Below are 50,291 nucleotides of genomic sequence, written 5' to 3' on the forward strand. Positions count from 1 at the left end.
AGATGAGTATCGAACCTGCTCTACGGTATGATCTAATGTAACTGCCTCACCGACAATGCCAACGATTTGTTTAACTGAGTGTCCGCCTGAACTTTGTTCAACATATTTTTCACTGGTTTTCAGTTTATAGTTTCCATCGTAATAAATATTATAAAAACCTTTAGATTCATTGGTATCAAAAGAAAGGGTAATGTTGTTTTCAGTTGCTAAAATAATGGGTTGGTAAAAAGAATTAGAGACCGAAAGAGTTGAAACTTGTATCGGAGTATTTGAATAACTACTATTAATAGATACTTTTTTATTAAATTTTATAATGACCTTTTCAACGGGATCATTTTCAATCGTCTCTTTAGTAATTGAAATAGCTTTAAACGGTGTTAACTCTTGGATAAAAGCTAGTGCTTGGGCATTATCATGTAAATTAAATAAGGCGGATGAAGTCCATGCTACTGTTTCTGCTTCACCTATAAGTTCTTGGTTAAGGTGCAATTGCATATATTTATTTGTGATAAATGTTAGCAATATTTCTTCATTTTGAGCGTTGGTCAGTCTAAAGGTTCCAGCAGGTGATTGTGATGCGTAACCTTTACCTGAATATGGCGAGGTAACGGTAGAGGTTAAAGTGGTCTCGAAGGCAAATAGTTTACTCGTTATTATACTGGTAATATCGACTTGGTAATGCGGATATTGATTACTACCTGGCGCGTTAATATGTTGATTAATTGTCGTTTGCTTTAGAGAGTCAGTAACAACCAATAAATCATCAGTTTTAACTTTAAAGTCGATTGCTTTTATATCAAGTTTTCTGTTTTTACTTTGATAATTTAAAACGAGATCTCCCTCTAAATCTTCAGTACTTGCGCTCCACGTTTGCTTGCTTGTTAGCAAAAGCTCAAACATTAACTCTAATGAAAGTGAAGGCTCTTCTATCGTAGAGATAATAAAGCGCGTAGAGGAAAACTTTGCACTTAGGCCCTTAATAAGGAAACTATCCGAGTAAGGACTCTTGCTGTCATCAAGTTGAATATCCTGCTGGGTAATATTAACTAAGGCAGTCACTGTTGTGGTTGAATTTTCTCTATCAATAATATCGGTTTGGTAACTACAGTTTGTAAAAACTAATTGGTAACTATTTTCTGTATCGTCAATAATTTTTTCAACGGTACCTGTACTATTACAGTCTCTAATTAAGATGTTTTCAGGTGCATGATGAAACCAAATAATTTCCTGTTCAATGATGTCTGCGGCATCAATACTCGCTTCGAGTAACACCGTACTCCAGATGGCAATATCACCAGCATTATCTTCTGTAAAAATCGCGTCGACAACAGGTGACGTTGGTACAGTAGGCTGCGGTGTCGTTATTTTTTCTGAACGTTCACCACTGCCACCACCACAAGAAGCTAAAAGAGCCAGTGATATTAAGCTCACTAAAAGAGAAGCAGTATAATTCATTCAAAAACATCCATTTGTTATAATTAATCCTAAATAGGCGAGACATTTATACCTAAAGATCAATATATTTACAATTGAAACGTTTCTTCTTTATTGGGGTAAATCAATAACCAAATTGAATTTTTCAGAGTTTTTCCATAGGTTAAGTAATACAGTAAATTCTGCTATTTCATGAGCAGATGCAGTTGAGCTGAGGATTTTTTCAGAGAGGGTATTCATTCGATCAAATTCATTGACATTCATCATTAACATTCCTTGTTATATGTCAATGAATTATGATTTAAATAATGAAAAAGGTATAGCTTTTAGTGAGTTAGTTTATGAATCTTTGTGACAAACGTTACTGAGAGCACCGCTTAATTAACGATTATTTGCCCAACGTCTCTTCCCTGGTCTTACTGAGCAAGTGCAGGTGCCTGACGCACACTCTTTAGTAAAATATAAATATTAACTCTATAGCGCTAAAGCCAACAAAGATTTATTGAAGAAAACGTTTAAATAATTTTACTGAAATCACTTGATTTTATATCACTTTTTCAGTTTTCGTTTGAGCTCTTCCTTTGTCAACATTGCTTGTGGAGACAGCCTTAATTCTGCGTTTAAGTCGACAACGGCGCTTTAGCCATTAGCCACAATAGTATCGCTATTTATATTTAAACTGCGTTTTATCGCTTTACGGCATAATTAGGCAATAAAGCAATGCGGTTGGCTAAACTGAAAGCAGCTTTCATTAGACGCTTACCTGTTAAATAGGTCTCATTAATTATCACCCATTTTTTGCCTGACGTCCTGAGAAAATAGCCGGAGTGTATACTAACTCTCGTAGTCGGCCATCGGATAAATTAAAATACAAGACATGATTTTGGAGTGTTAAATCTAAATATTCAAATTCAGCCATGTTAAGTCCATAGTAAAAAATTTATTATTATCGATTAAAGATGAGACGTAGATATCGCAGGGGGCAGATAAACTTGCTAAACCAGTAAAGTGAATTTATCTTGGTACTTAGCTGTTATTCAACTATCAAATATTACATTCCATTTTTGTAAACGTTGAGAGTACCAACAACCCACTTTTAATTTAAAGGGTTAAGTAATTAACCTTTCAAGCATATTACATCATCAAAATCTCTGTGTTAAACTGCTAAAAAATAACCCAATCATGCAAGTACCTAACTCATAATGAATGCAGAAGAATTATTAATACAAGCAAAAGAGTCTTGCAAGAAGCGTGGTGCACGATTTACTTTGGCTCGCGAACAAGTATTTAAACTATTAACCGGACATAGCGGTGCTATTGGTGCTTATGATCTGCTTGATGAATTAAAGCTAATTGACCCAGCAGCAAAACCAGCAACCATCTATCGTGCTTTAGATTTCCTTGGTAAACAAGGCTTTGTTCATAAGATTGAGTCTATAAATGCTTTTGTGATGTGTCATCATTTCAGTGAGTGTAATCATCCCGTGCAATTACTTATTTGTGACCGTTGCGGACATGTTGAAGAAATTCAATCTTCTAATTTAGACTTAGCTTTACGCTCGATGGCAGATGCAACCGGCTTTACCATTAGCCATCAAATTGTTGAAGCGCATGGTGCTTGTCAAAGCTGTAGTAAATAGCGTTATTATTCAGGAGTAATAATAACTTTAACACCCCCATTAAACTCATATTTAGAGCTATTGGTCGCATAAGAAGTACCCTCCCCCTTAACTCAGTGAACTTATTTATGCTATAAGTACACGGTTAAACATGCCCATATTATAAAATATTCAGGAAGCCTATGAAATATTCAATCAAGTCAGCGTTAATTTGCTTATTTGTTGTTGCCAGTGGTAGCGCAATAGCGAAAAACACCATTAGTAGCGATAAATTTCGTCAATTAGAAGAATCTTTACCAACACCCAACACTTATAGAACTGCGTCAGGCGCACCAGGTCACCAGTATTGGCAACAACAAGTTGATTATAAAATTAATATTCAACTTGATGATAAAACGCAAACCTTAACGGGTAGCGAAACAATGAGTTATACCAATAATTCCCCTGACACTTTACGCTACTTGTGGATACAGTTAGATCAAAACCGCTTAAAACGTGACTCTGATAATCGCTTAACAGCGACAGCTCCTAGTAAAAAAATAACTTATAGCGGATTGCGTGGCGCTATCGAATCAACTGAATTTGATGGCGGTAATACAATTACTGCAGTTACAGCATCAAACGGTAGTGCTCTTGACTATGTGATTAACGGCACAATGATGCGCGTTATCTTACCTAAGGCATTAAAACCCGGCGATGATGTTGAATTAAATATTAAGTGGAACTATAAGCTTCATGAACAAAAAGTGTTAGGTGGCCGTTCGGGTTACGAATACTTTAAAGAAGACGATAACTATTTATATGAACTTGCTGGCTGGTTTCCTCGCGCAGCAGCATACTATGACGTTATGGGCTGGCAAAATAAGCAGTTTTTAGGTAACGGCGAATTCACTTTAGAGTTTGGTGATTACGACGTTAAGATCACCGTTCCTGCTGATCATATTGTTGCCGCTACCGGTGAGTTACAAAATGAAAGCAAGGTCTTAACAAAAACACAACGTAAACGCTTAGAACAAGCTAAAAGCGCTAAGAAACCTGTGCTTATCGTTACCGTTGATGAAGCACTTGAAAACGAAAAATCTCGCTCAACAAAAACGAAAACCTGGCATTTTAAAGCTAAAAATGTTCGTGATTTTGCTTTCGCATCAAGCCGTAAATTTATTTGGGACGCTCAAGGTTATAAAGAAGGCGGTACCGATACCATGGCGATGTCTTTTTACCCTAATGAAGGTAATCCATTATGGGAAAAGTACTCAACTGAAGCTATTATCCATACCATGCAACAGTATAATAAATATACCTTTGCTTACCCATACCCAGTATCAATTTCAGTCAACGGACCCGTTGGTGGCATGGAATATCCGATGATCACTTTTAATGGTCCTCGCCCAACACTTGACAAAGAAACAGGTGAAAAAACCTATTCTCGTGGTACTAAATACGGCTTAGTTGGAGTAATTATTCACGAAGTGGGTCATAACTACTTTCCAATGATCGTTAACTCTGATGAGCGTCAATGGACTTGGATGGATGAAGGTTTAAACACTTTCCTACAGTTTTTAGCACAGCAAGCATGGGAAGAAGGTTATCCTTCACGTCGCGGTCATGCTGCTGACATTACTAATTACATGAAAAGTACTAACCAGGTACCTATTATGACCAACTCTGAATCAATTCTTCAGTTTGGTAATAATGCCTACGGTAAGCCAGCAACAGCATTAAATATTTTACGTGAAACCGTTATGGGCCGAGAATTATTTGATTTTGCCTTTAAGGAATATGCACAACGTTGGATGTTTAAACGCCCAACACCTTCAGACTTTTTCCGCACCATGGAAGATGCATCAGCCGTTGATTTAGATTGGTTCTGGCGTGGTTGGTTCTACACAACAGATCATGTTGATATCGCTTTAGGTAATATTCATTTATATCGTCCTAATAGCCAAAACCCTGATACAGAAGCCGCTTGGAATCGTGCCTTAGAAAGTGAAAAGCCGACATTCATTAGTGACCTTCGTGATAAAGGTCAATGGCTTAGAACAACTGACAAGCCTGAGTTGTTAGATTTTTACAACGAACATGACAAATTTACGGCAACCAATAAAGCACGTAATACCTATAACAGCGCAAATAAAAAGTTAGAGCAATGGCAAAAAGATCTCCTTGTTGATAAAAGAAATTTCTACATCGTTGATTTTGAAAATAAGGGTGGCTTGGTCATGCCTATTATTGTGCAATTAACTTTTGCAGATAAAACAACAAAACAAGTACATATTCCTGCAGAAATCTGGCGTAAAAACAGTAAAAATGTTTCTAAATTATTTATTACTGATAAAGAGATTACGGCTATCGCTATTGATCCAAACTGGGAGACAGCTGATGTAGATGTTAACAATAACTACTGGCCAACACGCCCTATTAAATCAAGCTTTGAATTATACAAACGTAAGAAAAAAGACATGATGCGTGACTATAATGTTAAATTAAAGTCAGCTGATGACGAAAAAGAAGACAAGGAAGAAGAAGATAAATAATGACAAAAACCTCATTATTTAAAAGCTTTATTGTTTGTTTATTGTGTGGCGTTGCGCTTTCAAGCGCAGCCCACCGATACTTCTTTGGATTAACTGATTTATCAGTTAATCCAAGAACCCATAACATAGAAGTTATTCATCAGTTTACGGCTCACGATATTGATAATGCTATTGCTGAACAACAGCAAATACGCTTTTCAGCTGAGCATCCTGAATACGAAAAGTTAATTCAAAACTATGTTGAAGCACATTTCCAACTTATTGATGTTCAAGATAATAAAAAACAGCCAATAAAGCTCAATTGGATAGGTTTAGAAGTCGCTAAAGGTAACGTTTATATTTACCAAGAAGCTAATTTTGAAAACTTTTTATCCGGATTAGTGGTAAAAAATGATTTACTCATCGATACTTACCCTAAGCAAGTAAATACTGTAAATTATAAAAACGAAACAATTAGTGGCAGCTTAACTTTTTCGAAATCAGTTAAAATTGCAATAATAAAAAACAATAACTAGTAGGAACGATTTACATTTGCTAAATTAACATGCAAAATAAAATGACTAGTATAACTAAGCCCTTGGGAAACATTCATGAATGTAGAGTTTATCAATCCTTTTTTATCTTCAATGCTCAATGTAATGTCTACTATGGCACAAATGGAATTAGTACCTGAAAAACCTCGTTTGAAAAAAAATGAAATTGCTATGGGCGATGTGTCTGGTTTAATTGGTATGGTGAGTGCTCAAACAAAAGGCTCACTATCGATTACTTTTGAAGGAAAGTTAGCACTGGCCACCATGAAGAAAATGGTTGGCGAAGGTCCTGACGAAATTAATGAAGAAATTACCGATTTAGTCGGTGAAATTACTAATATGGTCACCGGTGGCGCTAAGCGTATGCTCAGTGAAAAAGGCTTTGAATTTGACATGGCAACGCCTATGGTTGTTTCTGGTCAAAATCATACGATTCACCACAAAGCTGATGGCCCTATTATTATTATTCCGTTAAATTCTGAATTTGGTAAAGCTTTTATTGAGTTCAGTTTCGATAAATAGTGAATTAAGTAATTTGTAGTCACTTTTAGTCATAAAGCAAAACCTCGTTTAGCAATAAACGAGGTTTTTTATTTTTTACGCCATATTTGGGTTATTGACTCAGTAACAACTGACAATTAATGACATTAGAGTAAATAGTGGCGGTTAAATGCTCTGTTAATACATTATTGGCGACTTTACCAAGAAGATCAGTTTGTGTGCTTAGTATTTAAAAAAGACCTTTACTGCGCTGACAAGGTGATTTGTACACGACGAGTAATATTACATAAGAGCTCATAGGGAATGGTAGTTGCACATAACGCTATTTCGGCAACAGATAACTGCTCTCCCCACAAAGTCACAACATCGCCGACCTGTTCTTGTGCATTTATGCCTAAATCAACGGTGATCATATCCATTGATACTCTCCCTACTAGAGGAACCCTTCGTCCATTGACCAAAACAGGTGTGCCGTTTTGAGCATGCCGAGGGTAACCATCACCGTAACCAATGGCAACAACACCAATAATAGTCTGTTGCTCACTTGTCCAAGCATTACCGTAACCGACTGATTCTCCAGCAGCTAATTCACGTACGGCAATCAAACTTGACTTCAGGGTCATTACTGGCAGAAGATCCAAAGTTATATCTTTATTGTGCAAAGCACTCTCTGGCGTACAAGTGAATAAATTTTCTGCTGAACTTTCAAAGGGTAAAGGAGAAATCCCATATAATAATAACCCGGGACGAAGCCATTGGTAATGGCTTGCTGGCCATGCACAAATACCGGCAGAGTTTGCCAATGTTCGCTCTTCGTTACAACCTAACGTTACTTTTTCAAAGAGTGATATTTGTTGGCGAGTAGCCTGATTGCTTTTATCATCAGCACAACCTAAGTGACTCATTAACACAATGTTTTTTTGCACGTTTACTGAGTTTGTTAATTGCTGATAGAAATAGCTAAATTCCTCTGGATTTATACCTAAACGGTGCATACCGGTATCAATTTTTAGCCAAACCTTTAACGGAGAAGAAAGCGTTGCCGATAGAAGAGCATCAAGTTGCTGATGGTTATGAATAACCGTTTGTAAATTATTAACCGCAAATATAACTAAGTCTTTTGCATTAAAAAAACCTTCGAGCAAGACAATCGGTTGAGTAATACCTGAAGACCGTAATGCCAGCGCTTCATCAATTCTTGCCACGGCAATAGCATCAGCGGTGATCGATAAATGGCCGTGTTCATTTATTTTAGCTTGCTCAGAAAACAATGCGTGTGCAATACGTTCAAGGCCATGACCATAAGCATTGGCTTTTAAAACGGCTAGCACCTTTGCTGCCGGTGCAAGTGATTTTATCTGCGCTAAGTTGTGTTTGAGCGCAGATAAATTAATAATTGCCGTTGGGGTCGTTAATGCCATTAATCTTCATCTAATACATGCGGGCCGGCATAATTATCAAAGCGAGAAAACTGTCCTTGGAAAGTCAACGGAACACGACCAATGGGACCGTTACGTTGTTTACCAATAATGATTTCTGCCATACCTTTAAACTCTGAATCATCGTGATAAACCTCATCACGATAAATAAACATGATCAAATCGGCATCTTGCTCAATAGAGCCTGATTCACGAAGATCCGAGTTAATCGGCCGTTTATCTGAACGTTGCTCCAAACTACGGTTTAGCTGAGACAGTGCCACAACCGGCACTTGTAATTCTTTAGCTAATGCTTTTAATGACCGTGATATTTCAGCAATCTCTAAGGTGCGGTTATCAGCAAATTGTGGTGCGCGCATCAACTGTAAGTAATCGATCATGATCATACTTATACCGCCGTGGTCACGGGCGATGCGGCGCGCACGAGAGCGAACATCGGTTGGCGTTAAACCAGCGGCGTCATCAATAAACATCTTACCTTTATCAATAAGTAACCCCATGGTTGATGATAAACGCGCCCAATCTTCGTCACCCAATTGCCCCGTACGAATTTTGGTTTGGTCAATACGGCCTAATGAGGCTAGCATTCTCATCATCAGTTGTTCTGCAGGCATTTCTAAACTAAAAATCAATGCGGGTTTATCTTCAGTCATCGCTGCGTTTTCTGCGATGTTCATCGCAAAGGTAGTTTTACCCATTGACGGACGTGCAGCAACGATAATAAGATCTGACTTTTGAAAACCAGCAGTCATCTTATCTAAATCAGAAAAACCACTAGAAACCCCGGTAACACCATTATTTGGCGATGAACAAAGTTGCTCAATACGATCGACTGTTTTTTCTAATACCGAGGTAATGTTTTCTGGTCCTTCGGACTTGTTAGCCCGCTGTTCAGCGATAGCAAATATTTTAGTTTCAGCAAAATCGAGAAGCTCTGCACTGGCACGGCCTTGAGGATCATAACCCGCTTCAGCAATTTCATTCGCCACACTGATCATTTCACGAGTAACCGCACGTTCACGAACGATGTCAGCATAAGCGGTGATATTGGCCGCACTGGGTGTATTCCTCATCATTTCTGCAAGGTAAGCAAAGCCGCCAGCATCTTCAAGTCGTTGCTCGTTTTCTAAAGCTTCAGATAAGGTAATTAAATCGACAGGGTTGCCTAGTTCAATTAACGCAGCAATGGTTTCAAAAGTAATACGATGTGAACGACTATAAAAATCCTGAGCGACAACACGTTCGCCAACACGATCCCACGTCTCGTTATCGAGCAATAAACCGCCCAATACAGATTGCTCTGCCTCAAGCGAATGAGGTGGAACTTTTAAAGCATTCATTTGGCTATCTTGAGAATACTTTTTATCTTTGAAAAATTTATTTGGCTTGCGCTCTGCCATTTATATACCCTAAAACTCTATCGCAAATGCGAGATTAAAACTTTTGGTAGGTTAGCAGAATTTACTTTGAAACAGAATATAAATACGAGCCAGAAAGCGCCCTAACTCGTTCTATTTTTAATGCCAGAGTCATAAATATTAATTGCTGACGCTAATATTGCCATTTACCGTATTTACACGTACGTTCGCGTTGGCACTACCGGTTTCAAAGTCTAATTTTGAGCTTGGTCCATACTTAGCTTTATTTGATTTTTGCGTGGTAATTTTATTAGTGATTTTACCACCAGCACTGGCTGATAACCGGAAGCTCGCTTGAACATTTTTCTGTAGCTTTAACGATAAACCACCACTAACACTCGACATCTTAACGACACCACCATCATTTAACGATAACCTTGCTGAAAGATCGCCACTGACATTTACAACAGTAAGTTCGTCAGTCTCATTTAATCCTATGTTAATATCGCCACTGACATTTTCAATCGTCACTTCTTTTGCTGTTGATTGTGCGTCAATTTCGCCACTGACCACGCGTAAACTTAAACGCCCACTTGACTGACGATCTTTAATATTACCGCTAACACTCGACAAACTCACTTTTCCTGATAATTTGCTGCTGTTAATATCACCACTAACTGAAATTAATTCAATACGTTCACTCAAATTTACCGCTTTGATGTTACCACTTACGGTTTTTGCTTCGGCGCTGGCATGCAAGTTCTCAAAATTAATATCACTGGCAATCCCCTCAAAACTGACACGAATATTTTTAGGCATATGAATCGTTAATACAGAGCCTTTAGCATTGTTACCCCAGAAGTTGTTGCTATGATTTTCAAGCTCAACCTTAATTTTTACACGCGATCCTTGTTGCTTAAAGAGTAAACCTTCGGCGTCGTCTTCCAATTCTCCCTTTATCAAAATAGTGTTTTTGTCCCAACCAATAACCGTAATATTACCGCGTAAATTTTCAATATTTACACTACTGACATCACTGACCAGTAATGACTTGTCAATCTGCTCACCCGCAAAGCTTGAACAAGCGGCTGAAAATAACATCATCGGAATAACTTTTTGTAAAACTCTCATAACTACCTCTTTATAATGTTATCTTTAAATACTCTGCCATTTAGGGCTGTATAGTTGGCTTAATAGATCTAATTCTTGTTTTTGGGTCCAACGTAATAAATTAAGTAAATCATTATTACTTGGGTCTTCATTTAGAGCCTTTTCAATCGTAGCTTGGGCTGAGCTTAGGTTTATTAACTCTTGTTGAATTTCTTTTGGCAGTGCCGATATTTTAGGCTGGCCAAAGCTAATCAACATCGATTGCTTGGTGTGCTTAAAATTTTCTTGCATTGCAGTTACAAAGGTCAGGGGTGAGTTATTTTGTTGCGCTAAATCCAGCGGCTGTTCTGAAAATTGAGGCGAAAAAGAAAACCAAGTAGCCAATACTGCGAGCACTAAAGATGCCGCCCATGCTGTAGGCATAAATACTTTTTTCACCGGTGATACAAAGACAGGTTTGTCTTGTGTTTTAACTTCAATCGCCCGTTCAATACCAGCCCATAAATCACGTTGTGGTGTCATTTCATCAGGTAATTTTGCCAGTGCTTTTTGTAAAGCTTGCTCTGATAATAATTTATTCATATCTCGATCCACTCCATTAACAAATTTCTAGCTCTATGGTATTGCGCTTTACTAGTACCTACTGCCATGTCGAGCATATTTGCAATTTCTTCATGGCGGTAACCTTCAACCGCGAACAACACAAAAACTAAGCGAGCTCTTTCAGGTAAACGAGCGATATGTTTATCTAATTCGGTTAGACCCGCACTATCTGGCATTTCTACGGCAATATCTGCCATGGTTTGATCTTCGATACTAAAGATACGTTGCAACCAGTTTTTATGTTTACGCAAGTGTCCAAGTACAATATTGTTGGTAACACTGTGTAACCAAGTAGAAAATTTACTTTCACCACGAAAATTAGCTATTTTTTGCCATAGTTGTACAAAAACCTCTTGGCAAACATCCTCTGCACTATCTTTATCTGCAAGCATGCGCCAGCAAATAGCATAAACTTTACGATGATACTGCTGATAGAGTTGATAAAAAGCCTGCTGATCACCCTGCTGTGCTCGACTAATAACTGCACGTTCTTTTGCAAGTTTTTCAGCAATAGTGGTCGGCGGTTCAGCGCAGTTTTTAATGTAAATAACTTTCGGGTTATCCAAAGGTTAACTCTCAATAATGGTGTCGTTATAAAGTAAGATACAGTATTTATGAAAAGGGTTTAAAGAAAAGCGAAAAATATTATCTTTTTGAGAACATAGCAAAGCTGAATGGTATTTCAATAGATTTATAGGCATAAAAAAACGTCTTGCGACGCTTTTTTTACATTTTGATTTTAGCGCAAAATTACTTGCTGCTAAGTGCACCAAAACGTTTGTTGAATTTATCAACACGACCACCGGTCTCAGCAGCTTTTTGTTTGCCCGTGTAAAATGGGTGACAAGCTGAACATACGTCTAAGTGAATATCTTTTTTCGCTGTAGAACGAGTTACGATGATGTTACCGCAAGAACAAGTTGCCTTGAACTCAACATAATTAGGATGAATACCGTCTTTCATAGAAACCTCTGTATAAGGCCGTATCGCCACTTAGTCAGTCATTATTGCTGCTAAGCACCATACGAGTTAAAAATAATGGAGGCGAATTTTAAATCATCGACAGATGCTTAGCAATAGCCTAATGACACTAATTGCTAAAAAATGAACAATTAATCCGTTAAGGTGATTAAAGTTAAACTTTCTATAAAATCGTACTTGGCATATTAACAACAAGTCGGCAGAATAAGCTTAATTATCGTCAAAAAAGTACTCGTTATGCAGGTTAGTTATATTCAAGTCGCTATTCCTGTTCCTATGCGTCAGTTATTTACTTATATCGTCCCAAAAACCATCAGTAATGACGAGATTCAAATAGGCGCTCGTGTGATCGTGCCTTTTAGTCATAGAGAAGTTATTGGTATTATTATAAGTACCAGTGAAGTCTGCGATATTGACGACAAAAAACTTAAGCCGATTATTGGCTTAGTCAATGACAACTTTCGTTTTCCTCCCGCGCTGTTAAAGTTTTTACTGCGCTGTGCTGATTATTATCATCACCCTATTGGAGATGTCCTACAACTGGCTCTTCCCGTGTTGCTTCGTCAAGTTGAGCAACCTACTATTGATTTAGCAACCACTTGGCATTGTTTCTTGCTTGAGCAAGACAGTGAAGAAAAGTTGGTATTAGAAAAAATAGTTAAGCGAGCGCCCAAACAAGCCGAACTGCATAATGTCATTAAAACCCACCCGGGGCTAACTTGGGCAGAAATTAGAACATTAGGCTATACAAAAGCACAATTAAATACACTTGAAAAGAAAAAGTTAATTGAAGAAAGACAACAAAAAGCTGAAACCTTTGTCTATCACCAGGACGCTTTAGCTGAAAATGAAAAGCTAACCTTAACGGTTGAACAAGCGGTTATTGTTTCTGCGATAAAAGCGTCCTTTGATCAGTTTTCTTGTCATTTAGTAGACGGTGTCACCGGTAGTGGTAAAACCGAAGTTTATTTACAAGCGATGGAAAAAACTCTCGCCGCCAATAAACAAGTACTGGTATTAGTGCCTGAAATTGGTCTAACACCACAAATGCTCAGTCGGTTTGAACAACGCTTTAATTTACCTATTTGCTTGCACCACTCAGGATTAAACGACAAAGAACGTTTACAAACTTGGCTGGCTGCACAACGGGGCACCGCCGCAATAATTATTGGCACGCGTTCAGCCGTTTTTGCGCCGCTACATCATTTAGGTTTAATTATTGTTGATGAAGAGCACGATGGCTCTTTTAAGCAACAAGACAGTTTTCGTTATCACGCGCGCGACATTGCTATTTTACGCGCGGGTCAGTTAAATATTCCCATTGTACTCGGTAGTGCCACGCCTAGTTTAGAAACGCTACAAAATGCATTGTCGGGTAAATATCAATATCATCAATTAACTAAAAGACCCGGTCAAAGTACTCAAGCCAAAATCAGTCTTATTAATGTTGCCCAACAGCAAATGGAACATGGCTTATCAGGTACACTGAAAAAGGCGATTGAAACAACACTTAAACGCGGTGAACAAGCCTTAATATTTTTAAATCGCCGTGGTTATGCGCCAGCGATTAATTGTCAAGAGTGTCACTGGGTAGCCGATTGTCAGCGTTGCAATAAACCTTATACTTTGCACCAAGGGAAAAAATTATTAATTTGTCACCACTGTAGTAGTCAAAAGCGTATCCCATACCAGTGTCCTAGTTGCGGAAGTGTCCGTATTAAACCCATGGGGCAAGGTACAGAACAATTAGAAGAGCGCATCGGCGAACTTTTTGCCGACTATAGTACCGTAAGAATCGATCGCGACAGTACTCGTAAAAAAGGTGAATTGGCAAAATTATTACAGGAAGTCAGTGATAAAAAACATCAGTTACTGATTGGCACACAAATGTTAGCAAAGGGACATCACTTCCCTTATGTAACACTGGTTGCGGTATTAGACGTTGATGGCGCACTATTTAGTTTTGACTTTCGCGCCGCCGAGCACATGGCACAATTATTAGTGCAGGTTGCTGGCCGTGCAGGTCGAGAAAGTAAGCCCGGTAAAGTTTTAGTACAAACCAACTTCCCTGAACATCCATTACTGCAAGATTTAGTCAACAACGGTTACCCACACTTTGCTAAATATGCGTTAACTGAGCGCAAACAGGCCTTATTACCGCCGTTTAGTTATCAAGCACTTTTTCGCGCAGAAGCTAACTATCCTTCTTATCCTGAAAAATTTCTCAGTGCATTAACCGAATTCACTTTTGATGGCTGCCAATTTGCCGGTCCAGTGCCAGCTGCGATGGAGAAAAAAGCGGGTAAATATCGCTATCATTTAATTGTACAAGCTAAATCACGCAAGCAACTTCATCTTGCTATTTATCAGCTGGTTAACGCTATCTCTCAGAATGAATGGCAGAAAAAAGTACGCTGGACAGTCGATGTTGATCCACTTGATTTAAGTTGGTAATTTTAAGTAATAAGTCTTCTGTTACAATTTTCTTTTTAAACTAGTGTCATTTCCTTACCAGTTGGTTAAAATCACCCGACGTTTACCAGTATATTATTATTTCATGGCTCATCAAGATTACGTTTCCCGCGCACAAAACAAAAAGAAAAGTCCCTATAAAGGTAAGGTAGCGCCTAAACCAACCTTGACCTTAAAGTTTAAGCTTTCACTCTTTTTAGTCATATTATTGATCGGTGGTTTTATTTACGGATTATGGTCGATAAAAGACAATAAACCGCCAGTCTCTCCAGTAAAAATAGTTAAAGAAGCCCCACAAGCTTTGAAACAAAAAGCATTACCCGCTCCACCAAAAGAGATATGGGCATATGTTGACAACCTAAAGAGTAAAGAAGTTGAAGTGGGTAAATATGAAGTTAAGGATAAAGGGCCGTACAAAATGCAGTGCGCGTCGTTTAGAACGATGAGACAAGCCGAAGTATTAAAAGCCAATATAGCCTTTACTGGCTTAGCGGCTCAAATAAGTGAATCTAAAGGTAAAAACGGTATTTATTATAAAGTGTTTTTAGGTCCTTATGAGCGTAAACGTGAAGCAGAAAAAGATAAGCATAAGCTAAAAAGTAATAATGTTAATGGCTGCCAAATTTGGCTTTGGAAATAAAATCGAACGGATTAATGAACAATAAATTAGTCCGATTTACATAATAGACACATTTATCTAGCTCCCTCCTTGAAAAAGTCATAATTAGCCTTATCTATTCTCCATAGATATAAATAAATATTTGAGGTTAATTGTGACAACTATCGTATCCGTAAGACGTAATGGCAAAGTAGCAATTGGTGGTGATGGCCAAGTATCACTTGGAAATACCGTAATGAAAGGTAATGCTCGCAAAGTTCGTCGTTTATATAACGGCAAGGTCCTTGCTGGTTTTGCTGGCGGCACTGCTGATGCTTTTACTTTATTTGAGCGCTTTGAAAGTAAACTTGAACAACACCAAGGCCATTTAACTAAAGCCGCTGTTGAGCTAGCTAAAGACTGGCGAAGTGACCGCGCCTTAAGAAAATTAGAGGCTTTACTTGCTGTTGCAGACGAAACAGCTTCATTAATCATCACCGGCAATGGCGATGTTATACAACCAGAGAATGACTTAATTGCTATCGGTAGTGGTGGTAACTTTGCACAGTCGGCAGCAACTGCACTGTTAGAGAATACCGAGCTTTCTGCGATTGAAATTGTTGAAAAGTCATTAAAAATTGCTGGCGACATTTGTGTATTCACCAATCATCAACATACGATTGACGAGCTATAAATCTCGACTTTCGTCTCGCTTAGTAAGTGTATCAAATAAGTAAAATGCTTAAGGAATTATCATGTCGAATATGACACCACGTGAAATAGTCAGTGAATTAGACAGCCACATTATTGGTCAAAGTGATGCCAAACGTGCTGTAGCCATCGCCTTAAGAAATCGCTGGCGCAGAATGCAGTTAAACGAAGAGTTACGCACCGAAGTTACCCCTAAAAACATTCTAATGATCGGTCCAACAGGGGTTGGTAAAACAGAAATAGCAAGGCGTCTGGCCAAGCTTGCCAACGCTCCTTTTATTAAAGTTGAAGCAACTAAATTTACTGAAGTCGGCTATGTTGGCAAAGAAGTCGAAACGATTATTCGTGACTTAGCTGATATGGCAATAAAGATGACCAAAGAGCAAGAAATGGCTCGGGTAAAACATATCGCAGAAGAAGCCGCTGAAGAACGAATTTTAGATATATTATTACCGCCACCACGAGACGGTTTTGGCGCTGATGGAGCGACCGATAATAGCAGTACTCGTCAAGCTTTTCGCAAAAAGTTTCGTGAAGGTCAACTTGACGATAAAGAAATAGAATTAGATTTAGCTGCCCCACAAATGGGGGTTGAAATAATGGCTCCTCCTGGTATGGAAGAGATGACTTCGCAGCTACAAAATATGTTTCAGGGCATGTCTAATGAAAAAACCAGTAAGCGTAAATTAAAAATTAAAGATGCTTTTAAAGCGTTGCAAGAAGAAGAAGCCGCCAAAATTGTTAACAATGACGATATCAAAGAAAAGGCTATTTATGCTGTAGAGCAAAATGGCATCGTTTTTATCGATGAAATTGACAAGATTTGTAAGCGTGGTGATAGTTCAGGTCCAGATGTTTCTCGCGAAGGGGTACAACGAGACTTACTCCCACTGATTGAGGGCTCAACAGTAAGTACTAAGCATGGCATGATTAAAACAGACCATATTTTATTTATTGCTTCAGGCGCATTCCAGATGGCAAAACCATCTGATTTGATCCCTGAATTGCAAGGTCGATTGCCGATCCGTGTCGAGTTACAAGCGCTAACTACCCATGATTTTGTTAGAATTTTAACTGAACCAAACGCATCATTAACTGAACAATATATTGCTTTGTTAGCAACAGAAGGTGTACATGTTTCTTTTAGTGAAGATGGCATTCAGGCAATCGCTAATGCCGCATGGCAAGTTAATGAAAGTACAGAAAACATTGGCGCAAGACGCTTACATACTATGATGGAACGTTTAATCGAAGACCTATCATTTAATGCTGATAAGCGTGCTGGGGAAGTCATTATAATTGATCAAAAATACGTAGATGACACTATTTCTGAATTAGTTAAAAATGAAGATTTAAGCCGTTTTATTCTATAGAAAGAAAAGAGTAGGAAGTTAACTTCCTACTCTTTTAGCCAATATAAGCGCAGGAATTAATGAAAATCATTCAGTTTACGCTTGATCGCAAGCAAAAAAAATTAACCCTTAATTTTGATAGTAACCTTCAACTTAGTTTCTCCTTTGAATACCTAAGAGTATTTTCTCCCGTAGAAACGAAAGCTAAAAATGGCGTTAAAATACCAGAAGTGTTTCATAAAAAAGACGTGCTATTAACTGATATTGAACCGCTAGGTAAGCATGGCCACCGCTTAGTATTTGATGACAAGCACGGCGCTATTTTCACTGACCAAACATTCAAAAATCTCTTTGATAATTACGACATTAATTGGCAAAGCTATTGTTCAAGTTTAACCACAAGCCAAAATAGAGAAGCGTCGATTAGTTTTGTTGAAGTGAAATAGAATAAGTTAACACGAACATTCAAGATGGTTTTTATTTAGCGAATTTTGCCTAGTAATAACTAGACAGAGATAACGTTTTCTCTTGAAAATACCTGTTCGGTATCTTCAAGAGAAAAGTATATTTCTAAACTTTAAACTGACTCACTTCATTATTCAACACTGCCGCTTGCTGAGATAACTCTTCACTCATTTGTGCATTTTGATGAGATATTAGCCCGGCTTGTTCGGCGACGTCTCTTATCTCAACCACATGTTGATTAACTTCAGAAGCGACCGTACTTTGCTCTTGAATGGCTGATGCGATAGCTGTATTCATCTCCATGATGGTTGAAACATCATAGGTTATTTCTTCTAGCATTTTACCCGCTGAGCTTGCTTGGTCTGCGCTGTCTTGGCCTTGTGTTCGGCAAATAGCCATATGAGAAACAATTTCTTTGGTTCGTCCTTGCAATGAACTAATAATCGTTTCAATTTCTTGTGTCGAATCTTGAGTCCGACTGGCTAATGTTCTAACTTCATCAGCAACCACAGCAAAGCCACGCCCTTGTTCACCCGCCCTGGCAGCTTCGATAGCCGCATTTAACGCCAGTAAGTTTGTTTGCTCTGCTATGCCTCGAATAACATCTAATACTGAACCAATAGTATCGCTATCTTTAGCAAGTTCGTGCACTATATTTTCTGACTCCCTTAACTTTTCAGAAAGCTCATCAATTTTCGCAATAGTTTGCTCAACCCCTTCTTTACCACTAATCGCATTATTGTTGGTTGCTTCAGCTTTACTCGCAGCGGCATTGGTATTATTAGCAATTTCATCAACGGTCGCAACCATTTGAGTCACCGCGGTAGCGACCATATCCGTTTGTTGAATTTGTGAGTCGACTCCGGCATTAGCAAGGTGAATATTTTTTGATAAACTATCTGTTGCTTCGTGCACAGTATCAACAGAAAGGTTAACGGCCGTAATTAAGTTTCTAAACTTACCCAGCATATTATTAAAAATAGTGGCCATTTCGCCGAGTTCATCATCACTGTGAGTAGATACGGTCAACGATAAATCCTGAGTATCAGCCACTTTTTTCATGGTCTCGTTTAGCTGATTTATGCTTAATAAAATACTTCTACTGACAAAAAAGGCAAAACTAATGGCAATAATTAATACCGTAAAAAAGACACCGTAAGCAACCAAGTCAACAAATTTGGTGTGCTCAACAACCTGATCTTTACTCAGTAAAACAAGTTTATCTAAAATTTCATCCACTTGATGAACAGCGTTGCGCATATCACCTTTTAAACCTTCTTTAGCGGTGAAGCCAAGCCGTTTTTGTCCGGCAACAAAGTCTGTAAATGCTTGTTCATAGAGAGAGATATTATCAATAGCTTGTGATTTAGCATCACTGGATAAATCGCTTACGTTTATGTTTTGAACAAAAGAACTGGCATTATTCTTCCAACGGTCGACGTATTTCGCATCGAGACGTAACATAAAGTCTTTCTCATTGCGTCTAAGTTGTAGCATATTGCTCAGCAATTTATAGTCACTATCACCAATCGACTCTTCAACTACATGAACAGCAGATCTTAATGAGCCGTAGAGACCATCGGTTGAAGATAAGCCAAGATCTTTTTGTGCATCAACTAAGTCTTTAAAAAACCCTTGATAATCATTTAGCACGGCGCGAAGCTTATTTAATCTAGGAAGGTCTTCGCCTATCGTTTCGTAAGCTTGCTCAAGTGAACTAATCTCTCTTATAAGCTCAGCATACTTTTCATTAAACGCCTTAAAATACTTGATATCTTTTCTGGCTAAAAAATCTTTTTCATTACGACGCAACTGTAAAATCTCGGTTTGGATATTACCAATTTCTCGAGCAATTTTTATATCAGTTTCCAAAGACGACATAGTAAAATTAAGTAAACCCAACATAAAGACCATTGATAAGACCAAAATACCGGTGTTAGCAATAAGCTTGTGCTTGATTAGCATAAAGGAGATCCTAAAAATATTAATAGATTTATATCTTTATTATAGGCAGAAAATTAAAATTTGAAACAAATTTATAGGTTTTTTTATATGAAATAATAAGATGATAATTAGCGGGAAAAGTATTTTTTCAATGCTTCTTCAGGTATAGGTTTACTGATGTAATATCCTTGAACTGCATCACAGCCAATGTTGCGTAATACCCTTAGTTGTTCTTCGGTTTCAACTCCCTCGGCTAAAACACGTTTACCTAAACCATGAGAAAGCTCAACCATAGATTTAACAATCGTTAAATCTGAATCATTACTTGCGACTTCTTCAATAAAACTCCGATCAATTTTAATTTTGTCGATAGGCAGTTTACGCAAGTATGCCAATGAGGAATACCCTGTACCAAAATCATCAATTGAAACTTTTATGCCCATATTTTGCAAAATAACAATGGTATTCATTGCTGTTGCTATTTCTGTCATCACAACATTTTCGGTAATTTCTAAATCTAAGCATCTTGGTGTAATTTGATACTTAAAAAGTAAGGCTTGGATATTTACAATCAATTTTGGATCTTGAAATTCAACAGCGGTGATATTAACCGCAATAGTCACTCGACGATGATATGCTTTTTGCAAACGTGCAATAGTTTGACATGCCCGTTCAAGCACATAAATGTCTAGGTCACTAAGCAAGTTAAGCGATTCAATATCAGGTAAAAAACTTGCTGGTTGTAATAAACCACGTTCTTGGTGTTGCCAGCGAACAAGCGCTTCGAAGCCCTCTATGCGATTATTTAATAAGTTAAGTTGTGGTTGAAAATAGAGTACAAATTCATTATTTTCAAAACCATCGCGAATTTCTTTTTCCATGGCAAGTAATCTTCGACCATGCGATTGCATTCCTGTTTTATATTTGACCGTCGCCACATTTTGGCTTTCAGCTTGCGCTAAGGCTAAATTAGCTTTTTGTAATAAATCTTCAGCTAATCCCCCATCCCCGGGATATAAACAATAACCAACAGAGCATTGTAATAATACTTTATGTTGTTTGATATGGTACGCCCGACTTATTAAGCCGTGTAAATGTTCTATTGCAGCGGCTTGTTGCTTTTCGTCAACACCATCAATAATAAAAACAAAAGAATCACCACTTAATCGTCCAACTACCTGGGGTAGAAATATACTTTCATCAAGTCTACGCGCTATTTCACCTAAAATAGCATCTCCAACCTTAAGCCCGTATGTATCATTGACAAATTTAAAGCCTTTAATATCTAATAAAAAAACCGCTAAGTTTTGTTGGTTACTGGCGGTTTTTTCGATGATTAAAGGTAGTTTTTCCATGACTTGTTGTCGGTTTAACGCCCCCGTTAATGAATCATGCTTACCTAAATATTGAGCCTTATTCATTGCAGAGGTCGCAATACTTCGCTCTGCCCCTTGCATCCAAATAAGCAGAGTAAATGCTAATAAAGTAAAGGCACCCAAATCAAAATAAATCAGTAATTCCGCTAATGGCCTAAACCAATACTCATTAATAAGTACAATAGAAAGAAAGGAAAACAAAACATACCGGCCCCCCATAATAAGACTATAAACAATAAGAATATGTGCAGAAAAATATTTTTTAGGCAAGTTATATAAATAAAAGGCTGTTAATAATAAACCACAGCCCATCACAAATGCAGGTAAACTCTCTCGCAGATAAAAGCGGTTATAAACTTCGTTAACCTCAAACCCGTAGAGTAACGTTGCCATTAGTGCGAACAGAGCACTGAGTATAAAGATGCTATTGGTGATTTTTTTAGAAATGATTTGTTTTGAAACTGCACTATAAATACCGAGTAAAAGTGCGCAGAGATGAAAGTAAAAACTAACTTGAATACCTACTGTAAGCAGAACTTTCTCTAAGGCGATAACACTGAGGTCGTTAAGTTGGGTTTCAATGGCAAGACAAAATTGATGGGCACTTAAAGAAAATAGGCTTACCGCCCAGTAGGTAACATATTGTCGGCCTACTCCCCGAGTATATAGCAAAAAAAATATAGCAAGTAAGCCAAAAACTAGGGCTTCAACAGAAAATAATAGACCGTGATAAAAGTCTTTCTCACCTACCATGTTATATTCTCTATTAAGTTGCGAGCATCCATTAAATATTCTTTTGCTTAGCAATACAAGACAGTCACTATTATTATTTGCTGATTATACGGTAATTTACCATTGAATATATTTCACACAAGGTTTGTACATCAAGCTATACTAAGCGCTAATTGACTAAAATTTTCCCACTTTATGTTTACTGTTGCTGTAAGCGAAAATTTAGTAGCATGGGTATAAGCATTCAATCATGGCATTAAGGAAAAATCATGGAATACAACACCTCAGAGCTTTGTAATATTTATGCCGACCTAATTGATGTTGTTGATCCTATCTTTTGTAATTATGGCGGGCGCAGCTCTTTTGGTGGTCAAGTAGTTACCATTAAGTGCTTTGAAAATAATGGTTTAATCGCACAAATTGTAGCGACGGATGGACGAGGAAAAGTCCTTGTTATTGATGGTGGTGGCTCAACACGTAGGGCACTGATTGATTTTAACATTGCTGAACAGGCCGCTAACAATGCTTGGGAAGGAATTGTTTGCTATGGCAGTGTCCGTGACGTAGATGTAATAGAAGAACTCGATTTAGGCATTCAAGGCTTAGTCTCTATTCCTGTTGGTGCTAGCGACCAAGATATTGGCGAAAGTGATTTAGCAATAAACTTTGCAGGGGTAACATTTCTACCTGAAGATCACATTTATGCTGACAATACCGGTATTATTCTGTCACCAGAGCCGTTAGACATTGAATAAATCATCTAGACTTTACATTCAGTAAGTTACGCCCACTGACTTAAATTGGGCTCACTTAGCTGGTGCACTATGTGGATATTGTTCGAGCCAACGCCTAGTCCAAATTTCAATTTCATCAAAAACAACCCCACGACTTAAATATCGACCCTCTGCATATTCCCCGCCCATTGATATAAATGCTTGTTCAGTATTACTATTATTAATTGAGGTGCCTATAAGAGGTAGTTTCATTGCCCGGGTTAAATTGATCAGCGCATTAATAATGGCCTTATCTGAGCTACCACTCTCAATGTCATTCTCACGATTACCCAACAAGCCACAATTAATTTTTACTTGGTGGATACTCAGCTTTCGTAAGTATCGTAATGACTCATAGCTGCCTGAAAAATCCCCTATCGCGATCTTTATATTTAAAGATTTCAGCTGATCAATAATCGCTTTTGCTCTTTGGCTAGCAGATAAAATTAGCGCTTCTTTAAACTCGATAATTAAAGAATTTGTATTAATACTATGTGCTTTAGTTTGTAAAACAATGTAGTCAATTAATGCCGGTTCAAGTAACTCTTTACTAGCAAAGGTAATGGTTACTGGCCTTTCAAAGCCTACCTTTTGTAATTGAGCAATGGCCTTACAAGCTTCAACAATCATCTGCTTTGTTAATAGATAGATATCGCCACTATGCTCGGCAATGTCAACAAATTGGCTGAGTCCACGCGGTGCTTTATCATCGCTATACCAATGCACATCCATTTGAAAGCCGACAACTTTTTTATTCGCTAAACCTATTTGTGGTTGTAAATACCAATGTAATTTTTCATCGGCTATATCTTGTTTTAATTGCTCCATACGCTGTAATTGTTGTTCGGTATAAAGTGCACTATTGTGGTCAAAGTAACTAACAACCTGTTGATTTTGTTCTGAAACGAGCAAGGCATCTTCAGCAAATGAAATAACCTCACTGACACTATTACTGTATTCCCCTGTATAAGCTGCACCAAAAGCCAATTCAAAATTAAGAGAGAAACTTTTGAAACTCATTGCTCTGGGCACAGCAGCCATAAGCTCACGGCAAAGTTGATCAACTTTAGTATGGTCAGGGTAGTTGTCAGTACTCAAGTCTAGTACAACTAAAAAATGTAACCCTTGAAGCCGAGCGATTTTTATCGGTGTTTGTTCATCTGAAAAGTTAACCAATAAAATATTTTCAGCGACTTTCTTCTGTAAACAATACGCTAATTGTAATAATAGAATATCAGAGTTATGGTGACCTAAAACGGTGTTAACCGCTTGAAAATTTACTGGCTTAAAAACAATACTCACCAAGCGACGCTTAGGCTGCTGCTTTATAACATTTTCTAATTTTTCCAAGGCTTGTTGATAACAGGGTAAATTTGTTGCTGGGTCTAACAAATATGCTGTTAATATTTTTTTACTAATATCTTTGCTATTATTAAGTTCGACGCGAATGGCTTGCACTAAATACCAACAACCATTGACCAAAGCAGCTAGATAGGAAATAACGATCGCGGACACTAACCAAACCACACTGATAAAAGCATTTAACCACGCGAAAAGAATAATCACGAAACAAAGGTGTATAAACCACTGCACCGTTAATCTCACACTATTAGGCTCTTTGATTTTTTTTGACGAAAGCACCGCAACGCCAGCACATGCAAGCACGAGTAAACTTGCCACCAGCCAAGCTAAATAACCATCAATAGCGGGTAAAAACCATAAACTAAAAACAAAAGATAGCGCTGTTGCGACGACAATAAAATTGATGACATAATTTACTTTTTCTGCCGGTTGAGAATAAGTGCTTCGTAGCCAAAAAAATAACACCGAAGAAAAAATCATCGCTGATGAAAGTATCAATTCACTTTGATGGCTTTTGGGATAAGCCAAGGCATAAAGCATCAATAAAACACTCAGAGAAATCAGTAACGGGTGACGAAGACGAATGTTTTTTAAGGGCTTAACTAAGGCGATGATTAATATAACTGGAAACATTAACCCCAATACAAAGGCAATATTAAATTCAGTAAAAGAAAAAGAAAAAGAAGCGGCTTGTGCCGTACTCGAAAATAAAAACAAGCTTAACACTACCATCAAAAAACCAGTGAACGAGAAGCGCGTCGAGCGAAAGTGTTTCATATAAAGCCTTTTACCTAATGACAACAAACCTATACGATTGATGAGTTTAACTAGGAAATCAGATCAATTATTGCAATGCCAAACGGGGTTTATCGCTAAACACCATCAGACGAACCTGCGTATTGAAGTAGAACGGGTATATATTAAGACTAAGCAATATAGTGAAGTTTGTATAGGGTGTTTTTAACTAGGCTTATCACAGAAGAAATTATCACCTGAATATAAACACATTTAATTAAATTAAATGGCTTTATTACCCGCCACAAATAATTCACTCAGTGGGTTTACGCCAAACTGATAACAAAGTTCCGCCGGTTGCTCTATATTCCACAAGGCAATATCTGCATCAAAGCCAAGCGCAAGTTGACCTTTATTCGCTAAACCTAGTGCTTTAGCACCATAACAAGTAACACCAGCTAGTGCTTCTGCCGGTGTTAATCTAAAGAATGTGCATGCCATATTAAGCATCAGTTGAATATTATGAATGGGTGAAGAACCGGGGTTTGCATCGGTCGCAATCGCAATTGGCACTTGATACTTGCGTAATAATTCCATGGGCGGTAATTGTGTTTCACGAAGAAAATAAAACGCTCCGGGTAACAATACTGCAGTCATGCCTGCAGCTTTCATGGCTTTAATACCGGCTTCATCTAAAAACTCGATATGATCAGATGAAAGCGCATTATATTTTGCCGCTAATACGGTAGCGCCTAAATTTGATAATTGCTCAGCATGAACTTTTATCGGTAGACGATGTTTTTGTGCGGCAGCAAAGACACGCTCTGTTTGTACTAAACTAAAACCAATACTTTCACAAAAAACATCAACCGCATCGGCTAATTTACCTTTGGCAATGATGGGTATCATTTCATCACAAACTAAGTCGACATATTCATCAGGATTATCTTTGTATTCAACAGGTAAAGCATGAGCGCCAAGGAAAGTCCGCTTTATAGTAACCGGAAGCTTTTCAGCTAACTGCCCTGCTACTTTAAGCATTTTAATTTCGTTTTCTGTATCAAGACCATAACCCGATTTAATTTCAATACTGGTCACACCTTGTTGATGTAATGCAGTTAACCTGGGTAAGGCACTGGCTAATAATTCACTTTCACTGGCTTTACGTGTTGCAGAGACTGTTGAGACTATGCCACCGCCAGCATTAGCAATTTCTAGATAGCTTTTACCGAGTAAGCGCATTTCAAATTCATTGGCTCGGTTACCGCCATATACGATATGAGTATGACAATCAACGAGTCCGGGCGTTAACCATTTTCCTTTTCCATCAATAACCCGTAATGATTTTTCATCATATAGGGGTAAAGAAATTTCAGCACCTAACCAAGCAATTTTACTTCCACTTATTGCTAAAGCACCATTTTCAATAGCACCATAGCTGTTCGAGCCATCAGTCATAGTCGCTAGATTTACATTAATGAAGAGAGTGTGCCAAACAGAAGAATTAATCGTCATAATAGATCCAAAAGGTGATTTAAACGCTAAACTTTCAACCAGCGTTTATATCAAAAGATGGCGGTATTATAAGCGTAGTGTTTGATTGCTAATAACGCTACTTTACGCGATAGAGAATAGACAAGCAAGCTTGTATATACAACCATTGACATCGGCACTTATAAATGAGATTGTATATACAAGTTATAGCGTTAAGACGACAACAGTCTTATAAACAATAAACCTAGCGAATTAACATGACTAAAGTAAAAACAGCAAAATTTACCGTAATAAAGCAGCATATTTGCCAAAAAATTGAATCTGGCGAATGGCAGCAACATGCAAAAGTCCCTTCTGAAAATGAACTCGCTGATCAATTTTCAGTAAGTCGTATGACAGCAAGACGTGCTTTACAAGAACTTACCGAGCAAGGACTACTGATCCGTTCGCAAGGTTCGGGCACTTTTGTTGCAACGTTTAAGTCACAGTCTTCGTTATTAGAAATTCGTAATATCGCTGATGAAATTCAAGAGCGAGGTCATCGACATCACGCTAAACAGCTTACCTTGAAAGCGGTTGCTGTTAACGAAGAAATCGCTATTTTACTTAACTTAAAAACTAATTCAATTAATAGCGTATCAGTTTTTTATTCTGAAGTACTACATTTTGAAAATGATCAACCGATTCAACTTGAACAACGTTTTGTTAATAGCGACTTAGTAAAAAATTATTTACAGCAAGACTTCACGCAAATAACGCCTCACGAATATTTATCAAGTGAAGCGCCATTAACAGAAGCAACACACGAAATAGAAGCTGTATTAGCACAACCCCATATTTGCCAATTACTTCATATAGAAGAATCAATGCCTTGCTTACAAGTAAAACGTCGTACTTGGTCAAGTAAAGGGGTGGTCAGTTTAGCGACCTTAACCTCTCCGGGTAATAAGTATCGTTTAGGCAGTCACTTAAAATTCTAAAAAATAATCATCCTTTTTACAACCCATAGTTAGGAAAATATCATGACTATCAAAAATACCTCAATAGACCCAAGATTAGATACAAGCCGAGTGATCAGAGCAGATCGTGGTAATAAAATTACCGCAAAAAGTTGGTTAACAGAAGCGGCTAAACGCATGTTAATGAATAACCTTGACCCTGAAGTTGCTGAACACCCACAATCATTAGTGGTCTACGGCGGGATCGGCCGAGCCGCACGCAACTGGGCTTGCTATGACAAAATTATTGAAGTATTAAATCGTTTAGAAGATGACGAAACCTTAATGGTCCAATCAGGCAAGCCGGTTGGTGTATTTAAAACCCACTCAAATGCGCCACGTGTTTTAATTGCTAACTCAAACCTCGTGCCAAACTGGGGTAATTGGGAACACTTCAACGAGCTCGATAAAAAAGGCTTGATGATGTATGGCCAAATGACGGCGGGCTCTTGGATTTACATTGGATCACAAGGTATTGTGCAAGGTACTTATGAAACCTTCGTCGCGATGGCTAAGCAACACTTTGGTGGAAGCGCTAAAGGTAAGTGGGTACTTACTGGTGGGTTAGGCGGTATGGGTGGTGCACAACCTCTAGCAGCAACTATGGCTGGTTTTTCAGCATTAGTGGTTGAATGTGATGAAACTCGAATCGACTTTCGTATCAAAACTCGTTATGTAGACAAAAAAGCAAAAACGTTAGATGAAGCTTTAGTCATGATCAACGAAGCATGTGCTAAAGGTGAAGCGATATCTGTTGGCTTATTAGGTAACACCGCTGACGTTTTCCCTGAATTAGTAAAGCGTGGTATCACACCCGATGTAACCACAGATCAAACGTCAGCACATGATCCATTAAATGGCTACCTTCCACAAGGTTGGACCATGGAATACGCAGCAGAAATGCGCTTAAAAGACGAAGCTTTTGTAGTAAAAGCAGCCAAAAAATCAATGGCGGAACAAGTACAAGCCATGCTCGACTTACAAGCGGCAGGTTCTGCAACAACAGATTATGGTAACAACATTCGTCAAATGGCTTTAGATGAAGGGGTGAAAAAAGCTTTTAACTTCCCCGGTTTTGTACCGGCTTATGTTCGTCCCTTATTTTGTGAAGGCATAGGTCCTTTCCGCTGGGTAGCATTGTCTGGCGATCCAGAAGATATCTATAAAACAGATGCAAAAGTTAAAGAATTGATCCCTGATAATCCTCATTTGCACAATTGGTTGGATATGGCTCGAGAGCGTATCGACTTTCAAGGTCTACCGGCACGTATTTGTTGGGTCGGTTTAAAAGACCGTGCACGTTTAGCGTTAGCTTTTAACGAAATGGTTAAAACTGGCGAATTATCTGCCCCCGTTGTTATCGGTCGAGATCATTTAGATTCAGGTTCAGTTGCTTCACCAAATCGTGAAACTGAAAGTATGTTAGATGGCTCAGATGCCGTTTCTGATTGGCCATTACTTAATGCCCTACTTTCAACGTCCGGTGGGGCTACTTGGGTAAGCATACATCACGGAGGTGGTGTAGGTATGGGCTTTAGCCAACATTCAGGTGTGGTTATTGTTGCTGACGGAACTGACGAAGCAGCTCAGCGTATTGGCCGCGTTTTATGGAACGACCCGGCGACAGGTGTTATGCGTCATGCCGATGCGGGTTACGATATAGCCGTTGATTGTGCAATAGAGCAAGGTCTTGATTTACCTATGATTGATGGCGCTAACGGTAAGTAACTTTTTCTTAGTGGCTGATGTAATAACTTAATGCAGCCACATTAAAGAAAACTCATTTAACAAATTCATTAGAATTAACGAGAAATACATGTCAGATATAAGCACATTAAACATTATTCCAGGGCAATTAACCCTAGCGCAATTACGCAACGTCGTTAAATACGAAGGGATTCAATATAGCCTTGACGAGAGTGCCTTTGATGCGATTCATCAAAGTGCTGAAGCGGTACAACAAGTTATCCGTGAAAACCGTGTCGTTTATGGTATTAATACCGGCTTTGGTTTATTAGCCAGCACACGCATAAAGACAGAAGAGCTAGAATTATTACAACGCTCTATCGTACTTTCTCACTCAGCGGGTTTTGGCGAATACATGGAAGATTCCACAGTACGCTTAATGATGGTATTAAAAATCAATTCATTGTCACGTGGCTTTTCAGGCATACGTTTAAAAGTCATCCAAGCCTTAATCACTCTACTTAATGCTGAAGTCTATCCATGTGTACCCAAAAAAGGTTCAGTTGGCGCATCTGGCGATTTAGCGCCACTTTCACATATGGTTTTACCTTTACTAGGTGAAGGTGAAATGTCGCATGACGGTGAAGTCATTACCGCCCTTGAAGGTTTAAAAATTGCAGGTCTTGAACCGATAACACTTGCCGCTAAAGAAGGTTTAGCGCTACTTAACGGTACACAAGCATCTACGGCTTTTTCTTTGGAAGGTTTATTTCACGCTGAAGATTTATTTGCTGCTGCTGTGGTTATTGGCTCAATGTCTGTTGAAGCAGCATTAGGTTCACGTGCGCCTTTTGACGATCGCGTTCACCAAGTACGTGGGCAAATAGGCCAGATAGATGCAGCAACCGCTTACCGTTATGTTTTAGATACAAACTCTGAAATTGGTGGCTCTCATGTTGATTGTGAAAAAGTACAAGACCCTTATTCATTACGTTGTCAGCCACAAGTGATGGGTGCCTGTTTAACGCAAATTCGTCAGGCCGCTGAAGTGCTTCATATCGAAGCCAATGGAGTAACTGATAATCCATTGGTTTTTGCCAATGAAGGTGATTTTATCTCGGCAGGTAATTTCCACGCTGAACCTGTCGCTATGGCAGCTGATAATTTAGCCCTCGCCATTGCTGAAATAGGTTCGTTGTCTGAACGTAGAATGGCACTATTGATTGATGCAAATTTAAGTAAGCTCCCTCCATTTCTTGTAGATAACGGCGGTGTTAACTCAGGTTTTATGATAGCTCAGGTAACCTCAGCAGCTTTAGCATCAGAAAATAAATCGTTAGCTCACCCGGCTTCTGTTGACAGTTTACCAACGTCTGCTAACCAAGAAGATCACGTATCGATGGCTTGCTTTGCTGGTCGTCGTTTAGCTGATATGGCAGAAAACACCAATGGTGTCTTGGCCGTAGAGTATTTAGCTGCCGCGCAAGGTTTAGACTTTAGATCTCCTCTTAAAGGTGCTGAAAAAGTTGAATTAGCCAAAGCTATTTTACGTCAAGAAGTAAGCTTTTATGATAAAGATAGATACTTTGCTCCTGATATTGCACAAGCCTCAGATATTATTGCTGATGGTGAATTAAATCAATTAATACCCGCAGGTATACTACCAAGCTTCTAGTATTTAATAACAATATAAAAATAAAGCCCGTTAATGAAAATTAACGGGCTTTATATGTTCAGGATGAACGGTATGCCATGATCACATGGATGTGAAAGAATGACGATGTTCAGGATGAATGGTATGCCATGATCACATGGATGTGAAAGAATGGCGATGTTCAGGATGAAGGGGATGCCGTGCTCACAAGGATGTAAAAAGTAAAGCAACACCTATTACTGCTAGGTATTCACGCATTCATCTTATTAATACTCCCCTGCATATCAATGTTTGAGACAAGGATATTAGAGAGTATCAGGGCCAGACTAACGTGGGGAAGTTACCCAATAACCTAGACTTAACTAGTAAATATAATTCAATAACAAACTTGACATAATATGTCATAGTTGCTAACTTTATTTTTACAGAAGTGATCATAAATTTTACCTCTTCATAATAATATAACAACAGTATCTATATTTTTTTAACCTGTTAATCTATTGAAGTATTAATAACAAGGAGTTAGCGGTGGAATACATACTTTTCTTTGAAACATGGATTGTTCTAGCCATATTATTTGCTTGCGCAGAAATTTTTGTTCCCGGTGGTATCCTCTTAAATTTAGGTATTGCCTCATTATTAGTCGCTATTGGTGTACAACAACAATTACTCGATACTTGGACTCTAACTTTAACGACTTGGTTTATTCTTGCTTCATTTTTACTCTTTGTACTTTATTTTGTCACTGAGCGGTTTTTCAGTGGTGAATATACCGTTGAAAATATTTATGAAGAACTAGACATATATGGAAAAGAAGTAACGGTTATAGAAAAAATTGGACCAGGCACTCATGCTGGTCGTGTAGAATTTCAAGGCACTACTTGGACAGCACTGAGCGACGGTTCAGAGTTACAAGAAGGTAGTCACGCCACTATTGTTTGTAAAGAAAATATCTCTTTGGTTGTTGAACCGATAAAGTAACAACAACAAAATTATCATTCTAACTAAAAATATGGGAGCAACCTATGCTAGCCACACTCACCTTTGTCTTTCTTGGATTACTGTTTATCGTTGTCAAACTGGTCCTTATTGTGCCAATGAAAGAAGTTTGTATTATCGAACGTTTAGGTAAATTTCGCGCAATAATGCAACCTGGATTACATTTTCTTATTCCTTTTATTGACCGTGTCGCTTACCGTCATGAAACAAGAGAACAAGTCTTAGACATCCCTTCTCAAAGCTGTATATCTCGCGATAATATTCAAATTGAAGTCGACGGCTTAGTTTATATTCAAGTTATGGACGGTGCCAAAGCCAGCTATGGTATAGAAGATTACCGCCGGGCTTGTGTGAATTTAGCGCAAACCACTATGCGTAGTGAAATTGGCAAGTTAAAACTCGGACAAACGTTTTCAGAACGAGACACCCTTAACGAAACGATTGTCCGTGAAATAGACAAAGCATCGGATCCTTGGGGCATCAAGATGTTGCGTTACGAAGTTAGGAATATCACACCTTCTGCTAATGTCATTCATACCCTTGAAAAACAAATGGAAGCCGAGCGCAAAAAACGTGCTGAAATTACATTAGCGGAAGCTGACAAAGAGTCGACAATAAATTTATCAGAAGGTGAGCGTCAAGAAGCCATTAATATTTCAGAGGGTGATAAACAACGACAAATTAATGAAGCGCATGGTTTTGCAAAAGAAATTGAAATACTAACGCAAGCCACCGCAGAGGGCATGAACATGATTGCCAAAGCGTCAATGGCTCCGGGTGGCGACAAAGCAATAAAAATGCGTTTACTAGAGCAATTCATTAAACAAACTGGGTCTATTTTAAAAACTGCAGATGTCTCAATTATGCCTGCTGAAATGGCGAAATTAGAAGGCTTTTTCGAAGGCATGGACAAAGTAACGCAAACCGTTCAAGGAGCAAAATAATGATCCAGCAAACTATAAGTAATATTGGTGGCAGTAACCTTGATATCGTGGTGCTGGCTATTTGGGGCGCTATATTTCTCTTTCTAGCCTACAAATTTGTACAAGCTATTTGCTTAGTACCAACAAAGTCTGCCTATGTCGTTGAACGTTTAGGCAAGTACCGCTGTACCTTAGAAGCAGGCTTTCATCTTTTATTGCCATTTATTGACCGCGTGGCTTTTATTCAAGATTTAAAAGAAGAAACAATCGACGTACCACCGCAAGAATGTTTTTCAAAAGACGAAGTGAATGTTGAAGTAGATGGCGTTATTTACATCGAAGTCATTGATTCATTAAAAGCAAGCTACGGTATCACTGACTATCGTTTTGCCGCGATGCAATTAGCACAAACCACGACACGTTCGGTTATTGGTACCTTAGACTTGGACAGAACCTTTGAAGAGCGTGATGTTATCAGTGCTAAAGTGGTAGAAGTATTGGATAAAGCAGGCGAAAGTTGGGGAATACGTGTTCATCGCTATGAAATAAAAAATATAACACCACCTGATACTGTTAAAAATGCCATGGAGTTAGAAGTTAATGCAGAGCGTGAACGCCGGGCAATTCTAGCAAAGAGTTTAGGTGATAAGGCGAGTCGTATTAACCGTTCAGAAGGTTTAATGACTGAAATGATCAATATTTCAGAAGGTGAAAAACAACGTCGTATAAATTCTGCGGAAGGTAAAGCGGCACAAATAATTGCTATTGCGCAGGCAACTGGGGATTCAATCGCTAAAATAGCGATAGCCATTGAGCAACCGGGTGGACAACAAGCACTTGATTTACAATTAACCGAGCAGTACCTTCAACAAATGCAAGGCTTAAGCCAGGCAAACAGAAAAGTTATTTTACCGGCAAACTTACTTGATTTTAAGCAGTGGTTAGCCGTATCAGGTATTAAATAATAGCTAAGCTTCAAAATAGTAGAATAAATAAAGCACGTAGTTAACTCGCTTTTTAACTAGGTGCTTTGATAAATAAAATTATGTTATTAACTTGAAAATAAAAAAAAACCAATGAGTAATACCATAATCACTGAGCCAACCACAAAAAAATGATTACCCATCGTGAGTTTTTTTTCTGCTAAACCTATTCGAATCTTAGTGACGGCAATATAAATAAGGGCCGCAATTAAAGCAGTAATAAAGTGAATAAGTAAGGTATTAATTTCGCTATTTTGTTGCCACAAAAACACAATGCCTCGTTTGTTAACAAAAAATAAGTTTAATAACGAAATATGCAACCATAAAACAACTGAGTGGCTTTGTTAGTTAACCAAGCTTTAGCATCTTATAACCCTGCAACCGATTTATATAACCAAACAATTAAATCATCATGAGTAAATTGATAAGTAAAACTATTACGCAGTTTTGCATCATTAATACGTTTACCAAAACGCATTGATGTTTCAAACGAGAACTCTGGCAACGGCAAGTTTAAAGCCTCAGCTGCCGCATGGTAATAATGTTGTTTAGATGTTTCTGTAGCGCTTACCGCGTTATAAATACCCCTAATGTTTCCATCTTTAATGATCTCCATTAAAACACCAACCGCATCATCCTGATGGATTAGATTAATAAAGGCTTGTGGGTCAGAAAGTAATTTTCTTCCTTGTAAAAACCTACCGGGGTGTCGCTCAGGGCCAATTAATCCGGCCAAGCGCAATATAACTGTTTCGCCTGAAAAGGCCTCTGCTGCTTTTTCGGCGCGAATTAGAGTAGCCACTTTATCAGCGTTCATATCTAGCACTGATTGTTCATCAACTAAACCTGACAAACCATTATAGACAGCAGTACTACTTAACAAGACAATTTTTTTTACACCGCCTAGTTCAGCCATTTCAATTAACTGGGCAACTTTTTCAGGGTAATCGCTTCGCCCTTGGCGGATCTGTGGTGTTATAGAAATAATAAGCGTATCGTGACCAAAAACACTTAACACTGTTGATTTAGGATCTTCAACAGGTAAAATCAAAAGCTCTGTATCTATTTGCTCTTTAGCTAGTCTTTGCTTTTTCTCTTCACTTTGTACCGTTACTGTGACGCGATATTGTTCTCTCAATAATTGCTTTGCTAAAGCGTAGCCAAGCCAACCACAACCTATAATCGCAACATTTTTTGCCATAGTATTCCCTTAATTTATTAACGATTCTTTTGATGATATTCTTTAATTTTACTGACAACATCTGTTGAAATAGTATTGGGAACAGGTATAGAAAGATTATATTGTAAAATTTTCCAACCATCAGATGTCAACTTAAGCACACCAGAGCCCCGGCATTCGCCATAGTGACTATTGTCTAGTAACTCGTCAAAAAATGCCAATTGCTCGCTATTATTTGCTAATGCTATAAGCGTGATATTTCTTTGACGAGATTGATAGCGCCAACCTTGTCCTTGACTAAAGTAAGGAGTAACAAACTCAGTAAATTGTTTTTTTGTCCAACGCTCTTGACCATCAGTGCCTAAAAATACTGCTTGCTCATCAAGTAAATCAAGATAAATTTTTTGGTCAGCATCGCCAGCAGCTTGATGAAAAGTATCTAGCACTTTATCTATATCGCTGTTTGCAAATACACTGACATTTAAAAGACAGAGGCCTATAAGGCAAACTATAATTTTTATCATGGTATCAAATCCTAAATTTGGCTTATTTTGGTAGAATAAAATATAAGCCATTAAAAGTTGCGGCTACTTTTTCTCCACTCATTACCTGAACTTCAACGCAGAGTTTTATTTTCTGCTTAGCCAATAAGTTATCAATACTGCCTGAGCTTAACGAGAGTCCTGTTTTTGCAAAAGCTATCCCTGCTATTGGGCTATGATATCTAATCTTGGCATCAGCTAACACTATATTGCCCTTTAGATTATTCTGTTCCATTAACAAATAAACCCAGCCCCATCCTGTTAATGTTGCTAGTGTGTAGATACTGCCCGCAAACATAGTATTGTGTAAATTTTTATTAAAAAGTTCATCACAAGTCGTGACTAAATTTTGTTGATCGTAATAACCAACTGTCACCTTCATCACTTTGCTCATTGGTATAGTGCTATGCCAAGTCTTTTGCAATGCTGTTGATAGTTCATCACAATGAAAATCATCGCTTACCAGCGTTTTTTCCATATTGAAATGCTTAATTTTATTGAATAATAAGTGCGAAAAGCCAATGTTTTTATAAGATTGTTTTTCATAGAAGCTGATCGCTTGTTCCCGCGCTTTTAAAGAGAGCTTAGTGACACCTAAACGGTTCGCAAACTTTTCAAGGGCGAGTATTAACTGTTGTCCTAACCCTTTGCCCTGAAAATCATCAGCAACCGCCATATAACGGATTTGCCCTACTAACAAGCTACAAAAGTGAAGACGACCAACGGCAATAATATTACCTTTATCATCAAAAATCGCTCGATGAATCGCTTGTTTTTCCAAGTCATCTTTTTCACTTCCTTGTTTTTGTTGTGATGGTTTACGTAATATTGTCCAGCGTAAGTGGTAGTATTGGTCAAATTCTTGCTGGCTTATGGGTGATCGACACTCAAACATTGGTTATGCTTACCTATAACAATTAAAAAGATTCGTTCGTATACGCTATTATGAAATTAGTTAAAAATATCCAACAGGGTCAATTAAGTTACTACACGCAAAATGATGACTCAATTTCGGTGAGTGAAAACCAACACTATCGTTGGTTAGCTTTTGATAATGTCGTACAAAGCATGATGCTAAAGCGCAAGCCCTCACAACTTACATTCCCTCATCAAATCAGCTTATTATCACCTTTACTTTTTTTTCGCCCTAAAAAAGTTGTTGAATTTGGCTTAGGTGGTGGTAATTTAGCACGATTTTTATTGCATTATTTACCTGATTTAACCTTACACACCATTGAATATTCCCAAGAAGTTATTGAATGTTTCGAACGTTTTTTTAATCCACAAGCGACCAAAGTTAATTTGCATCATTGCTCGGCACTAGATTGGCTTCATCACCATAAAAAAATGAAACCTGATTGGTTTATTTGTGATATTTACCTTAAAAATCAGTCAATTAACGACTCATTGGTTTTAACCAAAAATATCTTAAAAAAAGTGGACGAGCAAGCTGTTTTATCACTCAACTTGCCAAGCCCATCAAACGAAGAAATTAATTATTTTCTCGCCGAGTTAAAAGTACTAGCTCCAACTAAACAGCTAGTATACTTTCATATTCCTCACTACTTAAATGTTATTATTCATTTACTGCCCTACGATATGTTAAGTCAAGCAGAAGAGAGTTTACTTGCTAACACTGTGCTACCCGCGAGAACTTTTAAACGCTGGCGTAAATATTGGCGACATGGCATGCAATAGTTCATTCCGCTTAGCAAGTGAGTGTAAAGGTAACAGGACCATCATTCACTAGTGCGACTTTCATATCAGCACCAAACTCGCCCGTAGGCACGGCAAAACCATGACCACGCAATTGTAAACAAAAATAATTATATAGTGGGATGCTGACTTCTGGTTTAGCTGCAGAAGTAAAGCTTGGACGCATACCTGAACGCGTATCAGCGGCTAGTGTAAATTGTGAAACAACTAAAATTTCTCCGTCAATATCGCTAACATTTAGGTTCATTTTTCCTACTTCGTCTTCAAAGATACGATAACCAGCAATCCGTTGCGCTAAGCGTTTCGCTTTAGTTTCGTTGTCGTCAGGCTCAATGGCAAGTAATACTAAAATCCCTCGATCAATTTTCCCTATCACTTGTTGATTAACCGTAACGCTTGCTTGTGAAACTCTTTGAATAACTGCGATCATTTTATTGCTCGGCTAGAAAATTTGCCATAGTATCGCTCGCTCGACAAAATGCATCAATAGTTTGTCGCTCAAAACCACTATGTCCGGCACAAGGCAGAATTTGTAATTGCGCGTTATCCCAAAATTTAGTCAGTGAAAAAGCGTTATCAAGCTGGCATACCATGTCGTAACGACCATGAAGAATAATAGCAGGGATTGCGGTTAGTTTATCAATATTTTCTAAAATGTAATTCTCGTTGATAAAACAATCTTGAGTAAAGTAATGACTTGATACCTTTGCCATGCATAAAGCCTGATGGGCGTCATCAACATGCGCCAAACCTATATGGTGATGCTCGAGGGTTGATAACCTTAATTCCCATAATGTCCAAGCTTTACTGGCCGAGATCACCGCGACTTCATTACTTGAATTGAGTACTTGGTGATAACCTGACAGTGGTGAATGTTGTAGCTCTGCTGGTAAATGTTCTACAAATTCTTGATAGTACTCTGGGAAAAAGTTTTTTGCCCCCTTCTGACTGTAAAGCCATTGGTATTCAGATCGAGTCCCGAGGAAGACACCACGTAAGATAAACGCTAAGATTTTGTCTGAATGTGCAATACCATAGGTTAGTGCTAACGTTGTTCCCCATGAGCCACCACAAATTAACCACTGTTCAATATTTAGGTGTTGACGAATAACTTCGATATCGCCAATCAAATGAACGGTGGTATTATCTAGCACCGACGGAGAGGGCTTTGAACGGCCACAACCTCGCTGATCAAATAAAATAATACGATACAGTTCAGGATCAAAATAACGCCGATGGTTCTCGCTTGAACCACTACCAGGACCACCATGAAGGTATAACACAGGTATTCCTGTTGGGTTACCCGACTGCTCAAGATATATTTGATGCTGCCCCCCAACAGGCAACAACTCTTCAGAATATGTTGCTATTTTAGGATATAAAGACCGTGACATGTATTTACTCTGTTTATTGAGACCATAAATAATATTATGGCGCAAAATATTAAAAACTGTCAGTTTCAAGCAAGCCTTTATAAATTAACTTATCTGATGCTTATCTAAGTGTTCTCTTTGGTGAACTTCTGGTTTAAAATTTTCTAAGCTGACCGTAAACAATGCACCGAAAAGCACGACTAGCCAAGATAAATAAACCCATAAAAAAAGAATCGGAATACCCGCTAGAGCACCGTAAATAGCTTCATAAGAAGGGAGTTGCGTGATATAAAAAGCAAAGCCTTTTTTTGCGACTTCAAATAAAAGTGCCGCTAATGTTGCACCAAACAAGGCATGTTTAAGCAGTACCACTTTATTAGGCACCACCATATATAAAATAAGGAATGCGCCAATTGAAGCAAGAATAGGCAAAGCTCTTAACGCTATATTGGTAAGGCCGAAAACGTCATAATTCCCTATTGATATCAAAGAAACAATATATGAAGTTGCCGCTATACTACTGCCCATTAACACGGGTCCAAGAGTCAGTACCATCCAATACATAGAAAAAGCGGTAACAATGCGCCTTTTGGTTGTGACCCGCCAAATTTTATTTAAGCTGGTGTCAATGGCAGAAATTAGCAATAGGGCAAATAAGAATAAAAAACTAATGGCGATAGCTGACATCTCTGAAGCATTCGTGACAAAACCGGTAATATGTTCTTTAACCACATCACCCGCAGCTGGCATAAAATTTTGATAAACAAAATTTTCAATGATCTCTTTAATATCAGTAAAGATAGGAAAAGCGGTCATAACTGACAACATGACTACAATCAAAGGCACCAGCGACATCAAGGTTACATAAGATAAGTAACCGGCAGTAATGTGTATTTGCTCTTTTAATATTCTATTAATAAAAAACAAACAAAAGTGCCAAATAGTCTGACTTTGCTGGTTTTTTTTAATGCTTTTGATCCAGTTCATTACAAATTAGTTATTATCTTATGGTGTACAATATATTATGATAATTGCTAAGCAAGTGATAGTGATAATAATCGTAATAAAATTTAACGTAGGAGTAATGATGTCTAATCAAGGTTCAGGTGGTAATGTTTTAGCAGCAATATGTAGTTTTTTTATTGCAGGTTTAGGTCAATTAGTTCAAGGCAGGATCCTCGCAGCAATCCTGTTTTTCCTGTTAACCTGGGTTAACTACACTTTAGCAGCGACAGGAGTCTTATTCTTTATGGCGATTCCTGGCCTTATTTTTCATCTGTGGGCAATCATCGATGCTGCTCGTTATAACGGTAGGAACTAATGAATAAGATTATAATTAAGGTCTCGTTTTTTTTCTTTTACTGTCAATAGTAGGCTGTCAATCTGCTTACTATTCAGCCATAGAAAAAGTAGGTAAACATAAACGTGATATATTAATCGATCGTGTTGAAACTGCTACTGAGTCACAATAGGAAGCAAAAGAAGAATTTAAAAATGCCTTAGAACAGTTTTCTGCATTAGTAAATTTTGATGGTAGTGAACTGCAACAACAATATGTAATAAGTAATGAACACTATCATACGAGTAAAGTTGCTGCTGAGGATGTAACTACTCGTATTAATTCAATTGAAGCTGTCGCTGAAGCTTTGTTTAATGAATGGAGTAGTGAATTAGAACAATTTACTAATCAATCCTTAAAACGCCAAAGTCAATCGCGTTATAACAAAACCGAAAAGCGTTATACTTCAGTGATTGAATCAATGCGTAATGCGGAGAAGAGAATGCAACCTATTCTTGATGCGCTTAAAGATAATATGCTTTATTTAAAACATGTTCTTAATGCGCGAGCTATCGGTGAGCTTAAAATAGAATATAAATTAATTGAATAAGATGTTGAACGCTTAATTAACGAAATGAACAATTCAATTAACAAATCACAAACATTCATAAAATCACTTAAAAACCCTTAGTACAAAAGGAGCACTTTTATGAATGTCTGCTTAGCGTAAGAAAAGGAATAGTAAATGGGAATAGGTGCTAGCTTGTTTATGTTAAATTAGCCGCCATCGCTCCATTACTTGATAACAGAGACTTACTCTTTATTAGTAGGATTTTATGTTGCTGAGATTATAAGTTATCACGTGTCATTACTTGATCTAGCGTGTGATAAGGGAGGATTAGCAATAAAATCACTTCGATCTTGTTTTTGGTTAATCGCGGTAAGTAAGCTTGACAGCTCTCTTATTTGACTCGGACCCGCTCGGCCTTCTTCAAAAAGTTGACTTAATCGTTGTAACATTTTGAGTTGCTCTGGAGACATTTCGAAATTCCCTTTCTTAATAATATTATTTAAAGATACCGCTTGGTCGTTATAAAGCTGTGGCATGTTGGGGGTAAATAGAGTCTTGTATGGGCAAAGTTATTTCCCTGCCATCATCAATGTACTCTTGATAAAGGACTTTTAACTCTCTGCGTTCGATAACGTTAGCTTTATCAGCAACAGCTTTTTCAAATAGATCATTTAAACGATTTAATTTTCTCTGCACCATAATAAGTTTGCTCCCTGCACCGTTACTTTTAAAGTTCATATGCAACTAATCGTATCAGTAAAACTAATATTCACCAGTGAGGTGTAATGATTAGCGTCAACTCAACATTTAGACATAACTAACTCACTTAATTAATTTTCATTAAAAAACAATAAATTAAAATACAATTACCCACTTTATTAACAGTGTATTGTGTTACTTCCTATGTGTTTTTAAGACATGTCTTACGCAATATTACGTTTAGGCTTACTGAAATTTACTGACAAAAAAACCAGCCGAAGCTGGTTTTTTTCAATCGCCTAGATAAGAGGCTTATTTAGGACGAGTATCACGCTTACGTTCATTTTCTTTTAAAAGCTTTTTACGAATACGAATGCTCAGTGGTGTAACTTCAACTAGCTCATCGTTATCAATAAACTCAAGCGCTTGTTCAAGTGACATGACAATAGGCGGTGTTAACGTTTGTGCTTCATCAGTACCTGATGAACGAACGTTAGTTAACTGCTTACCTTTAAGAGCGTTTACTGTTAAATCGTTGTCACGGCTATGAATACCAATAACTTGACCTTCATAAATATCAACACCGTGTCCGATTAACATACGACCACGTGATTGTAAGTTGAATATTGCATTCGTTAATGCTTTACCTGTTGCATTACCGATCATTACACCATTTTTACGTTGGCCAATGTCGCCACCTTTATGAGGTCCGTATTCAAAAAATGTATGATAAATCAAGCCAGAACCTGACGTTAATGTCATGAATTCAGTTTGGAAACCGATCAAACCACGACTTGGCATGATAAAGTCCATACGAATACGACCCGTTCCGTCAGGTGCCATATCTGTTAATTCAGCTTTACGAACACCCATTCTTTCCATTATAGGTCCTTGATGCTGCTCTTCAACATCAATGGTCACGTTTTCATAAGGTTCTTGTATTTGACCATCAATCTCACGAATAATAACTTCAGGACGTGATACTGCTAACTCAAAACCTTCACGGCGCATGTTTTCAATTAAAATGCCTAAGTGAAGCTCACCACGACCTGATACTTTAAATTTATCAGCATCAGGAAGTTGCTCAACACGTAAAGCAACGTTGTGAATTAATTCTTTGTCTAAACGGTCTTTGATGTTACGTGAAGTAACATACTTACCTTCTTTACCACAAAATGGTGAAGTGTTTACTTGGAAAGTCATATTGATAGTAGGTTCATCAACAGATAATGCTGGTAAGCCTTCAACTTCTGTAGGACAACAAACCGTATCAGATATTTTTAACTCGCCTAAACCAGTAATAGCAATAATATCGCCAGCAAAACCTTCTTCGATATCAAGTCTTTCTAAACCTAAGTAGCCGAATACTTTACCAACTTTAGCATTATGAATCTTGCCAGTTGCTAATTTAATCGTCACTTGTTGGTTTGGTTTAACAGAACCACGAGTAATACGGCCAACACCAATTACACCTAAGTAAGAGCTGTAATCAAGTTGAGATATTTGCATTTGAAATGGACCATCTGGATCCGCTGTTGGTGCTGGCACTTCTTTAAGAATAGTATCAAATAAAGGTGTCATGTCTGTGCCTGTTACGCCTTCTTCAAGCGAAGCCCAACCATTAATTGCTGAAGCGTAAACAACTTTAAAGTCAAGCTGTTCATCTGTAGCGCCAAGGTTGTCAAACAATTCAAAAACTTGATCCATAACCCAATCAGGGCGAGAACCAGGCTTATCAACTTTATTAATAACTAGGATTGGCTTTAAACCTTGAGCAAACGCTTTTTTCGTTACGAAACGCGTTTGTGGCATAGGGCCTTCTTGTGCATCAACGATAAGTAAAACCGAATCTACCATTGACATAACACGTTCAACTTCGCCGCCGAAATCAGCATGGCCAGGAGTATCAACTATGTTTACACGGTAACCGTTCCAGTTAATAGCCGTATTTTTAGCTAAGATTGTGATACCACGTTCTTTTTCGATATCATTCGAATCCATCGTGCGTTCTTCAAGACCGCCGCGGGCATCAAGGGTACCTGATTGTTCTAATAATTTATCAACCAAAGTTGTTTTACCATGATCAACGTGGGCTATGATGGCAACATTACGTAATTTATCTAACACGGGTTTTACTCACTTCTTGCAAGACTTTTTCATCAAAAGAATATAGGGCTATAATTGGGCGCGAATTATACAGCAACGAAGTCAACAAAGACAGCAACAAATATTTCAGTACCTATTAAATTCTCCATACACGAATCGTAATGCACTGTTATACTCTTAAGCACCAACAACCAGCAGACGCACCAATTTGGCGCTACCAACGCACAAAGGTGGTGCAGACAGGCTTTAGTAAATAAGTTAACACCTTATATATAAGGGTTTTATCTGTTGGCATGAATTTCGCTTTATGCCCGTCATGCGAAATGCAAACGTATTTTATTTTAATGACACTGGAGACTTTACATGTCACAAGCCGTATTAGATTTAATCAAAGACAACGATGTTAAATTTGTTGACCTACGTTTTACTGATTCAAAAGGTAAAGAGCAACACGTTTCAATTCCTTATCACCAAGTAAATGAAGACTTTTTTGAAGACGGTAAAATGTTTGATGGTTCTTCTATCGAAGGTTGGAAAGGTATTAATGAATCTGACATGGTAATGATGCCTGATGCTGATTCTGCGGTATTAGACCCTTTTACAGATGCAGTAACATTAAATATTCGTTGTGATATTTTAGAACCAAGTACAATGCAAGGCTACAGCCGTGATCCTCGTTCGGTTGCTAAACGCGCTGAAGAGTACTTACGTAGCACAGGTATCGCTGATACTGTATTGATTGGTCCTGAGCCAGAATTCTTCTTATTTGATGATGTACGCTTCAGTACTGATATGAGTGGTTCTTTCTATAAGATTGATGATAAAGAAGCTGCTTGGAATTCAGGTACTGAATACGAAGAAGGCAATATGGGTCACCGTCCAGGTGTTAAAGGCGGTTACTTCCCAACGTCTCCTGTAGATTCATCACAAGATATTCGTTCAGCCATGTGTTTGGTTATGGAAGAAATGGGCTTAGTTGTTGAAGCGCATCACCATGAAGTAGCAACAGCTGGTCAAAACGAAATTGCATGTCGCTTCAATACCTTAGTTAAAAAAGCTGATGAAGTTCAAATATACAAGTATGTTGTTCATAACGTTGCTCACGCTTACGGTAAAACAGCAACTTTCATGCCTAAGCCATTAGTTGGCGACAACGGCTCTGGTATGCATGTTCATCAATCACTTGCCAAAGACGGTGTTAACTTATTCGCTGGTGATAAATACGGTGGCTTATCTGAAATGGCGCTTTATTATATTGGTGGTATTATTAAGCATGCTAAAGCATTGAATGCTTTTACTAACCCAGCAACTAATTCTTACAAACGTTTAGTTCCACATTTTGAAGCGCCGGTAATGCTTGCATATTCTGCACGTAATCGCTCTGCATCAATTCGTATACCGGTTGTTCCATCACCAAAAGCAATGCGTATTGAAGCTCGTTTCCCTGATCCAGCAGCAAACCCATATTTAGCTTTTACGGCTTTATTAATGGCTGGTCTTGATGGTATTAAAAACAAAATTCATCCTGGTGATGCGATGGATAAAGATTTATACGATTTACCAGCAGAAGAAGCTGCAGCTATCCCACAAGTAGCAACATCGCTTGAAGATGCCTTACAAAGCTTAGAAGCTGATTATGAGTTTTTAATCGCTGGTGGTGTTATGGATAAAGATATGATTGATGCATACATTGCTATTAAACGTGGTGAATCACAACGCGTAAACATGACAACTCATCCATTAGAGTTTGAATTATATTACAGCGTATAATCTTGACTATATGATTAAATGAAAAAAAGCTCACTTCGGTGAGCTTTTTTGTGGCAAATAGACGATTAATTATATAAGTTTAAGGTAACTATTTTAAGTTGAGCTAAATTTTTGCGTTATTCTTTATTGTTATTAACTTTAATCATCACATTACTTAGTTGTAATACCTTTGCGACGGCAACCAAAATTTATGTTTGGAGAAGTGATGATGGTATCTTAGTTTTTTCTGATAGCCCTCAAGCTGGTGCGGAAGAAGTTGAAATAAAAAAACCCAATACGGCCTCTTCTATTGATACCTCAATGCTAGATTTAACGCCAAAAATTATCAAAGATGATTACCAAGTTGAAATTAACCAACCTAAACAAAATGCCACGGTTAGAGACAACACTGGTTCTGTTTACATAGCAGGTAGTATCAAACCTATCTTTAAACAAGGCTTAGCTATTCAACTTTTTTTAGATGGTAAACCCCATCAACCTCCGCAATCTCACTCGATGTTTGTGCTACGAAATATAGATCGCGGCGAACATATCATAAAAATGCAATTACTTAATGATAAAGGCAAGATAATTGCATCATCAAAGCCTATAACCTTTTATATGCATAGAGCATCGGTTAATAACGCAAATTAAGTAGCATTTGCTGCAACTTGCACCAAATGTAACTACATTAATATTTTGTCGCACTACATCAGTGCAAAAGGTTTTTATGTCTAGCAACAGCAATAGAGATCAACAATTAAAATTTAGCTACCAACAAAAGCTGCCAAATCAGATGGTTACGGCACTTGTAGTGCTAGATAATAAATTAACGATTAAATATGTTAACCCTGCAGCAGAAGCGTTATTAGTTAAGAGTTTTAACAAGCTGTGCAACTTACCAATTACAACAGTCTTCTACAATTCTCCTATTAAAAAGGAACGTTTAGAACAACTGCTGACTTCTGGCCAAGAATTTAGTGACAGTGATGTCACTATTGAATTTTTTGATCACAGCCGTATTACCGTGGAAATAACAGCCTCGTCTGTTGAGTTCAACAAACAGCCACATATAATCTTAGAATTCAAACAGATTGATCAGCAAAAACAAATGAGTATCGAAGCATTTCAGCACCAGCAATGGGAGTCGTCTCGAGATTTGATACGTGGGCTTGCACATGAAATTAAGAATCCATTAGGCGGTCTTCGTGGCGCTGCACAATTATTAAGTAAAGAATTAACGCAAGAGCAACAAGAATATACTGAAATGATTATTGAACAAGCCGACCGTTTAACTAATTTGGTTGACAAGCTTTTAGGCCCTAATCAATTACCTCAAATGGCAGAACAAAATATTCATATTGTCTTAGAGAAAGTTTTTAAGCTGATTAATTTTAACAACCCTAAAAATATTAAATTTATTAGAGACTATGACCCCTCTATTCCTGAAATAAGTTTTGATCAAGATAAGCTTCAACAAGCGGTTTTGAATATTGTTAATAACGCCGTTCAAATTATTGATGAGGGCTGTAACATAACCCTCAAAACAAGAGCCGCTAGTAATAAAACCATTAATGGAAGACGGGTAAAACTCTGTGTTCAAATCAGTGTTATTGATAATGGCCCTGGTATTCCGAAAAAGATTCAAGACACTCTATTTTACCCTATGGTATCTGCACGCGATAACGGTACAGGTTTAGGCTTGTCTATTTCACAAACCTTAGTGCAACAGCACAAAGGTAAATTATCTTGCTATAGCCGACCAGGTCATACTGAGTTTTTAATTTTACTGCCTTTACAAGAAGAGAATAATAATGAATGTTGAGCAAGTTTGGATTGTAGATGATGACAGCTCTATTCGCTGGGTGTTAGAAAAAGCCTTATCAGGAGCAAATATATCTGTAGCCTCTTTTGAGAAACCAGAAGACTTACTCATCGCCCTAGAGCACCAACAACCAGAAATAATAATTTCTGATATAAAGATGCCAAATATTGATGGTATGACGTTACTTAGCCGTGTTAGTGAGAATTTTCCTAACCTACCGGTGATCATAATGACTGCACATTCAGATCTCGATAGTGCTGTAAATGCCTATCAGGGTGGCGCATTTGAATACTTACCTAAACCTTTTGATACTGACGAAGCTATTTCTCTAACAAAACGGGCGCTAACACATGCTCGGGAACAAAGTGCTAAACGTAAGCACTCTATAGTAGCACCTGATCCCGTTGGAATAATTGGCGCGGCTCCAGCTATGCAAGAAGTTTTCAGGGCAATTGGACGACTATCACGTTCGAGTATCAGTGTACTCATTAATGGCGAGTCTGGTACAGGTAAAGAGCTTGTCGCACATGCCCTTCACACGCATAGTCCACGATCGAATGCTCCCTTTATTCCCTTAAATATGGCTGCAATACCAAAAGATTTAATTGAATCAGAGTTATTTGGCCATGAGAAAGGTGCGTTTACTGGCGCGAATGCCGTAAGACAGGGTCGCTTTGAACAAGCGCATAAAGGAACCTTGTTTCTTGATGAAATTGGCGATATGCCTTTAGATATTCAAACACGTTTGTTACGTGTGCTCGCCGATGGACAATTTTATCGCGTTGGTGGTCATTCACCTATTAAAGTTGACGTAAGGATCATTGCGGCTACACATCAGAACCTAGAGGTTCAAGTCAGTAATGGTGAATTTCGTGAAGATCTATTTCACCGTTTAAATGTCATTAGAATACAGTTACCCAGTTTACGTGAACGCAAGGAAGATATTGAACAGCTCATTAATCATTTTTTACATTTAGCTGCAAAAGAATTAGAGGTTGAACAAAAAACCCTGCACAAAGCCACACTTAGTTATTTACAACAATGTGCGTGGCCAGGAAATGTTCGTCAGCTTGAAAATATTTGTCGTTACTTAACGGTAATGGCAAGTGGTAAAGAAATTATATTAGATGATTTACCGAGTGAACTTGCTGAGAATACCCCATTAACAAACCCTACTGCAAAAGCTTCATCATGGCCAGTTGCATTGCAAGAGTGGGTTGATGAGCAATTAGCCAAAGGGAATAACAATATTATTGATACCGCTTTGCCTGAATTTGAAAAAATACTATTAGAGCGTGCGCTTCATTATACACAAGGAAGAAAGCAAGAGGCGGCTAAAAAATTAGGTTGGGGAAGGAATACCCTAACAAGAAAATTAAAAGAACTTAATATGTAATGACGTAGTGAAGGTAGCTGTTTAGCTACTTTCACATGTATCACTGATACACTGCTTACAACTGTTACACAATTTCAAGTTAATGATGTGGGCAGCTACAATCAAACTTGCGCCAATCACAATAAAGAATGGCTGAATATCTTCTGAAAAATCATGCTTTATCCAGTAAATACCAATACCTAAAAAAAGTAGGTAGAAAGGGTAATGCTTTCTATGGTATTTTTTAAAACCGGAAAACAAGGCTAAAGTACCTAGTGCAGCAGTTATTAATAAAAATACATGTTCCCATGCATGGTCAGCTAAAAAACTTAATCCTAGTAAAGGCAGTGCCGGTAACAATATCGGTAATAAGATACAATGAAGCGCACAAAGTGATGTTGCGGTTATTCCAATACGATCAAGCACTTTATACTCCCCTTACAATTAGACAATGATTACTGTTATAAGTGAATAATATCACAATTGATATAGTATCACAAAACTTTTAAGCGCGTTCTATAGGAAAAGAAATTACATCCTCAATAGCACTTTTTTCTAGCGCAATCATCATTAAGCGGTCTATACCCAAAGCTACTCCTGCACATTGTGGCAAGCCTGATTGTAGGGCTTTAATAAAGTTATCATCTATATTTTTAGTAGCAAGTCCTAGTTGTTGACGTTTACTGTTATCTTGCTCAAATCTCGTAATTTGGATATCAGCATCTGTTAATTCATTGAAGCCATTTGCTAACTCAACGCCCTTAAAATAGCATTCAAATCTTTGGGCAACACGGTTATCTTCATCACACTCTTTAGCTAATGAAGCTTGCGCAATTGGAAAATTATAGACAAAGCATGGTCGAGATAAGCCAATATTCTTTTCTATAATTTCTGAAAAGATAAACTGTAGTAATAAGTCACAATCATCTGATTCATACAACCAATCTGCGGCTTTACCTCGTAACTCGATAACCTCATATAATTGGTTAAAAGTTGCGGTTAAAGGATCTACACTGACGAATTTAATGAATAAATTTTGATAGGATATTTTTTCAGATTCTGGCGTTTTTACCACTGTAGATAATAGTTCATCAACTTCAGCCATTAAATCGTGTTGATCAAAACCTATACGGTACCATTCTAATAGGGTGAACTCAGGATTGTGATAACGGCCTGAATCTTCATGACGAAATGCTTTACAGATTTGGAAGATACAGCCATAACCTGAAGCAAGTAGTCGTTTCATATGAAACTCAGGTGAAGTTTGTAAATATAGCTGTTGAGATTGATCTATATCGCTGTTATCTAAATAGTTGTATTGGGTGCTAAAGGCCTCAAGATAAGGATCTGTTACTGTTCCCATAGAGAGTGATGGTGTTTCGACTTCAACAACATTTTTATTTTTAAAAAAATCTCTGATCGCATTAATAACATTTCCTCTAGACTTAGCTACTTCCCACTTCATTTACGTACACTACTTAGAATAAAAAATTATAATTATATAGAGTATATACGAAAAGCTAATCATCTGAGAAGTGGACAGATGACTATCAGAAATATCTAAAGCGCTATATTGAAAAAGAGGGGAATAACTTTTCAACGCTATCTTTTATCTGTTGCGATATACGTTCAGCGTCGTTAATCATCTGGAAGTAACAAACAACAAATATCTGTTAACTGTATATTGATTTGGTACGTTGAATATCCTACCCCGAGATAGGCATGTTCAATACAAGTCCACTATCGTAAGCGCTACTACTCTATAGTTATAAAATATTTATAATTGATGTGTTTCAAATGCCAGAAAGCAAAAAACCTGACTCTTTCGGATTGGGTTTTTTTACGTGTAGGGATATACTAATGTCGCGTTGCCAAGGATGGTAAAGAGCAACCTAATTAGAAGCTTAGCAATGTCCTATTCTCACATTTGCATGTCGAACATAAGTCACACTAACGTTGGCGCTACGACTATATTAGTTATAAATGGTGTATTTTTCAAACGCCAGAAAGCAAAAAACCTGTTACGTTAGTAACGGGTTTTTACGTCTAGGAATATACTAATGTCGTGTTGCCAACGATGGCAAAGAGCGACCTAAATAAAAGCGGAGAATATCCTACTATCATATGGGCATGTCGAACATAAGTCACACTACCGTTTATGCTACTACTCTACAGGTATAAATGCTGTTTTTTTCAAACGACAGAAAGCAAAAAAACCAACTCTTTCGAATCGGGTTTCTCTAAATAGAAGCGGAGAATGTCCTATTCTTACATGGGCATGTCGAACATAAGTCACACTACTGTTTGCGCTACTGCTCTACGGTATAAATACTGTATTTTTAAACGTCGGAAAGCAAAAAATCCGCTACATTAGTAACGGGCTTTTCTAAATAGAAGCCTAGCAATGTCCTACTCTCACATGGGAACTCCCACACTACCATCGGCGCTACTGCGTTTCACTTCTGAGTTCGGAATGGGATCAGGTGGTGCCACAGTGCTATTGTCGC

At 37.9% G+C, this 50,291-nt stretch carries 46 protein-coding genes, 1 rRNA gene and 1 pseudogene (1 of these 48 cut by a window edge); 23 read left to right on the top strand and 25 right to left on the bottom strand.

The annotated features are described in order from the left end of the window. Together H4J66_RS19065 and H4J66_RS19070 are read right to left on the bottom strand one after the other, a co-directional pair. Positions 1–1,455, bottom strand: the 5' portion of a protein-coding gene (locus tag H4J66_RS19065; RefSeq protein ID WP_182176470.1) for a hypothetical protein. Its footprint begins 855 nt before the window's first position; 1,455 of the gene's 2,310 nt are visible here — the first part of the coding sequence; the start codon lies at positions 1,453–1,455; its stop codon lies off the left edge, out of view. 90 nt (positions 1,456–1,545) lie between these two features. Further along, the gene (locus tag H4J66_RS19070) at positions 1,546–1,701 is read right to left on the bottom strand and encodes a hypothetical protein (protein WP_182176471.1); all 156 of its coding nucleotides are present in this window, start codon (positions 1,699–1,701) and stop codon (positions 1,546–1,548) included. A gap of 935 nt (positions 1,702–2,636) precedes the next feature. Here H4J66_RS19070 and zur point away from each other — a divergent pair. From zur to H4J66_RS19090, 4 genes are all read left to right on the top strand, one after another. Beyond that, positions 2,637–3,074, top strand: coding sequence for a zinc uptake transcriptional repressor Zur (gene zur / locus H4J66_RS19075; protein ID WP_070374992.1), 438 nt, complete (start codon positions 2,637–2,639; stop codon positions 3,072–3,074). 161 nt (positions 3,075–3,235) lie between these two features. Then, positions 3,236–5,587 carry a M1 family metallopeptidase gene (locus H4J66_RS19080; protein WP_182176472.1) on the top strand — a complete coding sequence of 784 codons (2,352 nt, stop codon included), beginning with the start codon at positions 3,236–3,238 and terminating at the stop codon, positions 5,585–5,587. After that, positions 5,587–6,102, top strand: coding sequence for a DUF6702 family protein (locus H4J66_RS19085; RefSeq protein ID WP_182176473.1), 516 nt, complete (start codon positions 5,587–5,589; stop codon positions 6,100–6,102). Before H4J66_RS19080 ends, H4J66_RS19085 begins: the two co-directional genes overlap by 1 nt. Positions 6,103–6,177: 75 nt before the next feature. Beyond that, complete coding sequence (locus H4J66_RS19090) at positions 6,178–6,642, top strand: chemotaxis protein CheX (protein ID WP_182176474.1); 465 nt, start codon at positions 6,178–6,180, stop codon at positions 6,640–6,642. Between the two features lie 221 nt (positions 6,643–6,863). Here the strand turns inward: H4J66_RS19090 and alr are convergent, their stop codons facing one another. The 6 genes from alr to rpmE form a co-directional block, all read right to left on the bottom strand. Further along, positions 6,864–8,042, bottom strand: coding sequence for an alanine racemase (alr, locus tag H4J66_RS19095; protein ID WP_182176475.1), 1,179 nt, complete (start codon positions 8,040–8,042; stop codon positions 6,864–6,866). Next, positions 8,042–9,460, bottom strand: a complete 1,419-nt coding sequence (dnaB, locus tag H4J66_RS19100; protein ID WP_070374997.1) for a replicative DNA helicase — start codon at positions 9,458–9,460, stop codon at positions 8,042–8,044. The genes alr and dnaB overlap by 1 nt, the downstream gene beginning before the upstream one ends. Positions 9,461–9,598: 138 nt before the next feature. Beyond that, a complete protein-coding gene (locus tag H4J66_RS19105; protein ID WP_182176476.1) occupies positions 9,599–10,549 on the bottom strand; it encodes a DUF4097 family beta strand repeat-containing protein in 951 nt (316 codons plus the stop codon). A 24-nt stretch (positions 10,550–10,573) separates the two neighbouring features. Beyond that, complete coding sequence (locus H4J66_RS19110; protein ID WP_182176477.1) at positions 10,574–11,110, bottom strand: hypothetical protein; 537 nt, start codon at positions 11,108–11,110, stop codon at positions 10,574–10,576. Beyond that, positions 11,107–11,643: an RNA polymerase sigma factor gene (locus H4J66_RS19115; protein ID WP_182176542.1), complete on the bottom strand. Its 537-nt coding sequence runs from the start codon at positions 11,641–11,643 to the stop codon at positions 11,107–11,109. The genes H4J66_RS19110 and H4J66_RS19115 overlap by 4 nt, the downstream gene beginning before the upstream one ends. Positions 11,644–11,881: 238 nt before the next feature. Next, on the bottom strand, positions 11,882–12,094 hold the full coding sequence (gene rpmE / locus H4J66_RS19120) for a 50S ribosomal protein L31 (protein ID WP_070374999.1): 213 nt from the start codon (positions 12,092–12,094) through the stop codon (positions 11,882–11,884). A gap of 255 nt (positions 12,095–12,349) precedes the next feature. Between rpmE and H4J66_RS19125 the strand changes: the two genes are divergently transcribed. The 5 genes from H4J66_RS19125 (at position 12,350) to H4J66_RS19145 (ending at position 17,691) form a co-directional block, all read left to right on the top strand. After that, complete coding sequence (locus tag H4J66_RS19125; protein ID WP_182176478.1) at positions 12,350–14,566, top strand: primosomal protein N'; 2,217 nt, start codon at positions 12,350–12,352, stop codon at positions 14,564–14,566. Between the two features lie 103 nt (positions 14,567–14,669). Further along, positions 14,670–15,224, top strand: coding sequence for an SPOR domain-containing protein (locus H4J66_RS19130; protein ID WP_182176479.1), 555 nt, complete (start codon positions 14,670–14,672; stop codon positions 15,222–15,224). A 133-nt stretch (positions 15,225–15,357) separates the two neighbouring features. Next, positions 15,358–15,876, top strand: coding sequence for an ATP-dependent protease subunit HslV (gene hslV, locus H4J66_RS19135; RefSeq protein WP_070375002.1), 519 nt, complete (start codon positions 15,358–15,360; stop codon positions 15,874–15,876). A gap of 61 nt (positions 15,877–15,937) precedes the next feature. Continuing rightward, on the top strand, positions 15,938–17,266 hold the full coding sequence (gene hslU, locus H4J66_RS19140) for an HslU--HslV peptidase ATPase subunit (protein WP_070375003.1): 1,329 nt from the start codon (positions 15,938–15,940) through the stop codon (positions 17,264–17,266). Between the two features lie 59 nt (positions 17,267–17,325). After that, the gene (locus H4J66_RS19145) at positions 17,326–17,691 is read left to right on the top strand and encodes a gamma-butyrobetaine hydroxylase-like domain-containing protein (protein WP_182176480.1); all 366 of its coding nucleotides are present in this window, start codon (positions 17,326–17,328) and stop codon (positions 17,689–17,691) included. 124 nt (positions 17,692–17,815) lie between these two features. Here H4J66_RS19145 and H4J66_RS19150 read toward each other — a convergent pair whose 3' ends face one another. Both H4J66_RS19150 and H4J66_RS19155 read right to left on the bottom strand, forming a co-directional pair. Continuing rightward, positions 17,816–19,675 (bottom strand): methyl-accepting chemotaxis protein, encoded by a 1,860-nt coding sequence (locus tag H4J66_RS19150; RefSeq protein WP_182176481.1) that lies wholly within the window; start codon positions 19,673–19,675, stop codon positions 17,816–17,818. 107 nt (positions 19,676–19,782) lie between these two features. Further along, a complete protein-coding gene (locus H4J66_RS19155; protein ID WP_182176482.1) occupies positions 19,783–21,783 on the bottom strand; it encodes a bifunctional diguanylate cyclase/phosphodiesterase in 2,001 nt (666 codons plus the stop codon). 248 nt (positions 21,784–22,031) lie between these two features. Between H4J66_RS19155 and rraA the strand changes: the two genes are divergently transcribed. After that, positions 22,032–22,517, top strand: coding sequence for a ribonuclease E activity regulator RraA (gene rraA, locus H4J66_RS19160; protein ID WP_182176483.1), 486 nt, complete (start codon positions 22,032–22,034; stop codon positions 22,515–22,517). Positions 22,518–22,568: 51 nt separating this feature from the next. On the opposite strand, the gene H4J66_RS19165 is transcribed toward rraA, so the two are convergent. Together H4J66_RS19165 and hutI are read right to left on the bottom strand one after the other, a co-directional pair. After that, positions 22,569–24,674 carry an EAL domain-containing protein gene (locus H4J66_RS19165; protein ID WP_182176484.1) on the bottom strand — a complete coding sequence of 702 codons (2,106 nt, stop codon included), beginning with the start codon at positions 24,672–24,674 and terminating at the stop codon, positions 22,569–22,571. Between the two features lie 240 nt (positions 24,675–24,914). Then, positions 24,915–26,147, bottom strand: coding sequence for an imidazolonepropionase (gene hutI, locus H4J66_RS19170; RefSeq protein WP_182176485.1), 1,233 nt, complete (start codon positions 26,145–26,147; stop codon positions 24,915–24,917). 236 nt (positions 26,148–26,383) lie between these two features. Here hutI and hutC point away from each other — a divergent pair, with 236 nt between their 5' ends. The 6 genes from hutC (at position 26,384) to H4J66_RS19200 (ending at position 33,351) form a co-directional block, all read left to right on the top strand. Continuing rightward, on the top strand, positions 26,384–27,106 hold the full coding sequence (hutC, locus tag H4J66_RS19175; protein WP_182176486.1) for a histidine utilization repressor: 723 nt from the start codon (positions 26,384–26,386) through the stop codon (positions 27,104–27,106). A gap of 63 nt (positions 27,107–27,169) precedes the next feature. Continuing rightward, a complete protein-coding gene (hutU, locus tag H4J66_RS19180) occupies positions 27,170–28,852 on the top strand; it encodes a urocanate hydratase (RefSeq protein ID WP_310650683.1) in 1,683 nt (560 codons plus the stop codon). Positions 28,853–28,940: 88 nt separating this feature from the next. Next, complete coding sequence (hutH, locus tag H4J66_RS19185; RefSeq protein ID WP_182176488.1) at positions 28,941–30,485, top strand: histidine ammonia-lyase; 1,545 nt, start codon at positions 28,941–28,943, stop codon at positions 30,483–30,485. 507 nt (positions 30,486–30,992) lie between these two features. Next, positions 30,993–31,445, top strand: coding sequence for an NfeD family protein (locus H4J66_RS20685; RefSeq protein WP_182176489.1), 453 nt, complete (start codon positions 30,993–30,995; stop codon positions 31,443–31,445). A gap of 44 nt (positions 31,446–31,489) precedes the next feature. After that, positions 31,490–32,407, top strand: coding sequence for a slipin family protein (locus tag H4J66_RS19195; RefSeq protein ID WP_182176490.1), 918 nt, complete (start codon positions 31,490–31,492; stop codon positions 32,405–32,407). Then, positions 32,407–33,351: an SPFH domain-containing protein gene (locus tag H4J66_RS19200; RefSeq protein ID WP_182176491.1), complete on the top strand. Its 945-nt coding sequence runs from the start codon at positions 32,407–32,409 to the stop codon at positions 33,349–33,351. Before H4J66_RS19195 ends, H4J66_RS19200 begins: the two co-directional genes overlap by 1 nt. Positions 33,352–33,437: 86 nt before the next feature. Here the strand turns inward: H4J66_RS19200 and H4J66_RS19205 are convergent, their stop codons facing one another. From H4J66_RS19205 to H4J66_RS19220, 4 genes are all read right to left on the bottom strand, one after another. Then, positions 33,438–33,641, bottom strand: a complete 204-nt coding sequence (locus H4J66_RS19205) for a hypothetical protein (protein ID WP_182176492.1) — start codon at positions 33,639–33,641, stop codon at positions 33,438–33,440. Between the two features lie 95 nt (positions 33,642–33,736). After that, positions 33,737–34,570, bottom strand: coding sequence for an SDR family oxidoreductase (locus tag H4J66_RS19210; RefSeq protein WP_182176493.1), 834 nt, complete (start codon positions 34,568–34,570; stop codon positions 33,737–33,739). Between the two features lie 17 nt (positions 34,571–34,587). Then, entirely contained in the window at positions 34,588–35,073 is a 486-nt protein-coding gene (locus tag H4J66_RS19215) for a nuclear transport factor 2 family protein (protein ID WP_182176494.1), read from the bottom strand. A 22-nt stretch (positions 35,074–35,095) separates the two neighbouring features. After that, the gene (locus tag H4J66_RS19220) at positions 35,096–35,986 is read right to left on the bottom strand and encodes a bifunctional GNAT family N-acetyltransferase/hotdog fold thioesterase (RefSeq protein ID WP_182176495.1); all 891 of its coding nucleotides are present in this window, start codon (positions 35,984–35,986) and stop codon (positions 35,096–35,098) included. A 50-nt stretch (positions 35,987–36,036) separates the two neighbouring features. On the opposite strand from H4J66_RS19220, the gene H4J66_RS19225 reads away from it, so the two are divergent. Then, positions 36,037–36,789: a spermidine synthase gene (locus H4J66_RS19225; protein WP_182176496.1), complete on the top strand. Its 753-nt coding sequence runs from the start codon at positions 36,037–36,039 to the stop codon at positions 36,787–36,789. Between the two features lie 10 nt (positions 36,790–36,799). On the opposite strand, the gene dtd is transcribed toward H4J66_RS19225, so the two are convergent. The 3 genes from dtd to H4J66_RS19240 all read right to left on the bottom strand — a co-directional run bounded on the left by dtd (position 36,800) and on the right by H4J66_RS19240 (position 39,167). Beyond that, positions 36,800–37,237, bottom strand: a complete 438-nt coding sequence (gene dtd / locus H4J66_RS19230; protein ID WP_182176497.1) for a D-aminoacyl-tRNA deacylase — start codon at positions 37,235–37,237, stop codon at positions 36,800–36,802. Between the two features lies 1 nt (position 37,238). Beyond that, positions 37,239–38,201 (bottom strand): prolyl aminopeptidase, encoded by a 963-nt coding sequence (gene pip, locus H4J66_RS19235; protein ID WP_182176498.1) that lies wholly within the window; start codon positions 38,199–38,201, stop codon positions 37,239–37,241. An 84-nt stretch (positions 38,202–38,285) separates the two neighbouring features. Beyond that, complete coding sequence (locus tag H4J66_RS19240) at positions 38,286–39,167, bottom strand: virulence factor BrkB family protein (RefSeq protein WP_182176499.1); 882 nt, start codon at positions 39,165–39,167, stop codon at positions 38,286–38,288. Positions 39,168–39,267: 100 nt separating this feature from the next. On the opposite strand from H4J66_RS19240, the gene H4J66_RS19245 reads away from it, so the two are divergent. Further along, positions 39,268–39,501, top strand: coding sequence for a hypothetical protein (locus H4J66_RS19245; RefSeq protein WP_182176500.1), 234 nt, complete (start codon positions 39,268–39,270; stop codon positions 39,499–39,501). A gap of 40 nt (positions 39,502–39,541) precedes the next feature. Further along, positions 39,542–40,150: pseudogene (locus tag H4J66_RS19250) on the top strand (DUF2959 domain-containing protein). Between the two features lie 167 nt (positions 40,151–40,317). On the opposite strand, the gene H4J66_RS19255 reads toward H4J66_RS19250, so the two are convergent. From H4J66_RS19255 to typA, 3 genes are all read right to left on the bottom strand, one after another. After that, the gene (locus H4J66_RS19255; RefSeq protein WP_182176501.1) at positions 40,318–40,500 is read right to left on the bottom strand and encodes a hypothetical protein; all 183 of its coding nucleotides are present in this window, start codon (positions 40,498–40,500) and stop codon (positions 40,318–40,320) included. Positions 40,501–40,549: 49 nt separating this feature from the next. After that, the gene (locus H4J66_RS19260; protein ID WP_182176502.1) at positions 40,550–40,768 is read right to left on the bottom strand and encodes a hypothetical protein; all 219 of its coding nucleotides are present in this window, start codon (positions 40,766–40,768) and stop codon (positions 40,550–40,552) included. A gap of 273 nt (positions 40,769–41,041) precedes the next feature. Beyond that, entirely contained in the window at positions 41,042–42,856 is a 1,815-nt protein-coding gene (gene typA / locus H4J66_RS19265) for a translational GTPase TypA (RefSeq protein ID WP_070375026.1), read from the bottom strand. A gap of 342 nt (positions 42,857–43,198) precedes the next feature. Between typA and glnA the strand changes: the two genes are divergently transcribed. From glnA to glnG, 4 genes are all read left to right on the top strand, one after another. Then, positions 43,199–44,605 (top strand): glutamate--ammonia ligase, encoded by a 1,407-nt coding sequence (gene glnA, locus H4J66_RS19270; protein WP_182176503.1) that lies wholly within the window; start codon positions 43,199–43,201, stop codon positions 44,603–44,605. Between the two features lie 111 nt (positions 44,606–44,716). Then, a complete protein-coding gene (locus H4J66_RS19275) occupies positions 44,717–45,238 on the top strand; it encodes a DUF4124 domain-containing protein (RefSeq protein ID WP_182176504.1) in 522 nt (173 codons plus the stop codon). Between the two features lie 76 nt (positions 45,239–45,314). Beyond that, positions 45,315–46,409, top strand: a complete 1,095-nt coding sequence (gene glnL, locus H4J66_RS19280) for a nitrogen regulation protein NR(II) (protein ID WP_182176505.1) — start codon at positions 45,315–45,317, stop codon at positions 46,407–46,409. Further along, positions 46,399–47,805: a nitrogen regulation protein NR(I) gene (gene glnG / locus H4J66_RS19285; RefSeq protein ID WP_182176506.1), complete on the top strand. Its 1,407-nt coding sequence runs from the start codon at positions 46,399–46,401 to the stop codon at positions 47,803–47,805. The genes glnL and glnG overlap by 11 nt, the downstream gene beginning before the upstream one ends. Positions 47,806–47,826: 21 nt before the next feature. On the opposite strand, the gene H4J66_RS19290 is transcribed toward glnG, so the two are convergent. The 3 genes from H4J66_RS19290 to rrf all read right to left on the bottom strand — a co-directional run. Next, on the bottom strand, positions 47,827–48,210 hold the full coding sequence (locus tag H4J66_RS19290; protein ID WP_182176507.1) for a MerC domain-containing protein: 384 nt from the start codon (positions 48,208–48,210) through the stop codon (positions 47,827–47,829). Positions 48,211–48,289: 79 nt separating this feature from the next. Continuing rightward, positions 48,290–49,249 (bottom strand): elongation factor P--(R)-beta-lysine ligase, encoded by a 960-nt coding sequence (epmA, locus tag H4J66_RS19295; protein WP_182176508.1) that lies wholly within the window; start codon positions 49,247–49,249, stop codon positions 48,290–48,292. A 931-nt stretch (positions 49,250–50,180) separates the two neighbouring features. Further along, a 5S ribosomal RNA gene (gene rrf, locus H4J66_RS19300) occupies positions 50,181–50,291 on the bottom strand; the annotation flags it as partial.

It is taken from the genome of Colwellia sp. MB3u-55 (assembly GCF_014076785.1).
Lineage (GTDB): Bacteria > Pseudomonadota > Gammaproteobacteria > Enterobacterales > Alteromonadaceae > Colwellia_A.

Coding starts and splice junctions, on each gene's coding strand:
- H4J66_RS19070 (WP_182176471.1), bottom strand. CDS start 1,701: ATGATGAATGTCAATGAATTTGATCGAATGAATACCCTCTCTGAAAAA.
- zur (WP_070374992.1), top strand. CDS start 2,637: ATGAATGCAGAAGAATTATTAATACAAGCAAAAGAGTCTTGCAAGAAG.
- H4J66_RS19080 (WP_182176472.1), top strand. CDS start 3,236: ATGAAATATTCAATCAAGTCAGCGTTAATTTGCTTATTTGTTGTTGCC.
- H4J66_RS19085 (WP_182176473.1), top strand. CDS start 5,587: ATGACAAAAACCTCATTATTTAAAAGCTTTATTGTTTGTTTATTGTGT.
- H4J66_RS19090 (WP_182176474.1), top strand. CDS start 6,178: ATGAATGTAGAGTTTATCAATCCTTTTTTATCTTCAATGCTCAATGTA.
- alr (WP_182176475.1), bottom strand. CDS start 8,042: ATGGCATTAACGACCCCAACGGCAATTATTAATTTATCTGCGCTCAAA.
- dnaB (WP_070374997.1), bottom strand. CDS start 9,460: ATGGCAGAGCGCAAGCCAAATAAATTTTTCAAAGATAAAAAGTATTCT.
- H4J66_RS19105 (WP_182176476.1), bottom strand. CDS start 10,549: ATGAGAGTTTTACAAAAAGTTATTCCGATGATGTTATTTTCAGCCGCT.
- H4J66_RS19110 (WP_182176477.1), bottom strand. CDS start 11,110: ATGAATAAATTATTATCAGAGCAAGCTTTACAAAAAGCACTGGCAAAA.
- rpmE (WP_070374999.1), bottom strand. CDS start 12,094: ATGAAAGACGGTATTCATCCTAATTATGTTGAGTTCAAGGCAACTTGT.
- H4J66_RS19125 (WP_182176478.1), top strand. CDS start 12,350: ATGCAGGTTAGTTATATTCAAGTCGCTATTCCTGTTCCTATGCGTCAG.
- H4J66_RS19130 (WP_182176479.1), top strand. CDS start 14,670: ATGGCTCATCAAGATTACGTTTCCCGCGCACAAAACAAAAAGAAAAGT.
- hslU (WP_070375003.1), top strand. CDS start 15,938: ATGTCGAATATGACACCACGTGAAATAGTCAGTGAATTAGACAGCCAC.
- H4J66_RS19145 (WP_182176480.1), top strand. CDS start 17,326: ATGAAAATCATTCAGTTTACGCTTGATCGCAAGCAAAAAAAATTAACC.
- H4J66_RS19150 (WP_182176481.1), bottom strand. CDS start 19,675: ATGCTAATCAAGCACAAGCTTATTGCTAACACCGGTATTTTGGTCTTA.
- H4J66_RS19155 (WP_182176482.1), bottom strand. CDS start 21,783: ATGGTAGGTGAGAAAGACTTTTATCACGGTCTATTATTTTCTGTTGAA.
- rraA (WP_182176483.1), top strand. CDS start 22,032: ATGGAATACAACACCTCAGAGCTTTGTAATATTTATGCCGACCTAATT.
- H4J66_RS19165 (WP_182176484.1), bottom strand. CDS start 24,674: ATGAAACACTTTCGCTCGACGCGCTTCTCGTTCACTGGTTTTTTGATG.
- hutI (WP_182176485.1), bottom strand. CDS start 26,147: ATGACGATTAATTCTTCTGTTTGGCACACTCTCTTCATTAATGTAAAT.
- hutC (WP_182176486.1), top strand. CDS start 26,384: ATGACTAAAGTAAAAACAGCAAAATTTACCGTAATAAAGCAGCATATT.
- hutH (WP_182176488.1), top strand. CDS start 28,941: ATGTCAGATATAAGCACATTAAACATTATTCCAGGGCAATTAACCCTA.
- H4J66_RS19195 (WP_182176490.1), top strand. CDS start 31,490: ATGCTAGCCACACTCACCTTTGTCTTTCTTGGATTACTGTTTATCGTT.
- H4J66_RS19200 (WP_182176491.1), top strand. CDS start 32,407: ATGATCCAGCAAACTATAAGTAATATTGGTGGCAGTAACCTTGATATC.
- H4J66_RS19210 (WP_182176493.1), bottom strand. CDS start 34,570: ATGGCAAAAAATGTTGCGATTATAGGTTGTGGTTGGCTTGGCTACGCT.
- H4J66_RS19215 (WP_182176494.1), bottom strand. CDS start 35,073: ATGATAAAAATTATAGTTTGCCTTATAGGCCTCTGTCTTTTAAATGTC.
- H4J66_RS19220 (WP_182176495.1), bottom strand. CDS start 35,986: ATGTTTGAGTGTCGATCACCCATAAGCCAGCAAGAATTTGACCAATAC.
- H4J66_RS19225 (WP_182176496.1), top strand. CDS start 36,037: ATGAAATTAGTTAAAAATATCCAACAGGGTCAATTAAGTTACTACACG.
- dtd (WP_182176497.1), bottom strand. CDS start 37,237: ATGATCGCAGTTATTCAAAGAGTTTCACAAGCAAGCGTTACGGTTAAT.
- pip (WP_182176498.1), bottom strand. CDS start 38,201: ATGTCACGGTCTTTATATCCTAAAATAGCAACATATTCTGAAGAGTTG.
- H4J66_RS19240 (WP_182176499.1), bottom strand. CDS start 39,167: ATGAACTGGATCAAAAGCATTAAAAAAAACCAGCAAAGTCAGACTATT.
- H4J66_RS19245 (WP_182176500.1), top strand. CDS start 39,268: ATGTCTAATCAAGGTTCAGGTGGTAATGTTTTAGCAGCAATATGTAGT.
- H4J66_RS19255 (WP_182176501.1), bottom strand. CDS start 40,500: ATGTCTCCAGAGCAACTCAAAATGTTACAACGATTAAGTCAACTTTTT.
- H4J66_RS19260 (WP_182176502.1), bottom strand. CDS start 40,768: ATGAACTTTAAAAGTAACGGTGCAGGGAGCAAACTTATTATGGTGCAG.
- glnA (WP_182176503.1), top strand. CDS start 43,199: ATGTCACAAGCCGTATTAGATTTAATCAAAGACAACGATGTTAAATTT.
- glnL (WP_182176505.1), top strand. CDS start 45,315: ATGTCTAGCAACAGCAATAGAGATCAACAATTAAAATTTAGCTACCAA.
- glnG (WP_182176506.1), top strand. CDS start 46,399: ATGAATGTTGAGCAAGTTTGGATTGTAGATGATGACAGCTCTATTCGC.
- epmA (WP_182176508.1), bottom strand. CDS start 49,249: ATGAAGTGGGAAGTAGCTAAGTCTAGAGGAAATGTTATTAATGCGATC.